We start from the raw sequence: 57671 nt of genomic DNA on the forward strand, positions 1-57671 counted from the left end.
GACCGCGTCCGGGTAGAGCGCCGCCACGAACAGCGCGACGCCGCGCACGAACGCCGGCCGGAGCTGGGCCCGCTGGTCGTCGTCGGTCGCGCGCGTGTCGAGGTCGACGTCGAGCTCGATCGACGCCGGGCCGCCGCGGACGTCACCGACGAAGCGCAGGTGGACGCGGTCGCGGTTGCCGATCGCGGCCTGGGCGACGTAGAGGACGACCTGCGCGGTGGCGCGCGGCGACGCCAGCAGCACCGGGGTCTCGTCGATGAGGCCGCGCAGGAACGCCGGGCAGGCCTTGGTGCGCCCGCCGCCCTGGCACTCGATCGCGAGCCGCAACGGCGGCCCGGCGGCGGCGCGCGCGGGCGCGCCCACGAGCCCGACCGCGCCGACCAGCGCGAGCACCGCCAGGGGTCGGGTCACCGCTCGGCGGACTCGACTCGAGCGATCGTGCGCGGCGGCGGCGGCCGGGTCGCGGTCAGCTCGACCTGCCCGGCCAGCAGCGCGAACTTGAGCGAGGTCCGCACCAGCATCACGGCCTGGCGGATCGCGAACAGCGCCAGCGCGCCGCCGGTGCCCAGCATGGCGTGGCCGTGGGCCAGCCACACGAACAAGCCCCACACCACGACCACCGCCAGCCAGTACGCGAGCACGTGCGCGATCGCCACCGGCCGCCGCACCAGGTAGCCGGTCGCCCGGACCGCGGCCCGGAACGCGCCCAGGGTCTCGTGGGTCGGCCGCCGCAAGGTCAGCTCGGCCCGGGCGTAGTCGGTGATCGTCGAGGCCACGACGTGCAGCAGCGCCGCCGGGGTCAGCCCGAGGATCAGCGGACCGATCAGCTCGGTGACCGTGATCGCGTGCTCGATGCGCCCGCCGATGTAGCCGACGCCCAGCCCCAGCGCGAACACCGCCGGCAGCTGCAGCAGCAGCGACACCACGCCGAGCCGGGCGTAGACCAAGAACGTCGCCGCGCCGCCAGCGCCGAAGCAGCGCGCGGTCTCGCGCCGGCCGCGCGGCCGCTCGGTCAGCACCGCCAGCACGCCGCCGCTGAGGAACCAGCTCCACACCACCCACGCGGCGACCGCGCCGATCACCACCCACGTCACCGCCGCGATCACCGCCGGCGCGTTGCGGATGACGAGCAGGAGCGACACCAGATCGCCGTCGACCGCCTGGTCGAAGACCGGGCGGTCGGCGAACGCGCCGCTGAGGATCAGCAGGATCGCGAAGCCGGCGATCCACGCAGCCACGAACTGGACCACGAACATCGCCAGGACCGTGCCGGTGTACTGCGACAGGCTGCGCAGCCCGGCCCGGGCCATGTCGGCGAGGCGCACGCGCCCGAGGCCGGTCACAGGCCCACCACCTGCATCAGGCCCTGGGTCCACGACGTGATCCGCGCGGTCGCGCGCCAGGCCGCGTGGCGGTCGCCGTCCATGCGCAGCTGATCGTCGAGCGTGCGATCGGCCAGCAGCACCTCGCCCTCGGGATCGATCACGACCTCGGCGATCGGCGACGACCGCGCGAAGTCGCGCTCGAACCAGCGGCCGGTGTCGCGGTGCTCCCAGCGGAGCTGCTCGTGGGTGCCGTCGTCGTACCGGAGCTCGATCGTCACCGGCACCGGGATCGTGCCCCGGTTCTCGACCACCAGCCGGCACCGGTAGCCGCCGGTGTCGGGGTCGTGGTCGGCGACGACGGTCCGGCGCTCGGCGCCCTCGCCGAAGACGCCGCGCGGCGGGTGGTTGCGCGCGCAGGACGCGGTCCGCACCGCGAAGTCGACGCCGCCGGGGTGCTGGAACGCCGGCTGCACGAACCAGTCGAGGTCCTCACCCAGCGTCGCCTCGAGGCTGGCGAACAGATCGGCGCCGGTCGGGTGGCGGAACGCCCACGTGATCGCGTACTGCCGCATCGCCGCGACGAACCGCTCCTGGTCGTGGTCGATCACCCGCTCGAGCGTGCGCAGCGCGACCGCGGTCTTGGTGTACGTGGCCGCGGCGTAGCTGTCGAAGTCCGGAAACGCCGCCGCGGTGCTGGCGATCGCGCTGGGCAGCGCGCTCAGATCGCCGCTCGCGGCGCGACGCAGGCGCAGGCCGTCGGCCTTCCAGCCGCCCCAGTCGATCAGGCTCTGCTTCTCGCCGTAGAGCCGGGCCATGACGATGCCGTCGGCCCACTCGTTGACGCCCTCGTCGAGCCAGGCCTCGCGGCTCTCGTTGGAGGCGAGGATCCCCTGGAACCAGTTGTGGCCGATCTCGTGGATCGTCACGAACTCGGGCAGGCGGATGCCCGGGCGCATGAGCACGTTGTCGGCGCCGGAGGTGACCAGCGTCGGGTACTCCATGCCCCCGGCGGCCATGGCCTCGGGCGGCGGATCGATCACGGTCATCACCGACCACGGGTACGGCACGAACAGCTTCGAGAACGTCTCGATCGCGCCGACCCCGGCCGCCAGGTGCCGCCGGGCGAAGTCGCGCTGGCGCGGGCGGTAGACCACGCGGACCTCGACCGGCCCGCCCTCGACCTGCGCGGTCGCGGACATCACGCGCATGTACGGGTCGATCATCCACGCGAAGTCGTGGACGTCCTCGGCGTGGTAGCGGAGCGTACGGGTGTGATCCTCGTGGTCCTCGACCGCCGCCAGCACGCCGGTGGCGGCGACGACGTGGGTGTCGGGCACGGTCAGCGCGACGTCGTACACGCCGAAGTCGGCGAAGAACTCGCTGTGCGCGTGGAACGGCGGGCAGTCCCAGGCCTCGAAGCCGGTCGCGCCGACCCGCACGCCGATCTTGGGGAACCACTGGCCCACCATGGCGAACGCGCCCTCGTAGCCGGTGCGCGCCATCACCCGGGGCAGCTGCGCGGTGAACGTCATCGCGATCTCGATCGTGCCGCCGGCCGGGACCGCGGCCGGGACCACCAGCACGGTCTCGTCGGGGCCCTCGAAGGTCGCGCGCGCGCGCTGCTCGACGCCCGCGATCTGGATCGAGGTCACGTCGATCCAGCCCCAGCCGTCGGCGCGGGGCTCGTTGCCGCGGTGCTCGCCGTGGGACGAGATCATGAACAAGGACGTCTCGTTCTTGAACCCGTTGAGGTACAGGTGGAACGGGAGCGTCGTGACGTCGCTGCCGCCGACGTTGCGCCAGGTCAGCGTCTGGGTGGCCTGGATGCGGTGGGCGGCCGCGTCGTAGCGCGCGTCGATCGTGTAGCTGGCGTTGCGCGGCGACCGCGCGCCCGGCACCCGCAGCGCCGGCACCGCGTCGGGCGTGGGCGCCGGCCGCGGCCGTGGTGGGCCCAGCCCGTCGCCGCACGCCGCCAGCACACACACGAGCAGCAGGAGCGCGCGAGCCATGCCGGGTGCATACCGCGTCGGCGCGCGCGCCGGCAACCCTTGCGCCGCCCGCGCCTTCGCGGCACGTTCGCCCCATGCCCGACGACCTGCGTGCGCGCGTCGCCAGTTTCCTCGATCGGTTCGGCAAGGAGCGCGATCTGGCCCTGCCGCCGCTGGGCGCCGACGGCGTCGGCCAGATCCAGCGCGGCTCGGCGGTGATCACCGTGCGGGTGCTGGCCGAGCAAGGCGTGCTGATGCTCTACGCCCGGGTCGCGCCGGCGCCGGCGGCCGGGCGCGAGGACGTGCTGCGCCAGCTGCTGACCGCGTCGTTCACCGCCACCGGCGACGCGGCGTTCGCGCTGCACCCCGAGACCGGCGACGTCTACCTGCGGCTCCTGCGCTCGCTCTACCACCTCGAGTACGAGGAGTTCGAGGATCTGGTCCAGACCATCGCGACCGTCGCCGACGACTGGGACGATCGCCTGGCCAAGGCGCTGGCGTAGCGCCGCGCTCGTGCGGGCGATCCTCGACGACGCCGCCGCGACCGAGGCCTGCGGCGCGGCCCTGGGCGCGGTCGCCGTCGGCGGCGACGTGATCGCGCTGGTCGGCGATCTCGGCGCCGGCAAGACCACGCTGGTGCGCGGCGTCGCCCGCGGCGCCGGCGCGATCGCCGAGGACGTCGCCAGCCCGACCTTCGCGCTGGTCCACGAGTACCCCGGGCGGCTCGCGCTGGCCCACCTCGATCTGTACCGGCTCGAGCGCGCGCGCGACCTCGACGAGATCGGCTTCGACGACGCGCTCGATCGCCCGGACGCGATCGCGCTGATCGAGTGGGCCGATCGGTTCGAGGACCGGCTGCCGGCCGATCACCTCCGGATCGAGCTGACCCACGCCGACGCCGCGCGGATCCTGACCGCGACCGCCACCGGCCCGCGCAGCGCGGCGCGCCTGGCGGCCTGGCAGGCGGCCTGGGTCGACGCCCGCTAGCGGCGACGGCGCCGGCTGCCGGTCAGCGCATCGCCTGCTGCATCCGCTCGCTCATCTTCTGCTTGAGCGCCGGCGGCGTCAGCTGCTCGCACGCGTTGAACCCGTCCATCGTGCCGGCCGAGGCCCGCAGGCAGGCCTTGAGCGCGTCGGGCCAGCCGTCCTGCTCGCACGACGGCTCGATCACGCCGGCCACCTTGTCGAGCATCTGCTGGATCTGCGGATCGGGCGCGCCCATCGACGACGCGATCGCGCTGCGGACCTTGCCGGCGATCGCCTTGCAGTCGCCGCCGCTGGTCTTGACGTGGGGGTAGAGCTTGGGCGCGCACTGGGCCGCGCTCCACTGATCGCGGGTCTCGACGAGGCACGCGCCCTCGTCCTTGGTCACGTGGACCTGCTCGCACAGCGCCACGAACTTCGCGATCGTCGGCGCCCGGGCCTCGACGGCCGCGTAGTTGCCCAGCTCGATCGACGCGGCGTGGGCGCCGACGACCTGGCAGTCGGCGCCCGGCGGGCGGACGCACAGATCCGACAGGCACATCAGGCCCTCGGCGCACGTGCGATCGGCCCGGCACGCGCCGCGCTCCTCGCCGGCGGCGGCCGTCGTCGGCCCGCTGGTGGAGGTGCGCCCGCACCCGATCGCCCCGACCACGAACGCGCCCACGGCCATCCAGCTGACGAGCTTCATGACACCAGCATACGCACGGACCCGGCGCGCGATCCGACGCCGCGCGTCGAAATCCCGAGCCAAGCCCAGGCCCGCAGCCGGTGTCGCGCGGCGCTGGCGTCACGGCGCTGGCGTCACGGCGCCGGCGTGATCGTCTCGACCAGATCGACCTCGTCGGACTTGCCGCAGTCCATGTCGCCCTCGCACGACGCCGCGAGCACGTTGGCCTTGCGGGTGGTGACAGTGACCCGCTGGCCGATCAGCGCGGTGGCGTCGTGCGGGCCGCCCTCGCACAGGTCGAAGTCGCCCTCGAGCGACTGCTCGCCGGCGGCGTCCTCGAGCACGACGTAGCAGGCGCGGTCACCGTTCTCGAGCGCCTTGAGCACGCCGGTCGGGCCGGCGGCGGCCGCGCTCGAGGCCGGGCTCGGCGCCGCGGGGCCCGCGGCCTTGCCCCCGCAGGCGGCGAGGAGCGCGCACGAGACCATGGAGACCAGCCGGAGCGACATGAGCATCCGCCGATGGTGCCACGGCGGCACCGTCGGGGGCCAGCCACGGCGTCGGGCGCCAGCGCTCGCATCGCCCAGGGCGAGGGTGCAAGATGCGCCATGCTCCGTGGGCACGTGATGCTCTGCGCGTGGCTGGCGACCGCGGCCGGCGTGCGCGGGGCGGTCGCCGAGCCGCGCGCGGTGACCCGGGCCGCGGCGCTGGCCGCCGTCGACGACGCGCCCGCGCAGGCGATCGCGCGCGCGCGGCCGGGCCGCGGGGGGCGGCTGGGCGCCGCGGGGGGGTGATCGCCGGGGTCACCGTGCCGCTGCCGGTGTTCGGGCCGGGGCCGGCCGCGCGCCGCAGCGCCCGCGCCGCCGCCGCCGCCACCCGCGCGCTCGCGCTGGTCGGGCGGCTCGAGCTGCGCGAACAGATCGAGGTGGCCTGGCTCGATCTGGCCCGCGCCCAGGAGCTGGCCGCGCTCGCGGACGACGCGATCGCGCGGGCGCGCGAGCTCGAGCAGGTGGCCCAGGCGCGGCTCGACGCGGGCGACACCGCGGCGGTCGACGTCCAGGCCGCGCTGGCCGCGCGGCTCCGGGCCGAGGTCGACGGCGCGGCGGTCGCGGCCGACGTCGTGGTCGCCGGCGCGACGCTGGCGACGCTGGTCGGGTGGGACGCCGACGACGGGCTGGTCGCCGAGGGTGGCCTGCCGGCGCCGACGCTGCCGCCGACCGTGGCCGCGCTCCGAGCCCAGCTGGGGCAGCACCCCGAGGCCCGCGCCGCCGCCGCGGCGCGCGACGCCACCGCGGCCAGCGCGGCCCTGATCGCGCGCGAGCGCTGGCCGGCGCTCGCGGTCGATCTCGAGGTCGACGCCCTCGACCGCCGGGGCGATCCCGACGACGTCCGCGCCAGCCTGGTGGTCGAGGTGCCGCTGTTCGGGCGCGCCGGCGCGCGCGCGCGCGCCGCCCGGGCCGAGGTCGCGGTGGCGGTGGCCGAGCTCTCGGCCCGGACCCAGGCGCTGACGGGCGAGCTGATCGCGGCGCAGCGCCGCGCGCGCGCCACCGCCGCCCGCGCGCAGCGGTTCGAGCTCGAGGTGCTGCCGGCCCAGGAGCTCGCGACCGCCCAGGCGCTCGCGGCCTACCGCGCCGGCGCCACTGATCTGATCGCGGCCCTCGTGGCCGGGCGCGAGCTGCTCGCGGTCCGGGCCGAGGTGACCGAGGCCCGGTACCAGGCCGCGGTGGCGCAGGCGGCGCTGGCGCGCGCGCTCGGCGGCGGCCCGTGATGCGGGCGCGCGCGCTCGTGGCGGTGGCGCTGGTCGCCGGCTGCGGCCGCAAGCCGCCGGCGACCGAGGACGACGAGCCACCGCCACCGGTGGCGGTGACCTGCGCCGCGGCCGAGACGCGCGCGGTGACCGACGCGCTGGTGGTGCGCGGGCTGGTGGCGCCGCCACCCGCGGCCGACGCGGTGCTGTCGTCGTTGATCGCCGGGCGGGTCACCGCGCTCGCGGTCGATGTCGGCGACGTGGTGGTGGCGAACCAGATCGTCGCCCGGGTCGAGGATCCGGCGCTCAGCGCCGGCACCCGCGAGGCCGCGGCCGCGATCGCCGAGGCCGAGGCCGAGGTCGCCGGGGCCGCCGCCGCCCGCGCCCGCCTCGAGCAGCTGGTCAGCAAGGGCATCGGCGCGCGCCGCGATCTCGACGACGCGATCGCGCGTGACGCCACCGCCCGGGCCGCGCTGACCGGCGCCCGAGCTCGATCGAGCGCGGCCACCGGCCAGGCCGCGCGGGCCGTGCTCCGGGCCCCGCGCGCCGGCACGGTGCTGCGGGTGTTCCGCCGCAGCGGCGAGGCCGTCGACGGCACGCCGGCCACGCCGATCGTCGAGATCGCCGACGTCGCGACGCTCGAGCTGCGCGCCGAGATCAGCGCGCCCGACCTGGTGCGGCTCGCGCTCGGCCAGGCCGCGACCGTGACGCTCGACGCGCTGCCGGATCAGCCGCTCGCGGCGGTGATCGCGATGGTCGCGCCGGCGATCGATCCGGCCACCGGGCTGGGCGAGGTGCGCCTGACGCTGGCGGCGCCGCCGGCCGGGACCCGGCTGATCGTCGGCCTGACCGGCACCGCGACGGTGGCCCTGGGCGCGCACGACGGCCTGGTCGTGCCGCTCGCGGCCTTGCGCCGCGGCGCCAGCGGCGGCGACGAGCTGGTCGTGTGCGCGGGCGAACCGCTCGCGGCGGTGGTCACGGAGGTCACCGTCGGCGTCCGCCAGGGCGGCGTCGCCGAGATCACCGCCGGGCTCGCCGTCGGCGACCGGGTCGTGGTCGATCACGCGCTCGGCCTCGACGACGGCCAGCCGCTGATCGCGGCGCGGCGGCGCCCACGCCCGCGCCCGCGGGCGGCGAGCCCGATGATCGGCCGCCGCTGGGTCGCCTGGCTCGAGCGGCGCGCCAGCCTGGTGTGGTTGGTCGCGCTCGGCTGCGCCGCCCTCGGCGCCGCGGCGATGCTGACCTTGCCGAGCGGCATCTACCCCGAGATGGAGTTCCCGCGCGTGGTCGTGGTCGCGCGGATCGGCCAGGTGCCGCCGGCGCTGGTCGAGACCTCGGTGACCCGCCCCATCGAGGAGGCGGTCGCGGTGGTGCCGGGCGTGCGCTACGTCCGCGCCCGATCGATCCGCGGCGCGGCCGAGCTGTCGCTGCAGCTGGTCGACGGCGCCGATCCGCGCCAGGCCGAGCAGGCGGTGCGCGCGGCGATCGACGGCCTCGATCTGCCGCCGGGCACCCAGGTCCACGTCGAGCGGGTGCTGCCGACCTCGGTGCCGGTGATCACGTTCAACGTCGCCGGCGCCGTCGACGTGCGCGCGCTGCGCGACGCCGCCGAGCGCGTGCTGCGGCCGGCGCTGGTCCGGGTCCCGGGCGTCGGCGGCGTCGAGGTCCAGGGCGGCCGCGTGCGCGAGATCGAGGTCATCTTGCGGCCGGCCGATCTGGCCGCGCACCAGCTCACGCCGTCGATCGTCGCCGAGCGCCTCGCGGCCCAGGACCTGCTGATCGGCGTCGGCCGGGTCGTCGACGAGCACCAGACCCTGCCGGTCGTCGTCGACGCCCAGCCGGTCGACCTCGCGGCGATCGCGGCGCTGCCGGTGGCGCCGGGGCCGACCGGCCCGCTGCCGCTGTCGGCCGTGGCCGACGTGGTCGAGGGCTCGACCGACCCCGACGTGATCGTGACGGGGCCCGCCGGCGACACCGTCGTCGTGACGGTCGCGCGCCTGCCCGGCGCCAGCACGCCGGCCGTGGTCGCGGGCGCGCGCCGCGCGGTGGCGGCGCTCGTGACCAGCGGCGCGCTGCCCGCGGCCATCGAGGTCGAGCCGGTCTACGACCAGGCGGCGCTGGTCGACGAGTCGATCGCGAGCGTGCGCGACGCGATCCTGATCGGCGTGGCGCTGGCGCTGGTGGTGATCGGCCTGTTCCTGCGCGACCTGCGCGCCGGGCTGGTCGCGGCGGTGCCGGTGCCGCTGTCGCTCCTGGCCACGTTCGCGACCATGCGCGCGGCCGGGTTCTCGCTGAACCTGATGTCGCTGGGCGGCCTCGCGGTCGCGATCGGCCTGGTCGTCGACGACGCGATCGTCGTGACCGAGGGCATCGTGCGCCGGCTCGAGGACGGCAGCACCCGCGCCGCCGCGGCCCGCGACGGGCTCGGCGATCTGTTCGCGGCGGTCGTCGGCACGACGCTCACGACCGTGGTCGTGTTCGCGCCGCTGGCGCTCTTGTCGGGCGTGACCGGCAGCTTCCTCGGCGCGCTGGCCGGGACCCTGGCCGCGGCGGTGCTGTGGTCGCTGATCTACGCGGTCACGATCACGCCGCTGCTGGCGCGGGTGGTGCTGCGCGCGCGCCCGGCCGCGGCGCCGCGGCGGCGCCTGACCCGCGCGATCGCCGGCGTCGTGCGCTGGACCGTCGGCCACGCCGTGGTCGCGGTCGCGGCGACGCTGGCGATCGTCGTCGTCGGGGCGCTGGCGCTGCGCGCGGTCAAGACCGGGTTCCTGCCGCCGATGGACGAGGGCGCGTTCGTGCTCGACTTCTTCACGCCGCCCGGCACGTCGCTCGAGGAGACCGACCGGGTCGCGCGCCGGATCGATCGGATCCTGGCGAGCACGCCCGAGGTCGTGACCTTCACGCGCCGCACCGGCGCCGAGATGGGCCCCGCCACCGCGACCCAGCAGAACACGGGCGACGTCATGGTCCGGCTGGTCGCGCCCGATCGGCGCGGCGCGATCGACGACGTGATCGATCGGGTCCGCGCGCGGATCGCGGCCGAGGTGCCGGAGGTGCGGTCAGTTCGCCAGGTGCCCAGGACGTGCTCGCGGATCGGCCGGCAACCCGGCGCCGATCGAGATCCGCCTGCTCGGCGACGATCCGCGCCAGCTGGCCGAGGTCGCGGCCGCGGTCGGGCCGAGCTCGCGGCGCTGCCCGAGCTGGTCGACTTCTTCGACGGCCGCGAGGGCGACGTGCCGATCGTGCGCCTGGCGGTCGATCGGCTGCGCACCGCCGCGCTCGGCCTCGACGTCGCCGCCCTCGCCGACGACCTGACGATCGCGTCGACCGGGCGCGTGGTCGCGCAGCTGCCGGCGCCGAGCCGCCCGCTCGACGTGCGCGTCCGCTTCGCCGATCGCACGCGCCTGAGCGCCGACGCGATGCTCGCGGCGCCGATGGCCTGGGCGCCGCGCGGGGTCGCGGTCGGCGCGGTCGTCGACGCCACCCGGCCCCCCGCGCCGTCGGAGCTCCGACGCGAGGGCCTGCGCCCGGCGGTGGTGATGACCGCCGCGGTCGCCGACGGCGACCTGGGCGCGGCCGAGCGCGCGGTGGCCCGGACGCTCGCGGCCGCCGGGCTCCCGCGCGGGGTCCAGGTCGAGGTCGGCGGTCAGGCCGCGTCGGCCGCCGCCGCCCAGCGCGAGCTGCTGCGGATCGCGCTGATCGGCGCGGTCCTGGTGCTGATCGTGCTGGTGATCCAGCTGCGCTCGCTGCGGCTGTCGCTGGTGGTGCTGACCGGCGCGCCGCTGGCGGTGGTCGGCGCGCTCGCGACCCTGTGGGCGACCGGCATCGCGCTCGACGTGTCGTCGCTGGCCGGCTGCATCTTGCTGGTCGGGCTCGTGGTCAAGAACGGCATCCTCTTGCTCGAGCACGCCCAGCAGGAGCTCCAGGCCGGGGTCGCGCTCGCCGACGCGCTCGTCGCCGCGGTCGAGCGCCGGCTGCGGCCGGTGGTCATGACCACGCTGGCGACCCTGGCCGGCCTGCTGCCGCTCGCCGCCGGCGTCGGCGCCGGGGCGTCGCTGCAGCGACCGCTGGCGGTGGCGGTGATCGGCGGGCTGCTGGTCTCGCCGGCCATCGCGGGCCTGGCCGCGCTGACCCGCGTCGGGCCCCGCGCGCTCGACGCGTGAGCCGCGCCGCCGCGCCGCCCCGGGCGCGGTCAGGCGTAGCGGACGGCGTAGATCGGCGGCAGGTGGTGCGCCACGGCGTGCCAGCGGTCGCCCTGATCGTCGGTGACCCACAGGTTGCCGGTGCTCGAGCCGAACGCGAGCTGATCGCCGTCGTCGGCGATCGCCAGCGCGTGCCGGAACACCAGGTCGTAGGCGTGGGCCTGGGGCAGGCCCTCGCGCAGCGCCGTGAAGCTGCGGCCGCCGTCGCGGGTGCGGTTGACCAGCACCCGCCCGTCGATGAGCGTGCGCTTCTGATCGGAGTGCGCCGGCACGAACCACGCGGTGTCGGGCTCGCGCGGGTGCACGACCACCGGGAAGCCGAAGCTCGACGGCTCGGCCGTGAGCTGGGTCCACGACGCCAGATCGTCGGTCGAGCGCCAGATGCCCATGTGGTGCTGGCACCAGAACACGGTCGGATCGCTCGGCGCCTGCACGACGCAGTGCGGGTCCTGGTTCTCGGGCTCCTCGGCCTGCTCGGGCGGCACGTAGCCGGCCTTCATGCCGCGGGTGTGGGCGGTCCAGGTCGCGCCGGCGTCGCGGGTCCGCCAGACCCCGCCGCTCGACACCGCGATCACGACCGCGCGCGGATCGCGCGGGTCGACGCAGATCGAGTGGATCGCGGCGTGGTCGGCGCCGCCGCCGTTCCACTTCAACCGCGTCGGGTGGTTCCAGAGCGCCTCGACCAGCCGCCAGGTGGCGCCGCGATCGTCGGACCGGAACAGCCCGCCCGGCATCGTGCCGCACCACAGCGCGCCGTCGGCGTCGAGCGCCGGCGCCAGGGCCCACACGCCCTTGGTCGCCCACTCGCGGTCGCGGCCCCACATGTCCTTGTCGACGAAGCCCTCGGGCTTGGGCGGGTAGGCCGGCGTCGCGATCTCGGTGAACGTGGCGCCGCCGTCGTCGGAGCGGTGCAGCTTGACGCCGAAGTGGCCGTGATCGAGGACGACGTACCAGGCGCCGTCGCGACGATCGACCAGCGCCAGGGTGACGTTGTCACCGACGAACAGGGACCGGGTGATCGCGGCGGCGCCGCCGCGGCCCTCGATCACGAACAGGCCCTTGCGGGTCGACACGAGCAGCGGCGTCTCGGACATCGTTCATCCTCCTGATAGGGCCTGCATGACGTAGATCTCGGACGCGGGGCCGACCGCGTCGCTCTGGCCGGCCCGATCGACCAGCTGCTGACCGTCGACGAACACCGCCATGTGCTTGCGCACGGCGCCGTGCTCATCGACCACGTACCCGCGCAGCCGCGGGTTGTCGGCGAACACGCGCTCGAGCACCTCGCGCACCGTCGCGCCCGCGGCGTCGACCGACGGGCACGCCACGTGGCGCGCCAGGTTGGGCGTGAACACGACCGTCGCCATGGCCCGCCAAGCTACCGCGGCGGGTCGCGGGCCGTCCAGACCTGCCACACTCCCGCCATGGCCCGACGCACCAGCTTCGAGATCGCCACCCGCGGCCGCGGCACCCACGAGATCACCCGCGACGTCGCCGCGGCGATCCCAGCCGACGCCGGCGACGCGCTCGCGCTGGTGTTCTGTCACCACACCAGCGCCTCGCTGATCGTGTGCGAGCGCGCCGACCCGACGGTGCGGGCCGATCTCGAGCGGTTCATGGCGGCGGTGGTGCCCGACGGCGATCCGATGTTCGAGCACGCGGACGAGGGCGACGACGACATGCCGGCCCACGTCCGCACGATCCTCACCCAGACCAGCCTGACCGTGCCGATCCACGGCGGGCGGCTCGACCTCGGCACCTGGCAAGGCCTGTACCTGTGGGAGCACCGCGCCGCGCCGCACCGCCGGCGCGTGTCGGTGACGATCGTCGGGTAGCGCCGGGGTTGTCGACGAGGATCGCGCGCGATCGGTGAGAGGACCGTGTGATGCCGCGCGGGCGCGGCCCGCGCATCCTGGGCTCCATGAAGCTCACCGCTGTCCTCGTCGCCCTCCCCGTCGTCCTCACCGCCGCGCCGGCCCTGGCCGGCCCCAAGCACAACCTCAACGTCGCGGTGACCCCGCCGGCCGGCGTGCTGGTCGATCAGTTCGGCCACTACAACGTCCGCGTCACCAACACCGGCAACCGCAACGCCAGCGGCGTCACGCTGACGATCGCGCTGCCCCGCACCCACACCAGCCCGCAGGTGTTCATCATGGGCAACCTGGCCAACGTCGACGGGCGCTGCTCGCTGAGCGCCCAGACGCTGACCTGCGGCCTCGGGCAGATCAACAAGAACGGCGCCTACACCGACGTCGGCTTCGATCTCAAGCTGCCCTACAGCACCGCGGCGCTCGACTTCACGTACACCGCCAACCCGATCAGCGGCGACGCCAACCCGGCCAACAACACGCTGGCGACCACGGTCGCGCCCGGCTTCCCCAGCCAGCCGATCACGACCGACCTGTCGATGCAGCACGATCACTGCACGGGCACCAACCTGACGTCGTTCTTCGAGTGCGCGCTGTTCCCGAGCTCGATCGCCGGCTTCGCGGCCGACTACGCGATCGCCGGCAACGCGATCACGATCCCGGGCGAGCCCGACTTCAGCGGCACCTGGTCGCAGGCCGGCGGCGCCGATCACCTCGAGGTGACGTTCAGCGATCTGTCGGGCCCGGTCGGCTCGATCGACGCGCGCGCGGTCGGCAACGGCTGCTTCGAGGGCCCGATGACCTTCGCGCCGCCCAGCCCCTACGTCGCGATCTATCGCATCTGCCCCTGACCGTCATCACGGCGCCGGGGCGCGCCGCAGCAGCGGCAGGCCCCAGGTGGCGTCGGCGTCGGCGATGAGCTCCGCGGCGGTCGCGGTCAGGGCCCGCAGGTCCCAGCGCAGCACCAGGCCGTCCCAGCCGGCCGACCACAGCGCGCCGGCGGCGAAGCCGACCCACGCGACCCGGGCCTGGTGCCCGCGCAGGTGCGCGACCCGCCGCCCATCGGCCGCCGCCCACACCTCGATCGTGCCGGCGGTCGTGCCGGCCGCGATCCAGCGATCGTCGGGTGACACCGCGATGTCGAGGATGCCGTCGACCGCGCCGGCCAGCGCGGTGACGACCCGGCCGTCGCGGGCGCGGATCGTGGGCGCGCCGTCGCCGGTCACGGCCACGCGCGCGCCGTCCGAGAACGGCGCCAGCGCGATCGCGCCGGGGGCGTCGAACAGCCGCGCGAGCGCGGTGCCGCGGGCCCGCCAGACCTGGCCGTCCCGGGTCAGGAGCCACAGCGTGTTGTGATCGGGCGTGGGCTCGGCGTCGCCGAACATCGCGGTGCGCACGTCGGTGCGGCGCCGGTCGGCCGACCACCAGGTCAGGCCGGCGTCGTAGGGCACGACCGCGACCGCGCCGTCGTCCAGGTACGCGACCCGGTGGGCGCCGTAGCTCGACGGATCGGCGAACACGATCTGACCGTCGGCGGCGTCGATCAGCGCCAGCCCCGGGTGCCCGGCGTGCGCGACCGCGACCTGGCGCCCGTCGCGCGCGATGTCGACGCGCTTGATCACGCCGGGGCCGACCACCGGCTCCGCCCGGAGGTGCCCGAGCCGCGTCGACCACAGCGACACCCGCCCGTCGCCGCGCGCGGCCACGACCAGGCTCCCGTCGGCCGCGATCGCCGCGCCCGCGAGGCCGGCCGGGGCCGTGAACCGGCGCGCGTCGGGCGCCGCCGGGATCCGCCAGCGCCACCAGCTGGTGCCGCCGGTGACCAGCTCGTCGCCGACGACCTCGACCCGGGTGCCGGCGCGCTCGGGCAGCCGCAGGAGCTCGGTGTCGAGGCCGCGCCCCCACACGTGGACGCCGCCGCGCTCGCCGGCGATCGCCACGAGGTCGCCGACCACGCGCAGCCGGCGGACCGGCTCGGGCAGGACCGCGCGCGACGCCGTCACGGTGCCCGTGATCAGGTCGAGCAGCGCGACGTCGCCGTGGATGCCGCCGATCGCGAGGGTGCGCTCGTCGGCGTCGAGCGCGGCCGAGCTGGCCGGCCGCGCCCGATCGAACGGGACGGCGGCCACGGTCGTCGGCGCGCCGCGGGCGGCGATCCGGACCGCGCGCCCGTCGCCGCACACCACGAACACCTCGGCGCGGCCGACCGCGACCGCGTCGATCGTGGCCTTCGCGCACGGGTGCGAGAGCGGCCGCGCCAGGGCCCGGTCTGGCGCCAGCAGGAACAGATCGCGCTGGTTGTAGAGCACCACCCGGGTGGCCGCGCGATCGCGGACCAGCCCGTCGACCAGCGGCGGCACCGGGCCGCGCGCGCGGACCCGGCCGTCGGCGCCGTCGAGGATCGTGACCGCGACCCCGCGCTCGAGCGCGATCACGTAGCGCCCGTCGAGCCCGAGCACGTGGGTCGCCGACGACGGGCGCCGCCAGCGCGGCGCGGCGGCGCCGACGTCCCACAGCGCCAGCTCGTGGTCGCGCTGGCACACGAACGTGGTCGCGCCGTCGGGGATGATCCGGGCGCAGCCCGCCACGTCCTGGCGCGCCAGCGCCTGCGGCCGGCCCTCGGCCCGGGTCGCGGCGAGCACGCCCCGGGCCTCGATCGACTCACCGGCCGCCAGGGCCCGGGCCGCGAACGCCTCGGCCTCGGCCACGTCGCCGGCCACCAGCGCCGCGACCGCGCTGCGATCGAGCGCCCACGCCAGCGCGTCGGTGGTGTCGACCAGCGCGGCGGTGGCGCGGCGCTCGGCCGCGATCGCGCGCCGCTGCTCGCCGGCGATCCGGCTCCACGTCAGCGCCAGCACGACCCCGCCGGCCACGAGCCCCGCGGTCACCGCCGCGACCTGCCAGCGCCAGGCGTGGATCAACCGGCGCGCGAGCTCCGCGGTCGAGTACAGGTGGGCGCCGACGCGCCGCCCGTCGAGGTAGGCCGAGACGTCCGCGGCCAGGCCCGCGGCGTCGGGGTAGCGCTCGGCCGGCGTCCACCCCAGCGCCTTGGTCGCGATCGCGATCAGCTCGGGCGGGCAGCGCTCGGGCCACGCCCGCGCCGGCGCGCTCGGCGCCGCGAGCTGCGCCAGGATCTCGATGCGGCTCGCCGGCATCAGGCACGCGCCGGCCAGGACCTCGCCGAGGATCGCGCCGAGCGACCACACGTCGCTGGCGCAGCTCGACGGCTCGCCGCGGGCGCGCTCGGGCGCGAGGTAGGCGGCGGTGCCGGCCTGGGCCTCGTGCTCGGGCTCGGGCTCGGTGACCACGCGCGCCAGCCCCCAGTCGACCACGTAGACCTCGCCGAACTCGCCGATCATGATGTTGGCGGGCTTGAGGTCGCGGTGGAGCACGTCGTGGCGGTGCGAGTAGGCCAGCGCCTGGCACACCGCCAGGAACGGCCGCACCAGCGCCAGCCGCGCGGCGAGGTCGGTGGCGTCGGTCAGCACCTCGGCCAGCGAGCGCCCGCGCACCAGCCGCATCGCGTAGTAGGCGCGCCCGTCGGGCCCGACCCCGGCGTCGTAGATCGGGATGATCGACGGGTGCTCGAGCCGCGCGGTGATCGCGGCCTCCCGCGCCAGCCGGATCGCGGCGTCGGTGTCGTCGGGCTCCGCCAGGATGCGCTTGACCGCGACCTCGCGCCCGAGCCGCCGGTCGTGCGCGACCATGACCGTGCCCATGCCGCCGGTGCCGGCGAGCTCGACGTCGCGGTAGCGGTCGTCGGCGTCGACCGCGAACGGGTGCGCGTCCGCGCGCGGGGCCGGGCCGCGCGGCTCGCTCCAGCCGGCGCCCGAGCGCTGGTCGTCGCGGTCACGTCCGATCGTCAACCTGGTCTCCGTCGTACAGCTCGAGCGCGAGCTGACCGGCGCCGTCGGAGCGGACCAGCTCGCGGACCTTGAGCTCGCGCAGCCGCGCGCGCAGCCGCCCGAGCGCGACGTCCCAGCGGTGGCGCAGCGCGAGCACGTCGGCCTCGTCGGACCAGACCCCGCGCGCCAGCACCTCCCAGCTGGTCGGCCCCTGGCACGCGACCAGCTCCGACAGGATCCGCGCGCCGGTGCCGCCGATCGTCACGATCTCGCGGTTGCGGCGGTGCACCTGGACCGAGTCGTAGAACGCCACCAGCCGCAGCGGCTCGGCGGTAGCGCCGCCCGCGACCGTCGCCGACGGGCCGGCCTCGCCGATCGGCACCGCCACCAGCGTGAAGCGCACGCCGTCGACCTCGAAGCTGTCGCCGGGCGCGACCCGCTGCGGCGCCCGCCCGCGCAGGCGCAGGCGCCAGGCGTCGCCGCTCGACCACAGCTCGGCGTGGGCGTCGCGCTCGACCCGGGCGACGATCCGCGGCGGTGAATCGACGACGCTCGCGACCTGCGACAGGATCCGCGTGGCCTGCCCGGGCGCGCGCAGGCCGAGCAACGCCGCGGGCATCACCACCGCCTCCACCACGACCGCCAGCTCGTCGGCCAGGCCGATCTCCAGCCCCGGCCGCAGCACGACGTCGTTGACCGGCTTGCCCCCGACCACCAGCAGGCGCCGCAGCGACAGCAGGTGTAGCTCGCCGTGGCGCAGGCTCACGAACGCGTGCGCCTCCGAAACCCGCGGATCGTCGATCATCGCGGCGGCGTTGGGCGTGCGGCCGAGGAGATCGCCGGGCCCGACCTCGACGCACTGCCCACCGGGTAGGCGCAGCGTGGCGCAGGTGCGCATCGACCCTACTGTGGCACGGCCATCCGGGGTCAGCGTGCGTGGCTGGAGTCGAGTCGATCGCATGGGAGTGCAACGCCGGACCAGCCGCGACTCACCTCACCGATCTCTCACACGGGGGTTGATCGCGCCCGCGCTCGGTGGATCTCGGATCAGGACGCTCCCGAGCCCGCGCCGTCCAGGCGCCGATCAGCGGTCGGTCGACATGGCGGCCGCGCTCAGGCGCCGATCAGCGCTCGGTCGACATGGCGGCCGCGCTCAGGGCGTCGGCCAGCGCCAGCGCCTCGGCCGGCGTGCTCTCGATCCGGACCCCGCCGGGGAGCATCAGCGTCACCGCGCGCCGCCCGTGGACCAGCACGATCACGTCGCGCCCGAACGGGACCGTCACGCTGCGCTCCATCGGCGCCGCCAGCGGCGGGATCACGGGGATCTCGGGGTCGCTGCCCAGGCCGAAATTCGTGGGCGGCGCGGTGCTCGAGCGGCGGGCCGTCACGACCTGCGTCCGCTCGCGCGAGTGCACCCGGTACTTCGTGCCCTCGTCTTGGCTCACCTGACTGTTGTACCGAGCCCCGCAGGAGGCGTCGCCGCGCTCTGGGTATCCGGTGAGGTAGCGACCGGCCGGACTGGTGATCGTCCGTACCCCCGGTACAGCGACCGCGGCCGCCGCGTGTGCTGCGGTACCGACGCTACCGGCTGAGCCGCACGGTGGCGGTGAACAGCGACAGCCCGAGCAAGCCGGCGAGGACGTTTGCGATGACGACGATCATGGTTTCTTCGATCGTAGGCAGGTGTCGGCGGCGGGTAAAGAAAACCGCCAGATGAGCCGCTTGTAGCCGTGGCCCGCGCGGGCGGTCAAGGCGTGGTGCCACCGTTCGCCAGGACCCCCAGGCGGCCGATCTCGAACGGCCCGTTGGGGCCGACCATCGGGTCGGCGGCCGTGGCCTCGACGCTGTAGAGCAGGTAGGTGGCGGCCGGGCCGTCGTCGTCGACCAGCTGCACCACGCCCGGGGCCAGCTCCTGGCGGTGGTCGAGGAACGCCGACACCCGATCGACCACCGGCCCGTACGGCCACGGGACCAGCGCCGCCGGATCGTCGACGGTCGCGGCGGCGTACCCGATCGAATAGTTGGGCGGGATCGCGACGTCCATCCCGAACTGCTGCGACTCGGCGCTCTCGCGGCCGAAGCCGCTGAACCACAGGCGCAGGGCCGGGCCGCCAGGGCCGTCGGTGACCGCGGCGTGGGGGCTGCGCAGCGCGGCGACCGCGTCCCAGAACGGCGCCCGCGGCGCGCCCGGCGCGACCGTGACCTCGGCCGGCGTCAGCACCACGCCGCGGCCCGTCAGCGTCGCGGCGACCGCACCGGTGGCGAGCTCGATCGCGCCGCCGCGCTCGAAGTAGACCGCGGCCGTGCCGTCGGGCAGCGCCACCGCCGACGGCGCGTGGATCGCCGCGGGGCCGACCCCGCCGGTGAGGACCACCTGCCCGGCCCCGAAGCTGACGCCGTCGGTGGAGGTCGCGACCTTGATCGCCGCGCCGTCGCCGCTCTCGTAGTAGAGCGCCCAGCCGGTGGCGGTGGCCACCAGCGACGGCGCGTGCGCGGCGCCGGCGTCCTCGAGCACCGGCCGGGCCGGATCGAACCGGAACTGGACGCCGTCGCGCGAGGTCGCGCGCCAGATCGAGCGCTGGGTCGGCTGGGCCTCGGCGCCGACCTCGAGGTACAGGATCACGCGCAGGCCGTCGGTGGCCGCCACCGCGAACGGCTCGGCCACCACCCGCGGGACCCGCTGGACGTGGCAGCTCTCCGAGCCCGTGCACTCGCCGTCGACGGCGCAGTCGTCGGTGACGCAGAAGTTCCGGCTCGAGCAGACCTCGCCGGTCTGGCACTCGCTCGAGGTCGCGCACCGACCGCGGCAGGTGCCGTTGCTGCACTCCTCGCCGGGCGCGCAGGCGCCGGCGTCGCTGCAGGCCAGATCGCAGCGGTGCTGGCTGAACGTGCACACGCGATCGGCGGCGCAGTCCGACGCGGTCGCGCAGTACGGCACGGTGCAGCGGCCGCACACGCACGCCTCGCGCGAGCGGCAGTCGCCGTCGTCGGCGCACGGCGCCTCGATCTGGCTGCGATCGAAGCAGAAGCCGCCGGGCGCGGCCGCGACCGGCCCGAGGAACTGGTTGCCCAGGCACACCGGGGCCGGGCCCAGATCCCGCCACGGCGCGACGCCGTCGCCGGTGCGGGCGCCGCTGAACGGCTCCTCGGACGCGAAGCCGCAGGCCGCCAGCGCCAGCGTGAGCCCCACCGGGACCGCGACGAGGATGCGCATCAGAACCTCACCGTGGTGGTCAGGGTGGCGTGGACCACGTCGCCGCCCGACGAGAACGCCTGGCCGGGGAACAGGTCGACCTGCTTCTGCGTCAGGCGATCCTCGAGGTGCTGCCATTGCAGGCCGAGATCCACGTCGATCGGCCGGGTCAGGATCGGCCGGCCGTCGCGGATCGTGACGCCGACGCCGGCGGCGAGCTGCAGCCGGTCACCGTCGGCGTAGCTGGTGAGGCCGACCTGCGGCGGCACCGGCGACGGCAGGAACGCCGCGCCGGCCCGGGCCGCGACGTCGAGCCGCGCGCCCTGGTGGCGGTACTCGGTGCCGAGGCGGACGCTGACGGTGTCGGTGAAGTCGGGCGCCGGGGTCGCGGTCGAGACCAGCGGCGGCGTGATGTCGAGCGCCACCAGCACGTCGAGCGACGGCGGCGCCGGGAACGCCGACCACTGCTGCCAGGTCAGCTCGGCGTCGACGGTCCAGGCCGGCAGCACGTCGACCGCGATCGCGCCGGTGATCCGGGCCGGCGTGAAGTAGTCGCTGGCCCGCAGCGCCACCAGCGCGTCGCCGGTGACGACCCCGGCCACCTCGACGTTGGCGAGGATGTCGAGCGCGAGGTCGAGCGACAGCTGGCCGCGGTAGGTCACCGCCGCGCGCACGCGCGGGTGCGGCCGCAGCCACAGCCCGACCAGCGGCGCCACCCGCGGCGGCAGCTCGACGTCGAGCTCGGCCCGGCCGACCTTGGCGCCGGCGACGACGCCGACGTCGAAGACGATCTTGTTGCTGCGCGCGTCGGCCAGGAGCGACGCGCCGACGCCGAACGCCAGCTTGTCGGCGTGGGCCACCGCCGCGACCGGCTCGACCACCACGCGGGCGTCGTTGTCGAGCAGCAGGAACCGCGGCTCGGTGATCGGCGCCAGGCGGATGCGCGCCAGGTACTGATCGGGCAGGTACAGGCCCAGGCCGACGCCGAGCGTGAGCTCGGGCGTGAGCGGGATCGGCACCGCCAGGCCGATCGAGGTGCCGTGGACCGGCTCGACGCCGGCGTCGCGGCCGTCGAGGGCCAGGCCCATCCAGCCCGCGCTCCAGCCGATCGTCACCTCGGGGTGCTTGGCCAGCGCGACGCCGCCGGGCTGGTGGTGCGCGGCCGCGGCGCCGGTCGCGGTCGCGGTCACCGCGCCGCCCTGCCCGGCCGCGGCGCCGCCGAGCCCGAACTGCTCGAGCGGATCGGCCGCGGCCACCGCCGGCAGCGCCAGCAGCGCCGCCGCCGCGAGCGCGCGCGCGGTCACAGGCCGACCTCGACGGTGAGCCCGCCCGAGAACACCTGGCCGCCCGAGTCGATGCGCGGATAGCCGGGGTTTCCGATCTGCGCCCCCTGCGTGGCCGGCGCCTGGGGATCGTCGGTGACCTCGTCGCGCAGGCCGTCGAACGTGCCGCCCTCGACGCCGGTCGCCAGGATCGTCTTGGTCAGCGTCCGCGCGCCCAGCACCTGGGCCTGCGCGTGGATCGAGATGACCATCGGCTTGCCCGCGATCGCGCGCGGCCAGGCGTGGGCCAGGCCCAGGCCGATCGTGTGCTTGGGGCCGTCGAGCAGGTTGGTCACGCCCGGCTGCGACGCGGGCACCGGCGAGGTCTCGAACCCGTAGCCGGCGCGGCCGATCAACGCCGGGCCGAGCGCGACGTCGCCGCCGAGCCGGATCGACACGGTGTCCTGCCACGGCACCGACGGCAGCTCGGCCGCCAGCGGCCCCACCAGCGGCAGCGCGCTGCCGACCTTGACGAACGGGCCCGGGTAGCTCGACCAGCGCGCGTACCCGAGATCGAGGTGGATCGCGCCGCCGGGCGGACGCCAGGTCGCGCCGAGCGCCACCTGGTGCGGCGAGAACTGGCTGGTGGCCTGCAGATCGAGATCGATCGGCTCGCCCGCGACCTCGGTCTCGGCCACGGTCGAAAACGGCACCTCGAACCGCTGCCGGTACACCGCCGCGACCGCCAGATCGGCGCGCGGCCGCCAGCGCGCGCCGGCGACCAGTCGCGCCACCGCTGGCACGATCTCGTCGACGCGGGCCTCGAGCGCCCGGGTCGCGCCCTCGCCGGCCTCGATGCCACCGCCGAGCCCGGCCAGGAAGTTCGCGGCGACGCCGACCTCGATCGTGTCGGTGACGCGCACGCCCACGCCGGGCACCACGACCAGCCGCTCGCTGCGGCCCTGGTAGTACGGGAAGAACGGCTGGTCGGGGAACTGCGCGGTGATGCGGACGATCGATGTCGGCAGCACGTACATGCCGAGCCCGAGGCCGATCCGGCCCGCCAGCGGCCCGCCCAGCGGCGCCGGCAGCGTGACCCCGAACAGGCCGCCGCCGGGCTGCGCCAGGGGCGTGCGCCGATCGTTGATCCGCAGGTTCGACACCGCGCCCAGCACGCCGGTCGTGAGCGTGCGGCGCCCGGCGGCAAGCCCGGCCGGGTTCATCCAGGTCGCGGCCATGTCGTCGACGTCGGCGATGCCGGCGCCAGCGTGGGCGGCGTGGCGGCTGCCGAAGCCGAACAGCTCGATCGGGTTGGCGACGGCGGGCGCGGCCCGGCCCGCGGTGACGAGGCCCGCCACCACGGCGATCCGGCGCAGCCTGCCCATCCGGCGCATCGAGCCCGAATATCATCGACCACCCCCGCCGGGCCAGCGTGATCGCGGTCGACGACAGCCCGGGGCCGCGGTGGTAGGTTGATCGGATGCGGTCCGCCCATGGTCCTGGCCTCGCCGTGGCGCTCGCGCTTTTCGGCTGCGGCGCCGACGGCGGCGGCGGCTCCGTCGACGCCCGGGTGTTCGGCGAGCAGTGCCAGCCCGGCGGCACCTTCGCCCTCGACGGCCGGGCCGCGGTGCTCGGCACGCTCAACGTCCACGTCAACGCCTCGGGCCTGGTCGAGGTCGACACCACCGCCGAGCTGTTGATCGCCCTCGACATCGACCAGACCGGCACCGCGGTCGCGGTCCGGGCCGAGGCCTGCGCGATCGAGATCCCGGCGATCCCGATCGCCGGCCAGGACCGGCCGATCCGGTTCGAGGTCCCGGCGACGACCGTCGCGTCGGTGGCCGGCGTGTCCGGCACCGGCTCCCTGACCTCGGCCGACGCGACCTGCGCGACGCTCGCGACCGAGCGCCTGACCTTGGTGATCGGCGCGATCCTCGATCCCGCGACCGCCGCCACCGCGCCCTTGCCCGAGGCTGACAGCGCCGGCGCGTTCCGGTTCTGCCCGCCGTCGGCCGACACCACCTGCGACCTGGCGATCGGCGTCAACTGCGCGTGCGATCAAGAGGCCGACGCCAAGCCCGGCGCGACGCTCCTGGCCTACGACGTGCCCGCGGTGAACCTCGACGAGGTCTACGTCGCGCTGCGCACCCAGTTCGCGCTGACCGGCGAGGTGTTCTCGTCGGACCTGATCCTCGGCGAGATCGACGCGTCGATCCAGCAGGGCATCCTCGGCTGCCACCTGGCGACCGGCGGGCCGTGCACCCCGGCGCAGGTCGGCGCGGTCAAGAACCTGAACCCGGTGATCACCCAGCAGCCGGGCAACCCGTCGACGTTCCGGGCCGTGCGGGTGCCGACCGACGCGACCTGCGCCGACGTGATCGCCCAGCGCGACACGCTGTTCCCGCGCTGAGTTTCAGTCCTCGCGGGTCTTGCGCAGCGCGCCGGCCAGCGGATCGGCCCGGTCCTCGGGCCGCACGCCCAGCCCGTCGGCCTCACGGTCGCCCTCGTAGGGATCGCGGCCGTAGGCGTCGCGCACGAGGACCTCGCGCTCGGGCTGCGGGTGGACCGGCGCGGGCGCGTCGTCGGCGGTGGCCTCCTCGGGCGGCGGGTCCGGCGCGGCGGGGGCCGTCGGGATCGGTAGGGTCGGGGTCTGGTCCGGCATGCGTGCTCCTCGATCGGTTGTCGTCGGAGCAACGTAAGGACGAACCGCCGTCGCGCCAGCGGCCATGACCGCCCCGCCTGGGCGCCGGCCGCTACTTGGCGAACGGGTTGGTGAAGGTGTCGTCGCCGCCGCCGCCGCGCGGCTTCGGCGCGGCCTTCTTGACCAGCGTCACCGTGCGCGCGCCGTCCTGGTCGACCGGGATCGCGACGGTCTGGGCGCGCCAGCCGGCGCGCTCGAAGCGCACCGCCAGCGGGCGCGCGCCGCGCGGCACGGTCAGGTCGAGCGGCGTGGCACCGCGACGCTTGGTGCCGACGTAGACCGCGGCCCCGGGCGGGTCGGTGACCAGGTGCAGGGTCACGGTCGCGGCCGTGGGCGGCGGCGCCGGCTCGGGTGCGGCTGGCGTGACCTCGTCGGGCGACGGCGTCGTCGGCGCGGTCATCGTCGGCGCGGTCATCGTCGGCGCGGTCGTCGTCGGCGCGGTCGTCGCCGGCGCGGTCATCGTCGGCGCGGTCACCGTCGGCGCGGCCGCCGCGCCCACCTCGGCCGAGGGCGCGGTCGAGGAGCCGGCCGAGGTCGACGCGGAGGTCGCCCCACCACCACCGCCGCCACCCCCACGACCACCGCTCGACGCGACCACCGCGGCGAGGACGCCGAGCACCGCGAGCCCGAGCCCGAGCGCCAGCGGCCGGGTCAGCGAGCGCCCCGGCGGCTCCATCGGCACCTGGATCGCCGACGCCACCATCGAGTCGGTGCGCGGCAGCGGCGCCACCGGGCGCGCCATCGGCGCCGGCGTCGCCGACGGCGGCGGGGTCAGCGCGGCCCGCTGCGCCGACGGGCGCGAGCCTGGGTTGGGCGTGCCCGGACGTGGCGTCGAGCCGCCGGCCGACCGCGGCAGCTGGGGCCCGACCCGCCACGGCTCGGGCCGGGTGCCGAACACCTGGTGCATGAACCGCTCGACCGCGCGCTGCGAGATCGTGAGGCCGGCGCCCTCGGCGAACGCCTCGAGCGCGTCGCCCAGCTCGGCCGCGGTCTGGTAGCGGTGCGCGGGATCGACGGCCATCGCGCGCGCGACGATCGCCTCGAGCGCTGGCGGATAGCTGGCGCGCACCGACGACGGCGGCGCCACCTCGCCGCCGACGATCTTGGTCATCGTCTCGAAGTCGCTGTCGCTCTTGAACGCGCGGTGCTGGGTCGACAGCTCGTACAGGACGATCCCGAGCGCGAACACGTCGGCCCGGCGATCGATGTGCTGGGCCCGGCACTGCTCCGGCGCCATGTACGCGTACTTGCCCTTGACCACGCCGCTCTCGGTCTCGGTCGCGCGCTCGCTGGCCCGGGCGATGCCGAAATCGAGCACCTTGACCGCGCCGTCGTAGCCGACCATCACGTTCGACGGCGACACGTCGCGGTGGACGATCTCGAGCGGCCGGCCGTCGCCGCTCTCGCGGTCGTGGGCGTGGTGCAGGCCCGAGGCGGCGGCGATCGCGACCGCGACCGCGACCTCGAGCGGGATCGCGATCTGCCGCTGGCCGCACTCCTCGAGCAACGAGCGCACCGTGTCGCCGTGGACGTACTCCATCGCGTAGAAGAACTCGCCGTCGTCCTCGCCGACGTCGTAGACCTGCGCGATGTTGGCGTGGTGGAGGCCGGCGGCGAGGCGGGCCTCGTCGAGGAACATCCGCACGAACTGGTCGTTGCCGCGGCGCTCGCCCGCGATGACCTTGACCACCACGTAGCGCTCGAAGTCGCCGATGCCGCCCGAGCGCGCCAGGTAGATCTCCGCCATGCCGCCGGTCGCGAGGTAGCGCACCACCTCATAGCGCCCGAGACGTACGCCCATCGGGATGGCGGCCGCACGCATCCAGCGATGGTCCCGCGGCGACCGCGACGCCGTCAAGCGGACTCGCGAGGCCGCGCTCGGGCCCCCACCGGCGTCGGGGGCCTGGTACCATCAGCGGATGCGCGTCGCACTCGCCGTGCTGTTCGCCGCCGGGGCGCTCGCCGGCACCGCCCGGGCCGACGACGCCGACGAGCGCAAGGCCCGCGCCGCGACCTTGGTCGAGGCCGCCACCGCCGCCCAGCAGGCGGCCGACTACCCGACGGCCATCGCGCGCCTGCGCGAGGCGTACGACCTGATCCCACACCCAGACCTGCTCTACAACATGGGGCAGGCGTACCGCCTCGCCGACCAGCCCTGGGACGCGATCGAGCAGTACGAGCGCTACCTGGCGGTCGAGCCCAAGGGCAGCTTCGCGAAGACCGCGCGCCAGCACCTGGCCGCGCTCAAGAAGGCGACCCGCGGCAAGACCCGACCGACCGAGCCGCCGCCGAAGCCGGACGCGCCGCCACCGCCGCCACTGCCCGACGTCGTCGAAGATCGGCCGCCCCCGCCGACCGAGCCGCTCGCGCTGAACCGTGCCGAGCTGGCGCCGCCCGGTCGCGCTCGGCCTCGGCGTGGCTGGCGTGGCCGGGCTCGCGGTCGGCGGCTACTTCGGGCTGCACGCCCGCTCGATCAGCGACGAGCTGTCGAGCCACGACGGCCCCTGGACCGACGCGCTCCTGGCCAAGCAGCACGAGGGCGAGACCGCCGAGACCCGCGCGATCATCGGCCTGGCCGCCGGCGGCGCGCTGGTCGTGAGCGGCGTGATCCTGTTCGCGCTCGACCAGCGCGCGCGGGGCCGCGCCGACGACGTCGCGCTCGTGCCCACGCTGACCCCGTCGTCGGTCGGCCTCGCGGTCAGCGGCGCGCTCTAGGTCCCGTCGCCGCGCCATGGGCAACCTGTACCAGCGCCTCGACGACGACCAGCGCGAGCTCCACGACTCCTGGGAGAACATCGCGCGCATGCTGGTGGTGGTGGTGGTGCTCGCCGTGATCGTCTGGGGGCTGTGCTCGGGCCTGCGCTGGCTGGTCCACGCCAGCTTCGACGGCGTGCACCACTGGCTCGACGGCCGCGGCGGTGACGCGGTCGCGGTCGGCGCGCTCACGGCGCTGCTCGTCGTCGGCGGGCTCATCCGCGGCGCGATCCTGCGGCGCCCGGCCTGGCGCGAGACCGAGGGCGACGGGATCGACGTCGCGCTCGGCAACTACCACTGCACCTACGAGCACGCCGGCGACGATCCGCAGCCGCGCTACGACCGGCCGGCGTTCGGCCTCGCCGTGCGCAAGCTGATCGCGACCGCGCTCACCCTCGGCGCCGGCGGCTCGGGCGGGATCGAGGCGCCGGTGGTCGTCGCCGGCGAGGCGATCGGCGCCGGCTGCGCCCGGGTGTTCCAGGCCCGCCGCGAGGCCGAGCTGCGCACGTACCAGCTCGCGGGGATCGCCGCCGGGGTCGGCACGCTCCTGGGCGCGCCGTTCACCGCCGCGCTGTTCGCGATCGAGGTCGCGTACGGCGACCGCATCATCTACCGCAAGTTCGCCTACGCGCTGGTCGCCGCGATGATCGGCTACGCGCTCAACCAGCGCGTGCTCGGCACCGGCGTGCTGTTCTCGGCGCCGTGGCACGACCGCACCTACTCGCTGGCCGAGTACGGCATCACCGTGCTGGTCGCGGTCGCGGTGTCGGCGCCGATCGCGCTGGGGTTCGGGCTGCTGACCCGCCACACCGGCGCGCTGGTCCGTCGAGCCGACGGCATGCTCCGGGGCGCCGCCGGCGGCGCGGGCGGCGCGCTGGTCACGATCCCGCTGTGGCTCGCGGCCGACATCGAGCCCCACCACGTCCTCGGGATGGGCGAGCACACGCTGGCGGAGCTGCTGACCGGCGTCGACTACGCGTGGTGGTTCCTGGCGCTCTTGCTGATCGGCAAGATGCTCACGACCGGGTTCACGATCGGCTCGGGCGGCAGCGCCGGCATGCTGATCCCGGCGATGTTCCTCGGCGGCGTCTCGGGCCGCCTCACCGCCGAGCTGCTCGAGCTCGCCGGCCTCGCGCCGGCCGGGATGGACCCGGCGATCTTCGTCGTCGTCGGCATCGCCTCGTCGCTGGTCGCGGTGATCGGCGTGCCGCTCGCGGCGATCGCGCTGGTCCTCGAGGTGTTCGGCCCGCGCTACGGCCCGCCGGCCGCGCTCGCGTGTGGCATGACCTACGTGCTGACGCTGCGGATCAAGGTCTACGGCGCGCAGCGGCGCGCGCCCGACCCCGACGCCGACGAGACCGGCGGCGTCGCGCCCACGGCCTAGCCGATCGCGCCGCCGCGCCGCCGCGCTCAGTCCTTCTCGCTGCGCAGCGAGCGCTGCATCAGCCGCTGCATCGCGTCGCGCGCGGGCGCGCCCTCGTGGACGATCGCGTGCATCACCTCGGTGATCGGCGCCGGCACGCCGAGCTTGCGGGCCAGGTCCCAGGCGACCTTGGTGGTCTTGACGCCCTCGGCCACCATGCGCATGTCGCCGAGGATCTGGGCCATGGTCTGGCCGCGGCCGAGCGCGAGCCCGACCTTGCGGTTGCGCGAGGTGTCGCTCGAGCAGGTGAGCACGAGATCGCCCATGCCCGACAGGCCGGCGAAGGTCACCGGATCGGCGCCCATGGCCACGCCGATGCGCGTGATCTCGGCCAGGCCGCGGGTGATCAGCGCCGCCCGCGCGTTCGAGCCGAAGCCGAGCCCGTCGGACACGCCCGCGGCGATCGCGACCACGTTCTTGATCGCGCCGCCGACCAGCACCCCGACGACGTCGTCGGTCGAGTAGGTCCGGAACCGGTCGGTCGACAGCGCCCGCTGGACCATCGCGGTGGTCTCGGGATCGCGCCCGGCCAGGACGATCGCCGACGGCATGCCCCCGGCGATCTCGGCGGCGAAGGTCGGCCCCGACAGGTACGTGGCCCGGCCGGCGACGCGCGCGGGGAAGATGTCGGCGTAGACCCGGTCGATGGTCTGGAGCGTGCCGTCCTCGAGGCCCTTCGAGGCGTTGACCACGACCACGTCGGGATCGAGCCAGCCGGCCGCGCGCCCGAGCACGTCGCGGATCGCGTGCGATGGCGTGACCCCGAGGACGATGGCCTTGCCCCGGACCGCGGCCTCAAGGTCGGCGGTGACCGCGATCGACGGCGGCAGCGAGAACCCCGGCAGGTAGAGCGTGTTCTCGCGGCGCGCGGCCAGCTCGGCGGCCATCGCCTCGCCGCGGCACCAGAAGTGGACCCGGTGCCCCGCCGACGCGGCGAGGATGGCCAGGCAGGTGCCGTAGCTGCCGGCGCCGATGACGGCGACGTCCTGGGCTCGGTGGGCATCGCCTGCGAACCTACCTCATCCGGTGGCGGGATCGCCGGCGGCGGCGGTCGCGAGCACGACCCGGTCGCGCCCGGCCCGCTTGGCGCCGTAGAGGGCGTCGTCGGCCGAGCGCACCAGCGCCATCGCGTCGCTGGCGTCGTCGGGGAACGACGCCACGCCGACCGAGATCGAGACCTTGTGCAGCGGCTGGGCGTCGCCGTGGGCGAACGGGTACGTGACGATCCGCTCGCGGATCCGCTCGGCCAGCTTGGCGGCGGTGAACTTGGCGGTGTCGACCAGCACCAGGCCGAACTCCTCGCCGCCGTAGCGCGCGACCAGGTCGTTGGCGCGCCGGCCCTCGCTCAACAGCCGCCCGATCTGCCGCAGCACCTCGTCGCCCGACGGGTGGCCGTGGTGGTCGTTGTAGTGCTTGAAGTGATCGACGTCGATCATCAGCAGCGACAGCGGCAGGCCGTTGCGGGCCGAGCGCTCGACCTCGAGCGCGAGCCGCTCGTGGAAGTGGCGGTGGTTGTACAGGCCGGTCAGGCCATCGGTGACCGCGAGCTGCGCCAGCCGGGCGTTGGCCTCGGCCAGCTCGTGGGTGCGCTCGTGGATCTTGGCCTCGAGCTCGCGGTTCATCTCGAGCAGCGCCTGGTTCTTGGCCGACAGGGTCGCGATCAGCTCGCGGTTCTCGGCGGTCAGCCGGTACTGGCGCAGCAGGTTCTCGACCGCGAGGCGCAGCGACGCCTCGTCCCAGGGCTTGGACAGGTAGTGGTTGAGGTTGGCGCGGTTGATCGCGCTGACGACCGCGTCGAGGCCGGCCTGGCCGGTCAGCAGGATCTTGGTCGTCGACGGGCTCCGGCGATCGACCAGCTCGAGCAGGTCGACGCCCTTCATGCCCGGCATGATCTGGTCGGCGATCACCACGGCGATCTTCTCGCCGTCGCGCTCCAGCTCGTCGAGCAGCTCGAGCGCGTCGGCGCCCGACGACGCCGTCGCGATGTCGCACTCGTGCCCGAACCGGGCCGCGAGCTGCTGGCGCAGCGCGTGGAGCACGCCCTCCTCGTCGTCGACGCACAGGATCGTCTCGCGCACGCTCACGCCGATGCCCCCGCCCGCCCCGCCACCGTCGGCAGCCACACCACGAACGCGGTCCGGCCCGGCGCCGACTCGCACGCCACGCGGCCGCCGTGCTTGGCGACGATCTGCGCGACGATGCCGAGGCCGAGGCCGGTGCCCTCGCCCTTGGGCTTGGTCGTGAAGAACGGCTCGAAGATGCGCGGCAGGATCTCGGGCGGCACGCCCGGGCCGTCATCGACGATCCGCACGACCACGCCCGGGGGATCGGCCGCGGTCGCCCCGGCCGCCTCGGTCTCGATCGCGATCGCGCCCTTGCCGCCGCACGCTTGCACGGCGTTCTGGATCAGGTTGGTCCACACCTGATTGAGTTCATCGACAAAGATCGGCACCGCGGGCAATTCTGCGAAACGCCTCGTGACCGTTATATCACGCAGCGCATAGCCCATGAGGGTGAGCGTGGTCTCGATCCCCTCATGGACGTCGGCGCCGACCTGGGTCGGCTCCTCGTCGAGATGCGAGTAGGTCTTGAGCGCACCTACGATGCGCTGGATGCGCACGATGGCGTTGGCGATCACCAGCGAGCTCCGATGCACGTCCGCGTACTCGACCAGGTAGGTGAAGACCGGCAGCGCGGCGCCGGCCGGCGCGACGGCGAGCAGGGCGTCCACGACGGCGTCGTCGGCCCCCGCCTCGGCCAGGCGCGCCCCCAGCTCATGGGCCGCGTCGTCGACCACCCCTGCCAGCCGGGTCCGCAGCTCGCGCGTCGCCCGGCGGACCGCGGCCCCGGTCGGCATCCGCTCGCCGGCCAGCCGCCGGCCGTGGTCCTCGATCGTGGCGAACAGCGCCTGGCGCGCGGCCGCGGTCGGCAGCGCCGCCGCCAGCTCGCGCATCGGCTCGGCCAGGCGCCCGATCGCGCTGGTCATGCCCTCGACCGCCCCGCGGATCGCCGCGGACGGCGAGTTGATCTCGTGAGCGACGCCGGCGACCAAGAGGCCCAGCCCGGCCATCCGCTCGGACAGCACCAGCTGGGCCTGGGTGTCGCGCAGGTTGGCGAGCGCGCGCCCGAGCTCGGCGTTGATCGCGGTCAGCTCCGCGGTGCGCAGCCGGACCTTGGCCTCGAGCTCCTCGCTGGCCTCGCGGACCTGGGCGTAGAGGCGCGCGTTCTCGACCGCGGCGGCGGCCTGGTCGGCGAACGTCGCCAGCAGGTTGGCGTCGGCCTCGAGGAACGGCCGGCTGTAGCGCTGCCGGCCCAGGATCAGCACGCCGATCACCGCGCCCTTGCGCTCGAGCGGCGTCGCCATCAGCGAGCCGTCGATGCCGGCCGCCAGCGCGGCCTCGCGCCGGCGCGGGTCGGCGGCGGCGTCGTCGATCCGCAAGGTCGCGCGCAGCCGGGCGACCTGGGTCGCGATCGACACCAGCGGGGCAGCGTCGGCCGAGTCGAGGCCGATCAGCGCGCTGGCCAGCTCGGTCTTGCGCACGCGCGCCGCCGCGACGGTGACGCGCGGCTCGTCCGGGCGCGCGGTGCCGGTGACCGCGAACAGCGCGCACAGGCGCACGTCGAACACCCGGGCGATCGCGTCGACGATCTTGGACGACACCTGATCGAACTCGATCACCGACGACATCGCCCGGCCGGCGTCGTGGATCGCGACCATCTCGCGCATGCGCGCGGCCAGGCGCTGCTGGTTCTCCTTGAGCGTCGTGGTCATGTGCGCGAACGCCAGCGCCAGGTCGCCGATCTCGTCGCCGGGCGCCACGTCGATGACGTGGTCGAGCTCGCCCCGGGCGATCGCGACCGCGCCGCGGTGCAGCTTGGCGATCGGGCGCCCGACCCGGCGGGTCAGCGCCGCGGCCAGGAGCAGCGCGAACACCAGCGCCACCGCGGCGCCGATCGCCAGCGATCGGAACGCCACCCGCTGAGCCTGCGACACCGCCCGGCGATCGATCGCGACCGCGAACAGGCCGACCGCCCGGCCGCGGTCGTCGACCAGCGCGGTCCACGCGACCGCGTGCTCGCGCCCGGCGATGGCCTGGGTCACGACCGGGTGGCTGCGCTCGCGCACGCCCTGCAGCACCTCGGTCGGCACCTGCAGCGCGCTCAGCCGCCGACCGTCGCGGTCGCGCACGGTCGAGGTCGCGACGCCGGCGTTGAGGCTGCCGATCAGCACGTCGACGCCGAGCGCGCCCTTGATGCCGTCGGCGAAGGCGCCGTCGAGCGGCACCGAGATCACGACCACGCCGACCAGCTCGAGCCGGCGATCGAGCACCGGCGCCGACGCCCGGACCACGACGCCCTTGGGCGACAGCTCGAGCTGGACCCGGCGCGACCACGCCAGCGCGGTCGCGACCGTCGCCGACCCGCCGTCGACCGCCAGCTCGGAGAAGCGCGCGGCGTCGCCGCCGACGACCTCGCCGTCGATCGGCCGCCCGTCGAGCGCGAACACCTGGACCAGCGACGACGGCAGGTGCGGCGACGCCCGGGCGATGACCTCGTGGACCGCCGCCTCGCCCTGGGGGATCGCGGTCGCGAGCTCCTCGTCCGCGGCCAGCCGGACCGCGTCCTCGCCGAGGCGCTCGACCGCGCGCAGGGTCAGGTTGAGCCCGACCTCGAGCTGACGCTCGACGTCGTCGCGCAGGCCCCGATCGAGGCTGCCGAGCACGACGCCCGAGGCCAAGGACGCCACCACGAGCATCGGCAAGAGCGCCGCCACCGACAGCGCCAGCGCGATCTTCTGGCGCAGCCGGGCCTCGGCGACGCGCCGGATCGGCCAGGTCAGGGCGCGCCCGAGCGCGCGCGCGAGGCCGGCCAGCGTCACCGCGGCGCCCGCCGGATGCCCGCGTAGACCACGTGGCCGCTGTGGTTGACGACCACGCCGGTGAGATCCACGCGGGCCGCCACGGTCACCTGCGAGTGCGCCAGCGGCACCCACGGCGCGTCGGCGGCGATGCGGCGCTGGGCCTCGGTGTACAGCGCCTCGCGCTCGCCGCGGTCCTCGACCCGCTGCGCCCGCCTCAGCAGCGCCGAGACCTCGTCGTCGCGATAGAAGGCGATGTTGCGGGCGATGCCCGGCACCGTGTTGTCCTTGTCGAACATCAAGTAGAGGTAGTTGTCGGGGTCACCGTTGTCGCCGACCCAGCCCGCCAGCGCCAGATCGTGGCGGCCGGCCTGAGTGTCCTGGCGCTGGGCCGCGAACGGCTGCAGGATCGGCTCGACGTGGAGCCCGACCGCCTCGAGGTTGGCGCGGACGATCCGCGCGACCTGCTCGGGGTTCGGCAGGTACGGCCGGGGCGCCGACGGCGCGTACAGCGTGTAGGTGCGGCCCAGATCGATCACCCCCTCGGCGGCCAGCTCGGCCAGGCGGGCCCGGGCCCGCTCGGGCGCGAACGTCGTCGCCCCCAGCCCGGCCTGGTAGCCCCACTGCGACGGCGGCAGCGGCCCGTCGGCGACGGTGGCCAGGCCCTGGTAGGCCAGCCGCACGATCGCCTGCTTGTTGATCGCCATCGCCACGGCCTGCCGCACCTCGACCCGATCGAACGGCGGCCGGGCGCAGTTCATCGCCAGGTAGGTGACGTTGTTGGCCGGGGGCCGGTGCAGCGTCAGGCCCGGGTGCAGATCGAGGAACTGCGACTCGCTGGGCAGGATCGCGAGCGCGAGATCGACCGCGCCGCTCTCGAGATCGATCAGCCGCTGGCGCGGATCCGGGATCACCTCGAACACGACCCGCTCGATCGTCGATCGCGGCCCCCAGTAGTGCGGGTTGCGCACGATCACGATCCGCTCGCCGCGGGTCCAGCGCTCGAGCTGGAAGGGGCCCGTCCCGACCGGGTGATCCCCGAAGTCGTCTCCCCAGCGCGCGACCGCCGTCGGCGACACGATCGACACCGGGAACGTGGCCATGCTGGCCAGGAACGGCGCGAACCGATCGGCGATGGTGATCCGCACCGTGGTCGGGTCCAGCGCCTCGACCCGCTCGATGTTCTTGAAGGCGTTCTCCCAGTAGCCGAACTTGCCGCGGTGGAACGGGTGCTGCGGATCGCGCTGGCGCTCGAAGCTGAACACCACCGCGGCGGCGTCGCAGGGCGTGCCGTCGTGGAAGCGGACCCGGGGCCGGAGCTGGAAGGTCCAGACCCGCCCCGAGGCGTCGACCTCCCAGCGCGTGGCCAGGGCCCCCTCGATCTCGGCCGAGCCCGGCCGGTAGCGCACCAGGGTCTCGTAGATCTGGCCGATGACCTCGGCCGACTCGTTGTCGCTGGGCCGGGCCGGATCGAGCGAGCTGGCGTCGACCGGCCGGGCCACGACGATCGTGCCGTTGCGCTGGGTCAGGTTGTCGTGATCGGGCGGCGCGAAGCCCAGGCTGCGGGCGTCGCACGCGGTCACCCCGAGGGCGACGGCGAGGACCGCGAGGCGGGCGCGCGACACGCCGTCGATTGTAGCGCCAGACCACCCGTCGCCGCGATTGACTCTCGTCTTTCGCTCACTTAGCCTCACGGCCGGGGTAGCGGTCGGGCACCGCCCCGGCCCGTCGTGAATGAGCTACGCCCCAACCCCGTCTCTCACAGGACCTCGCGCATGATCCGATCATCTCGTTCCGTTCTCGCCCTGGCCGTCGTGGCGATCCTGGCGCTCGCCGCGTGCGACATGGGTCAGTTCACGGTCAACACCACCGCCAAGGTGCTGATCCGGGCCCAGCCCTCGATCAAGATGGAGTCGGACTACGACCTGGCGGCCCGGGCGATCCCCGGCACGCTCAAGACCGTCGAGGGCTTCTGGGTGGTCGATCCCGGCAACCCGATCCTGCGCGGGATCCTGGCCGAGGGCTACTGCCAGTACGGCATCGGCTTCGTCGAGGACGAGTGGGAGCGCGCGCTGATCGCCAACGACTTCGACCTGGCCCAGCACCTCGACAACCGCGCGACCCGCATGTTCGTGCGCTGCATGAACTACGCGCTCATGACGCTGGGCAAGAAGTGGCAGGACGGCCTGTTCGGCGACACCGAGTCGATCGCCAAGCTGGTCGCGAGCGCCAAGGGCAGCCAGCGCACCCCGCTGATGTGGGCCGCGATCGGCCTGGGCTCGATGATCAACCACAACAAGGACAACGTCGAGCTCGTGGCCCAGGCCCCGACCGCCAAGCTGATGTTGCTCAAGGTGGTCGAGCTCGACGAGAAGCACCCGCCCAAGGACAAGGCGGCGGCGGCCCTGCCCCACGTCGCCCTGGGGCTGCTCTACACCGCGGCCGGCGCCCAGCTCGGCGGCGACGCGGTCAAGGCCGAGGCGCACTTCAAGAAGGCGCTGGCGCTGACCGACGACAAGTTTCTGCTGGCCCGCGTGAATTACGCGAAGAAGGTCGGCGTCATGACTCAGAACCGCAAGTTGTTCCACGATGAACTCGTGAAGGTGCTGCAGACCGACCCGGCGATCTGGCCGGAGCAGCGGCTCGCCAACGAGATCGCCCACCGGCGCGCCCGCCGGTATCTCAGCCAGGAAAAGGAGCTCTTCTGATGCGCACGACCGTCCTCTCACGCCTCACGCTCGCGACCACCGTCGCGCTCTCGCTCGCGACGGTCGCCACCGCAGCGGCGGACAACCTCCAGCTCCGGCTCGCCACCTTGGCCCCCGACGGCAGCTCGTGGATGAAGATCCTCGGCAAGGGCGCGGCCGAGGTCGGCAAGAAGACCGAAGAACGGGTCACCGTCAAGTACTTCCCGGGCGGCGTCATGGGTGACGAGCGCGACGTCGTGCGCAAGATCAACCTGGGCCAGCTCGACGGCGCCGCGGTGACCTCGGTCGGCTTGTCGATGGTCGACGAGTCGATCCGCGTGCTCGAGCTGCCGCGCATGTTCGCGTCGGTCGAGGAGCTCGACTACGTGGCCGACAAGATGTGGCCGTACTTCCAGAAGAAGTTCGAGGCCAAGGGCTTCCGCCTCGGGGACCGCGGCGAGGTCGGCTGGATCTACCTGATGTCCAAGTCCGAGCTCAAGTCGATGGCCGACGTCAAGGGCGCCAAGCTGTGGCTCTGGGGCGACGACGGCCTGGTCCGCGCGATGTACAAGGCGCTCGGCGTCTCGGGCGTGCCGCTGGGCGTGCCCGAGGTCGAGGGCAACCTCTCGACCGGCCGCATCAACGCCTGCTACGGCTCGCCGCTGGCGGCCGTGGCGCTGCAGTGGAACACCAAGGTCAAGTACATGACCGAGATGCCGATGAGCTACGCGATCGGCGCGACGATCATGAAGCTCGACGCGGTCAAGAAGATCTCGCCCGGCGACGAGAAGCTGATCGCCAAGATCACCAAGGGCATGCAGAAGACGCTGCGCAAGCAGATCCGCAAGGACAACGAGAGCGCCAAGAAGCAGATGGAGCGCAAGGGCGTCAAGATCTCGCCGACGCCCGCGGACATGGTCGCCGAGTTCGACAAGGCCGCCCAGAGCGTCTGGAAGGAGCTCGAGGGCAAGATGTACTCGAAGGCCGAGCTCGCCGACGTGCTCAAGTACCGCGGCGAGTACCGCGCCAAGAACGGCGCGAAGTAGCTCGCCCCACGACGGCGAACCACGCGAGGCCCGGCGACGGGCCTCGTGGCGTTTTCGGGGCAGCCGGGTGGACGCATGCGCGAGCCCGGCGCGGGCCGCGCGGGCGGCGGCCGGTGACGACGCGGCTAGCGCCGGCCCTTGAAGCCCATCATCCCCTGGATGACCGACTCGCTGGCCTCGGCGATCTCGGCGCCCTCGCGCGCGCGGTCGGCGCGGTCGGGGCACAGCTTGACGGCCTTCCCGTCGACCTTCACCGAGACCAGCTTCTCGACCTCGTCCTTGCATTCGCGGCAGGTGGGCATCGCCGTCCGAGCGTACGCCAGGACGCGTCGGGAAGGACGCGCCGCGCCGCCGCCACGTCGGCCGCGGCGATCCGGCGAAACCCGGGCGAAATCCCGGCCCCTCGGTTGAGGCTGCTTCGCCGGACCCGTACGATCCGGCCGTGGCAAACGACCCTGCGCCGCCTGATCCCGAAGCGCCCGAGCCTGGGACGACCGACCCGGCCGACACCGCGCCAGCCGGCCCTGAACCCGCGGCGGGGACGTCCGCCCCGCGGCCAGCCACGCTCCCGCCCGCCACCGCCGTCGCCGGCGTCGCGCACGAGGGCGAGCCGCCGCTGGCTCGCAAGCTGCGCATGGTCGACGAGGGCGTCGGCAGCGGCGAGCGCGTCGTGATCGCGCTCCTGTTCGCGTTCCTGGTCGCGATCGGCTTCTACCGCACGTTCGCCGACCTGATCTGGAACAAGCGCCCGCTGTGGGCGGTCGAGGGCATCCGGGTCTCGGTGTTCGCGATCGCGATGCTGGGCGCGGCGTTCGCCACCCACCACAAGCGCAACTTCTCCCTCGACCTGGTCTCGCGGGCGTTCGCGCCGAGGGGCCGAGCGGTGCTGCGGGTGCTGCTGAACCTGGTCGCGCTCACCGCGGCGACGCTCTTGCTCTACGGCGGCTGGCTGGTGAAGAAGGCCATCTCGGCCGAGAAGCACTACGAGCTCGTGCCCAAGTGGGTGATCGGCTGGTTCATCCCGATCGCGGCGGCGCTGATCATCGTCCACCTCGTGCTGCACACCGTCATCGAGCTCGCCTACCTCGGCCGCGGCCAGACCGCGCCCGAGCCCGAGCAGGCGGTCGGGTGATCCCATGCTGACCATCGCCGTCATCCTCCTCGTGCTGGCGTTCGCCAGCGGCGCCCCCCTCTACAGCGTCATGCTGTTGCTCACCGCGGTCGGCGCGCTCTCGATCGGCCGCGGCTTCGACGCCGACTTCGGCGGCGCGATCTCCGAGTTCGTCAAGCTCGGGACCGGCGACGCCGCCGACGTGTTCTCGACCATCCCGCTGTTCATCTTCGCCGGCTACGTGATGGCAGCGTCGAAGACCGCCGAGCGCCTGGTGCGGTTCTCGAACGCGCTCCTGGGCTGGATGCCGGGCGGCCTGGGCATCGTCACGATCATCGCGTGCGCGATCTACACCACGTTCACCGGCGCCTCGGGCGTGACGATCGTCGCGCTCGGCGGCCTGCTCATGCCGGCGCTGGTCAAGCAGAAGTACCCCGAGCGGTTCGCGCTGGGCCTGCTCACCGGCACCGGCTCGGTCGGGCTGCTGTTCCCGCCGGCGCTGCCGATGTTCATCTTCGGCACGGTCCTGGGCCTGCAGCAGGAGCTGACCAAGAACTGGGCGCTGCAGAACTACCTGTGGGAGTGGGACACGCAGCGCTTCATCTGGGCCGGCATCGTGCCGGGCCTGGTGCTGGTCGCGTGCCTGTCGGTCGTGGTCATCGTGATCGCGATCATCAAGAAGCTGCCGCGCCAGAAGTTCGACGTCGGCGAGCTGGGGCGCTCGTTCATCGCGGCCGCGCCCGAGCTGGCGCTGCCGTTCCTGATCATCGCGGCCCTGGCCAAGGGCCTCGGCGGCATCGCCGAGATCGCGTCGGTGACGGTGCTGTACCTGATCCTCCTCGAGATGGGCTCTTCCGGACATCAAGCTCCCGGCGCTGTGGCACATCACCAAGGAGTCGATGGCGCTGATCGGCGCGATCTTCATCATCGTGTTCGCGTCGAGCGCGGTGACCAACTACCTGGTGACCGCGGGCGTGCCCGGCAAGCTGGTCGCGTGGACCCAGGCGCACATCGGCTCGCGCGCCGGCTTCCTGCTGGCGCTCAACGTGCTGCTGATCGTCGTCGGCATGATGATGGACATCTTCTCGGCGATCCTGATCGTGCTGCCGCTGATCGCGCCGATCGCCTACCACTACGGCGTCAACCCGTACCACCTCGGCGTGATCTTCCTGCTCAACCTGGAGATCGGCTACCTGACCCCGCCGGTCGGCCTGAACCTGTTCATCTCGAGCTTCAAGTTCCGCCGCCCGGTGATCGACGTCGTCCGGGCGGTGCTGCCGTTCATGGGCGCGATGATCTTCGCGCTCCTGCTCGTCACCTTCATCCCCAGCCTGACGGTCGTGCCGCCGCCCAAGCCGCGCGGCACCCTCGACGGCCTGGTCGCCGTGGTCAGCGCCTCGAAGCAGGCGGTGCTCAACGTCAAGACGGTGACGCTGCCGGGCGGCAAGGTGGTCAAGCAGGACGACTGCGCCGCGATCACCGACGACTTCGACCGCGAGAACTGCCTGGGCCTGTTCACCGACGTCACCAACTGCCGCGCCAAGGCGCCGGACGAGGCCAAGACCTGCGAGGACGGCAAGATCGCCAGACTGGGCGAGGCGACCCAGGCCGATCGACGACGACGGCGGGCTTCGGGCGACGAGGACGAGGACACCGAGGACACCGACACCGACGACAGTGACACGACCGACGACGGTGACACGACCCGCGCCGGCCGCCGACGCTGGCGACGCGCGCCGGCGCGGGATCGGGGACGGGATCCGGGGACAGGATCGGGATCGGGGTCGGGATCAGGATCAGGATCAGGATCGGGGACGGATCGGGATCGGGGACGGGATCGGGGACGGGCACGGCGACGGGTTCGGGGGTCGGGCCAGGCACGGGTTCTGCCGCGGGCGCGCCGTAGCCACCGCACGGTTGGCGCCGGGAACCGGCTCGCCTGAGCCCGTGCTAAGAACGCGGACCTTGCGATGAGTCCGGTCCGCGCGGTCATCAAGACGCTTCGCCCCCACCAGTGGGTGAAGAACTTGTTCGTCGCGGCGCCGCTGGTGTTCGCGAAGCACCTCGTCGATGAGGGGTACGTGGTCCGGGCGGCGCTGGCGGTGCTGGCGTTCTGCGCCCTGTCGGGCGCGGTCTACGCGTTCAACGACGTCCGCGACGTCGAGGCCGATCGCGCGCACCCGAGCAAGCGCCACCGGCCGATCGCCGCCGGCTTCCTCGGCGAGCGGGCGGCGCTGTGGCTGGCGGCGGTGCTGGCGCTGGCCGGGCTGGCGACCGCGTTCGCGCTGGCGCCGATGGCGGGGCTGTGGGCCGGCGTGTACCTGGTCCAGAACCTGGCCTACAGCCTCAAGCTCAAGGAGGTGGCGTTCGTCGACGTCGTGCTGATCGCCGGCGGGTTCATCCTGCGGGTCATGGCCGGCGGCGCGGCGATCGCCGTCGCGCCGTCGCCGTGGCTGCTGGCGTGCACCGGGCTGCTGGCGATGTTCCTGGGGCTGGGCAAGCGCGCCCACGAGCTGGCCCGCGCCAAGCTGGCCGGCCGCGACGTCGGCACGACCCGCGCGGCGCTGGCCGGCTACCACCCGACGGCGGTGCAGTGGTCCATGATCGGCCTGGCGCTGGCGACCGTCGCGGCCTACGTCGCCTACACCATCGACGCGCACACGATCGCGTTCTTCCACACGCGCAAGCTGCCGTGGAGCGCGCCGTTCGGCGCCATCGGCATCGGCCGGTTCGCGCAGCTGGCGCTGCGATCGACCGGCGAGGACAGCCCCACCGAGGCGATGCTGCGCGATCCGGTGTTCCTGCTGAACCTGCTGGCGTGGACCGTCGTGATCCTCGCGATCGTGTACTGACGGCGCGACACGAACGCGGTCGCCGCCAGCCCCGGGGCGCGTGCTAGAACCGCGGCGATGTCCGCAGAGCCCCCCGCGATCGCCCGCCGCAAGGCCGACCACATCGAGGTCGCGGCCTCGGGTGCGGCCGACTTCGCCGAGCGCACGACGCTGCTCGAGCACGTCCACCTGATCCACCAGGCGCTGCCCGAGCTGGCGGTCGACGAGCTCGACCTCGCGACCGAGCTGTGCGGCCGGACGCTGGCGGCGCCGCTGATGGTCACCGGCATGACCGGCGGCACCGGCGACGCCGCGCAGATCAACCGCGACATCGCGACCGCGGCCGCGGCGGCCGGGCTGGCGATGGGCGTCGGGTCGCAGCGCGCCATGGCCGAGCACCCCGAGCTGGTGGCCACGTTCCGGGTCAAGGACGTCGCGCCCGACGTGTTCCTGATCGGCAACCTCGGCGTGGTCCAGGCCGGCGCGCTCGGCGTCGAGCGCTGTCGCGAGCTGATCCGTCAGATCGAGGCCGACGCGCTGGCGATCCACCTGAACCCCGGCCAGGAGCTGATCCAGGCCGACGGCGATCGCGACTTCCGCGGCGCGGTCGACACGATCGCCCGGCTGGTCGACGCGCTGCCGGTGCCGGTGATCGTCAAGGAGACCGGCTGCGGGCTGTCGGTGCAGGCGGCGGCGCGCCTCAAGGCGATCGGCGTCACCACCGTCGACGTCGCCGGCGCCGGCGGCACCAGCTGGGTCGCGGTCGAGGCGCGGCGCGCGGCCGAGGGCTCGCCGGCCCGGGCGCTCGGCACCGAGCTGTGGGACTGGGGCGTGCCGACCGCGATCGCGACGCTCGCGTGCGCGACCGCGGGGCTGACGACGATCGCGTCGGGCGGCCTGCGCAGCGGCCACGACGTGGCCCGGGCCCTGGCGCTGGGCGCGACCCTCGGCGGGCTGGCGGCGCCGGTGCTGCGGGCCCAGCGCGCCGGCGGCGTGGCCGCGATCACCGAGCTGCTCGACGGGGTCATCACCTCGATCCGCACGATCATGCTCCTGACCGGCTCGCGCCGGCCGGTCGACCTGCGCGCGGCGCCGCGCCACCTCGGTGCGCCGCTGCGCGGGTGGATCGGCGATCTCGGCCTGCCGGCTTTGGGCGTGGCCCGGCCGTGAGCGCGGGCGCCACCCGCGGGCGCGGGGCCGGCAAGGTGATCGTGCTGGGCGAGCACGCCGCGGTCTACGGCCACGCGGCGGTCGCGGGCGCGATCGATCGCGCGGTCGTGGCCACGGCGACGGCGCGCCCGGGGCCGCTGACCCTGGCGGTCACCGGCGCGTTCACGGTCGCGGTGGCCGCCGCCGACGATCACCCGGTGGCCGCGGCGCTGCGCGCGATCGCCGCGGCGCTGGCGGTCGACGGCGGCCACGCGATCACGGCCGAGGCGACGCTGCCGGCCGGCGCCGGGCTGGGCTCGTCGGCGGCGCTGTGCGTGGCGGTGACGCGGGCGCTGGCGGCGGCGGGCGGGCGGGCGCTGACCGACGCCGAGGTCGCCGCGATCGCCAACGACGCCGAGCGCAGCTTCCACGGCAACCCCAGCGGCCTCGACGCCGCCCTCGCGGCCCACGGCGGGCTCGGCCGGTTCGTGCGCGGCCACGGGCTCACGCCGATCGTCGGGCCGCCGCTGCCGATGGCGATCGGCCTGTCGGGCGAGCCGCGCTCGACCGCGGCCATGGTGGCGCGCGTCGCCGACGCGCGCGCCGCCGATCGCGCCGCCGCCGACCGACGCCTGGCCCGCCTGGGCGCGCTGGCCGACGACGCCAGCGCCTGGCTGACGACCGGCGCGACCGCCTGGCCGGCGCTGGGCGCGGCCATGGACGAGGCCCACGCGCACCTCGCGGCGCTGGGCGTGTCGACGCCCGGGCTCGACGCGATGGTGGCCGCGGCCCGCGCCGCGGGCGCGCTCGGCGCCAAGCTCACCGGCGGCGGCGGCGGCGGCGCGGTGATCGCGCTCGCGCCCGGCCGTGAGGACGCGGTCGTCGCCGCGTGGGCCGCGCTCGGCGCGACCGGCTTCGTCACCACCGTGGGAGCACCGCCATGATCGGCACCGCAATCACCGCGCGCGCGTGCGCCAACATCGCGCTCGTCAAGTACTGGGGCAAGCGCGACGCCGCCCGCAACCTGCCGGCGGCCGGCAGCCTGTCGCTGACGCTCGACGCGCTCACGACCGTCACGACCGTGCGGTTCGATCCGGCGCTGGCCGCCGACGCGATGGTGCTCGACGGCGCGCCCGCCGCCGCCCCGGTGCTGGCCCGCACCAGCGCGTGGCTCGATCGCGTGCGCGCCCTGGCCGGCACCGACGCCCGGGCCGCGATCGACACCGCCAACCACTTCCCGACCGCGTCGGGGCTGGCGTCGTCGGCGTCCGGCTTCGCGGCGCTGGCGCTGGCCGCCACCCGGGCCGCCGGGCTCGCGCTCGACGGCGGCGCGCTGTCGCGGCTGGCGCGGCTGGGCTCGGGCTCGGCCGCGCGCTCGATCTACGGCGGCCTCGTGCGCATGCACGCCGGCGCCCGCGCGGACGGCGCCGACGCGATCGCCACGCCGATCGACGCCGCGCCGGCGTTCGTCGCCGGGCTGCGCATGGTCATCGCCGAGGTCGGCGGCGGCGCGCCGAAGACCCACGGCTCGCGCGACGCGATGGATCACTGCGCCGCGACCTCGCCGCTGTACGCCGCGTGGGTGGCGTGCGTGCCCGACGATCTGCGCGCGGCCGAGGCCGCGATCGCGACCGGCGACCTCGCGGCGCTGGGCGCGGTCACCGAGGGCAGCGCGCTGGCGATGCACGCCGCGGCGATCGCGTCGCGGCCGACGGTGCTGTACTGGCAGCCGGCGACGCTGGCGGCGCTGGCCGAGGTCCGCGCGCTGCGCGGGCGCGGCCTCGGCGCCTGGGCGACGATGGACGCCGGCCCGCACGTCAAGGTGCTGACCGCGGCCGCCGACGCCGCCGCGGTCGCGGCCGCGATGACGGCGGTGCCCGGCGTGACCGCGGTGACCGTCGCCGCCGCCGGCCCGGGCGTGGAGCTGACGTGACCGGCTGGCGCGCGACCGCGCCCGGCAAGGTCATGCTGGCCGGCGAGTACGCCGTGCTCGACGGCGGCGTCGCGATCATGGTCGCGGTCGATCGCCGGGCCCACGCCGCGCTCGGCGCCGCGCCGGCGCCGCCGTCGGAGTTCCTGGCCGCGGCCGCCGAGGTGCTCGCGGCCGAGGTCGGCGCCGACGCCGCCGCGGCGCTGGCCCGGGTCACCGTCGACACCGAGGCGCTGCGCCAGGACGGCGTCAAGCTGGGCCTGGGCTCGTCGGCCGCCGCGACCGTGGCCGCGATCGGCGCGGCGCTGCACGCGGTCGCGCGGTTCGATCGGGCCGAGGTCGGGCGCCTGGCCGCCGCGGCCCACGCCCGCGCCCAGGGCCGCCGCGGCGCGCCGGGCAGCGGCGCCGACGTCGCGACCTCGACCCACGGCGGCGCGCTGGCGTTCACGCGCGGCGCGGTGACGCCGCTGGCGCTGCCGGCCGACCTGGCGCTCGACTTCGCGTGGACCGGCGCCGCCGCCGACACCGCGACGCTGGTCGCCGCGGTCACCGCGACCCGGGGCCGGCCCGCGGTCGAGGACGCCCTCGCCGCGATCGCCCGCGCCGCCGCCGACCTCGCCGCCGCCACGACCGCCGCCGCCGCGCTGACCGGCTTCGCCGCCGCCGCCGCCGCGACCGCGGCCCTGGCCGCCGCCACCGACGTCGCGCTGGTGCCACCGGCGGTGACCGCGCTCCAGGCCCGGCTGGCGCCGCTCGGCGCGGTCGCCAAGACCACCGGCGCCGGTGGCGGCGACGTCGTCGCGATCGTCCGCCCTGCGGCGCTCGATCGTAACCAGGTGACCGCGGCGATCGTCGAAGCCGGACTTTGGCCGCTGGCGCTCACCGTCGATCCGACCGGGGTGGACATCACCCGGACAGCTGCGTAAGGTCCGCCGGCGTGTCGTCTCGCCTGCATGGCTTCCACGCCCGGACCGTCGACGAGCGTCGCCGTCACCTCGCCGACCAAGGCCTCGACCTCGACGACCTCGACGGTGGCCTGAGCCTCGCCGACGCCGCGGGCATGATCGAGAACGTCGTCGGCCGCTACGCCCTGCCGCTGGCGGTCGCGACCAACTTCACCGTCGACGGCGTCGACGCGCTGGTGCCGATGGCGGTCGAGGAGGCGTCGATCGTCGCGGCCGCGTCCAACGCCGCGCGGATGGCCCGCGCCGGCGGCGGCTTCACCGCGATCGTGCGCCCGGCCATCGTCACCGGCCAGATCCAGCTGGTCCACGTCGTCGACGCCGTCGCCGCCGCGGCCCGGCTCACCGACGCCGCGCCCGCGATCCTGGCCCGGGCCCGGGCCCTGACGCCACGGCTGGTGGCCCGGGGCGGCGGCCCGCGCGCGGTCTCGGCGCGGGTGCTCGCGACCGCCGGCCTCGACGGCGGCGTGGTCGTGGTCCACGTCGACGTCGACTGCTGCGACGCGATGGGCGCCAACCTGGTCAACACGCTGTGCGAGCTGCTGGCGCCCGACCTCGCGGCCCGGGCCGACGGCGCGGTCGGCCTGCGCATCCTCACCAACCTCACCGATCAGCGCACGGTCACGGTCGCGTGCGCGATCCCGCTGACGGCGCTGGCCGACGCCCGCACCGACGGCGCCACCGTCGCGGCCGGGGTCGCGGCCGCGTCGCGCTTCGCCGAGGCCGATCGCTACCGCGCCGCCACCCACAACAAGGGCATCATGAACGGCGTCGACGCGGTCCTGGTCGCGACCGGCCAGGACTGGCGCGCGGTCGAGGCCGGCGCCCACGCCTGGGCCGCGCGCGCCGGCGGCTACGCCCCGCTCGCGACCTGGCACGTCGACGGCGACCACCTGCGCGGCCAGCTCGAGCTGCCGCTCGCGGTCGGCACCGTCGGCGGCGCGCTCCACGTCCACCGCGGCGCCCGCGCGATGCTGGCCCTGGCCGGCGTGACCTCCGCGGCCCGCCTGGCGGCGCTGGCCGCGGCCGCCGGGCTCGCGTGCAACCTCGCGGCGCTGCGCGCGCTCGCCACCGACGGCATCCAGCGCGGGCACATGGCGCTGCACGCGCGCGCGGTGGCCCGGGCCGCCGGCGCCGACGGCGAGCTGATCGACGCGCTCGCCGCCGAGCTGGTGGCCGGCGGCGACCTCCGGCCCGAGACCGCGGCCACCCTCCTGACCCAGCTCAAGGGTGCTACCTTGGCCACGAGCCCATGATCCACCGCATCGGCGATCGCCGCGCCACCGCCCAGGCCGTGCCCCTGCCGCCCTCGCTCGAGGTCGGCGCGTGCTACCGCTACTGTGAGGCGCTGTGCCGCGCCCACCACCACAACTTCCCGGTGGCGTCGATCTTCGCGCGCTCGAACCTGCGCCAGCACATCTTCGCGATCTTCGCGTTCGCGCGGGTCGCCGACGACTTCGCCGACGAGCCCGCCTACGAGGGCCGGCGCGCGCGCGAGCTCGATCGCTGGGAGGAGCTGCTGCACCAGACCTACTTCGGGCGCCCGCCCGAGCACCCGGTGTTCGTGGCCCTGGCGGCGACGATCAAGTCGCTGGCGCTGCCGATCACCGAGTTCACCAAGCTGGTGTCCGGATTCCGGACCGATCTCGAGACCCGGCGCTACGCGACCTGGAACGACCTGCGCGACTACACGCGCGAGGCCGCCGAGCCGGTCGGCCACCTGCTCCTGTACATCGGCGGCTATCGCGCGCCCGAGCTGCACGCGTACGCCGACGACCTCGCCACCGGGCTGGCGTTCGCGCGCCTGATCCAGGACATGCCGGCCGACCTCGCGCGCGGCCGCATCTACGTGCCGCAGGAGGACCTGCGCCACTTCGGCGTCAGCGAGGCCGACATCGAGGCCCGCCGCGCGACCCCGGCGATCGCGGCGCTGGTCCGCTACCTGGTCGCGCGCACCCGGGCGCTGTTCGAGCGGGCCCGGCCGCTGATCGACATGGTCGGCGCCGACCTCGCGGTCGAGCTGGCGCTGATGTGGCACGGCGGCATGCGCATCCTCGACAAGATCGGCGCGGCCGGGCCGCGGCTGTTCGTCGAGCGGCCGCGGATCACCACCGCCGACAAGGCGCTGGTGGTGTCGCGCGCGCTGGCGTGGCGCGGCGAGACGCTGGGCCCGCGCGCGATCGCGCTGGTGCGGCGCACGTTCGTCGGCGGGTGATCAGCGACCGCGTCGCGGGCGTCAGGACAGCGACAGCCAGTGATCGGCGGCGCCGCGCAGCTTCTTGGTGAAGCTCGCCGGGAAGCACTTGATCACGTACTCGACGGCCTGCTGCTTGAGCTCGGCGTCGAGGGGATCGGGCACGTCCATGTTGCCGTCCTCGGCGTTGGGCCGGACGCCGAGGCGCACGACCTCGGTCAAGCGCAGCACGTGCAAGCGGTTCATGAAGAGCGCGTACGCGATGCCGAGAAACAGCTCTTCCTGGGTCGAGTCGAGGGCGGACATCGCCCAATGAGTATCACAGCTTGCGGTCGTGCGTGGGGCCGTCGTCACGGTCGTGGGCCCGCGGCGCGGATCGCCGCCGGCCAAGCAGCCCGCAGCCACTGATCGCCGCCGCCCGGCCCGAGCCCCGCCCGAGGCCGCGTTCGCGGCCCGTTCGCCCCAGGTCAGCCCCGGCGCTTGCGCTCGGCCAGCGCCGCCAGGCGGGCCTTGAGCTCGGCCTCGAACCCCGACTCGGTCGGCGTGTACATGCGCGTACCGACCAGCGCCTCGGGCAGGTAGTCGGCCGGCACGTACGCCCCCTCGAACTCGTGCGGGTACTTGTAGCCCTGGCCGTGACCCATCGCCCGGGCCAGCCCCGTCGACGCCGGCCGCAGCGCCGCCGGCACCGGCAGCGCGCCGTGCTCGCGCACCGCCTTGCGCGCGGCGGCGTAGGTCGTGAGCGCGGTGTTCGACTTGGGCGCGCACGCCAGGTAGACCACGGCCTGGGTCATGACCAGCGCGCCCTCGGGCAGGCCGACCAGCCCGTAGGCCGACAGCGCGCTGACCGCGACCACCAGCGCCTGGGGATCGGCGTTGCCGATGTCCTCGGACGCGAAGATCACCAGGCGCCGCAGGATGAAGCGCGGATCGTCGCCGGCCTCGAGCATGCGCGTCATCCAGTACGCGGCGGCGTCGGGATCCGAGCCGCGCAGGCTCTTGATCAGCGCGCTGACCACGCCGTAGTGCTCGTCGCCGGCGCGATCGTAGGTGAGCACCTTGCCCTGGGCGGCCTCGGCCACGTGCTCGGCGGTGATCGTCACCGGCGGCTCGGCGCCGGCCAGCTCGGCCGCCGCCTCGAGGATGCCGAGCCCGCGCCGCGCGTCGCCCCCGGCCAGGGCCACGAGCTGCTCGATCGTGTCGTCCGCGATCCGGACGTCGAGCCCGCCGAGGCCGCGGTCGTGGTCGGCCAGGGCCCGGCGCACGATCGTCGCGATCACCTCGTCGGTCAGGGCCTCGAGCCGCACCACCCGGCACCGCGACAGCAGCGCGCCGACCACGCCGAACGAAGGATTCTCGGTGGTGGCGCCGACCAGGGTCACGGTCCCGGCCTCGACGTGGGGCAGGAGCGCGTCCTGCTGGGTCTTCGAGAACCGGTGGATCTCGTCGATGAACAGCACGGTGCGGCGCCCGTATTGATCGCGGCGCTCGGCGGCCCCGGCCACGGCCTCGCGCATGTCCTTGACCCCGGCCTCGACCGCCGACAGCGTGATCAGATGTGCGCGGATCGCCTCCGCCACCAGCCGGGCGAGGGTGGTCTTTCCAGTCCCAGGCGGCCCCCAGAGCAAGAGCGACGGGATCGTGCGCCCCGCCGCGAGCTGCCCCAGGAGCTTGCCCGGACCCACGAGGTGCCCCTGGCCGGCGAACTCTGCCAGCGATCGCGGGCGCATGCGCTCGGCGAGGGGCTGACCGACGCGGCGCGACGCGGCGTTCTGGGCGAAGAGATCCACGGGGACCCACCGACGATCGCGGTGTGGCCGCACCGTGTCAATGCGGCGAGGTCGCGACACCCCTGGTGACGGCAAACCCGGCCACCCGATCCGCCAGGGAGGGGGGGCCGATCTGTGATCTCACCGGGTTGTGAGGTGCGGGCGACCGCCCGCAGCGTGGCACCGACCTTGCTCTATCCACAGGCATGACCGCTCTCGACCGCGTGTACCAGTACCGGCTGCTGCTGGGGAAGGCCGCGTCGGGGGCCGGGCTGTCCTTCGATGAGATCGAGGCGCTCACCGCCCTCGAGGCGGCGTTCGCCGAGGACGCCAGCCCGGCGGTCGACGGCCGCCGCTTCCGGCGCGAGTCCGTCGCGCTGCCGGCGATCGTCCGCGGCGGCAAGCTCCACGACGCGATCACCGTCTCGGACATCGGGCCCGGGGGCATGGTGTGCGCCAGCGCGCCCTACGCCGAGGTCGGCTGCGCCGTCGAGATCGTCATCGACGACATCGAGCTCGGCCTGACCTACCGCTTCAAGGCCCGCGTCCAGTGGATGCGCGAGGACGGCGACGACTACGCGCTCGGGTTCGCCTGGACCGGCACGCCGGTGCTGCTCCGCCACGGCAACTCGCTCGCGGCCGATCCGGCGCTGGCGAAGCTGGCGGCGTGATCGCGCTGGGGTGGTAGCCTCGAGGCGCATGCGCGCCGTCCTCGTCTGCGTGGCCGTCCTCGGCGGCGCGGGTTGCTACACCAACGCATTCTCCAACGCCGCCAAGGCCAAGGAGATCCAGCGCAAGAGCCTCGCCAAGGCCCTGCCCGCGCACCTCGAGGTCGCGACGCCGGTGCCGGGCACCTCGCGCACCGCGAGCGTGCGGGTCTGGGTCGACGACGACTTCCGCAGCCAGAACGTGCGGTGGCGGGCGCAGATCGAGGAGCAGCTCGACGAGGCCAACCAGCTGCTGGCGCCGGCGGTCGGCATCCGGCTGGTGGCCAAGGACATGCAACCGTGGCCGGCCCGGAGCGCCGATCGGCCGCTGGGCGAGGTGCTGGCCGCGCTCGAGGCCAAGGACCCCGGCGACGACGTCGACTGGGTGATCGGCTACGCGTCGTCGCTGACCCTGGTCGAGGGCTCGTTCGAGCAGCTCGGCATGGCCCGGCCGCTGGGTCGGCACCTGGTCGTGCGCGGCTACGCCGACGTGGTCGAGCGCGCCGGCTTCGAGCGGGCGTTCCCCGACACCACCGCCGAGGAGCGCGAGCGCGTGCACCAGGCCCGGCGCCGCCACAAGCAGACGGTCGTGCTGCTGCACGAGCTGGCGCACACGCTGGGCGCGCCGCACGAGAGCGATCCGGTGTGGCTCCTGGCCACGGTCTACTCGCCGGAGATGGCGACCCTGTCCGAGCCGTGCCGCGCGATCATGCAGCTCGGCCTCGAGACCTGGCTCGTGCCGCGCGCCAGCTTCGACGTGCGCGCGCTGGCGGCGCGGCTCAACGGCTACTTCGAGACCAACCCGTGGGGCGGCTGGATCGCCGACGACAAGGGCGCGCTCCAGGCCGAGCTGCGGGTGATGCTCGAGTCCGGCGGCGGCGGGCCCGCGGCCCAGCTCGGCGGCGAGGCGCTCGAGCAGCTCACGCGCGCGCGCCGGCTCGCGCAGGCCGGCAAGCTCGCCGACGCGCTGGCCGAGCTCGAGGCCCTGTCGGCCGCCTACCCGGCCACCGGCGACGTGCGCCAGGCCATCTGCGAGGTCCGGATCGGCAAGGACGGCGCCGCCGCCGAGGCCACCGCCAAGGCGTGCGCGCGCGTGCTCGAGGTCGCGCCCGACGATCCGCGGCCGCTGTTCGCGATGGCCGGCGGATTCCTGGCCGCGAACGACCGCGCCGCCGCGCTGCGCTACCTCGCCCAGGTCGACGGGCTGGCCGGCGAGCGCGTCGACGTGTGGCTGACGCTGGCGCAGATCTACATGAGCCAGGGCCTGGTCACGCTGGCCGAGCGCGCCGCCGACCGCGCCGAGGCCGTGACCGCCGGCGCCGCGGACGAGGTGCGGGTCTGGGCGTCGCGCACCCGCGGGCGCTACGGCCTGCCACCCGGCGGCGCGCCCGGCGGGATCGCGCTCGCCGACGAGGGCGACTACGTCAACGCCGTGCGCGAGCTGCTCGCGGCGATCTACGCCGACAAGTTCGCGGTCGCCAAGCAGCAGGCCGCCGCCGCCGGCAAGCGCTGGAAGGGCGCGCCCGGCCTGCTCGCGGCCCGGTGCGATCTCGCGCTGCGCCAGCAGCAGCTCGGCGCCGCGCGCGCGCTGTGCGATCAGGCGATCGCGGCCTGGTCGGGCGCGGCCTGGGCGCTGTACCTGCGCGGGGTGCTGCTGGTCGGCGCCGGCAAGGTCCAGCCGGCGATCGCGTCGCTGCGGGCGGCGATCGCCGCCGAGCCCGAGCTGGCCCAGGCCTACCGCACGCTGGCCAAGGCCCTCGATCGCGCCGGCGACGCCGTCGGCCGCGCCGAGCTCGCCGCCGCGTACGCGCAGCGCTTCGGCGCGAAGCTCCCGTGACGGCGACGGGTCGAAACGATCCGCTCGATCTATAATCGCGAGCCGTGGGGTTCCTCCGCCGGATGTTCTCGCCTGATCACCGGGCGGCGCGCGCCGCCGAGGCGGCCGGCGATCCCGACGCCGCGGCCACGCACTACGGGCTGGCCGGCGACCGCGAGGGCGCGGTCCGCATGCACCTGGCCCGGGCCGCGCGCGCGCCCGATCGCGCCGGCGAGATCGCCGCGCTGCGCGACGCGCTGCACTGGGCCGGCGACGAGGCGCCGCTGGTCGCGCAGGCGTCCGCGGCGCTGGGCCGGGCGCTGGTCGCCAAGGCCAAGGCCGAGGGGATCGCGACCGCGCGCGATCGCGAGCGCGTGCGCGAGGCCGCGACGCTGCTCGTCGCCGGCGGCGCCTTCCGCGAGGCCGGCGACGCGTTCCAGGCGATCGACGATCTCGCGGCCGCGGCCCAGGCGTTCTCCGACGCCGGCCTGATCGATCGGGTCGAGCGGGCGCTCGGCGAGGACGAGCTCCGCGCGACCGCCGAGAAGACCGCGCGCGACGCGTTCGCCGACTACGAGCTGCACCGCCGGCTGGGCCGGCGCAGCCAGGCCAAGGCCGCGCTGGCCGCCAGCCTCGCCGCCGAGCCGTCCGACGATCGGCAGCGGGTGCTCGACGCGCTCGCCGCCGACCTGATCAGCGGCGGCCGGGTCGAGCTGCGCCCGCGCGGGCTCGACCCGGTGATCGTCACGGCGCGACCGCTGGTGGCGCTGGGCCGCGACGCCGTGTGCGACCTGCCGCTGCGCGCCGGCGGCGTGTCGCGTCGCCACGCCGAGATCGAGGTGTCGGCCACCGGCTTCACGATCGGCGACGGCGGCTCGCGCAACGGCACGCTGATCGGCGGCCTGCCGGTGGCCGGCAAGATGCCGCTGGTCGGCGCCGGCGCGGTCGAGCTCGGCGAGGACTGCAAGGTCGAGTACGAGCTGCACGGCAGCCCGGGCGTGCTGTTCCTGCGGATCGCGACCGGGCTCGATCGGGGGCGCCGGCTGGTCGTGACCCGCCCCGGCCAGCGGGTCGATCTGACCGCGACCGGCCTGGCGTGCGAGCTGGTGTTCGAGGCCGGCGCGCCGTGGCTGGGCCGACCGGCCGGCGGGTTCCAGCTCGGCGCCGACCGGATCGGCACCGGCGCCGTCCAGCTGATCGTCGGCGACGTGCTCACCTGGGACGACCTCACCATCGACGTGGCGGCATGAGCCTCTGGGCGCGCTGGTTCGGGCGCAGGCGCGCGCCCGCGGCGCCGACGCCGGCCGAGCCGGCGGTGCTGCGCGACGAGGACGACGCGTGGCTCGAGCAGCTCACGAGCGCGTGCGGCGACGGCCGCCGGCTCGACGAGCTCGGCTCGACCGACACCCTCGCCCACCTCGCGGGCCTGTGGCAGCGCGGGCACGAGCGGCTCGCGACCGAGTGGCTCGAGAAGCTGATCGCCGTGCCCGAGGCCCCGGCCGAGGCGATCACGACGCTGCGCGCCCGCCTGGTCGACTGGCTCGAGGCCCGCCACGAGCTCGAGCGCGGGCTGGTCCACCTGCAGGCGCTCGCCGTCACCGACGCCCACGCGGTGCGCGCCAACTACCTGCTGGCCGAGCACTACCGCAAGCTCGGCGACGATCACGCCGCGCTCCGGCACTACGAGGCGGTGCTGGCGCGCGACGTCGACTACCCCAACGTCCGGGCGCGGGTCGAGCGCCTGCGCGTGGCCCGCGGCCTGACCGCGCCGTCGGCGGGCGAGACGATCGCCGGCGCCGACGTCGTCGGCATCGGGGCCGGGGCCCGCTACCGGCTGGTGCGCGAGCTCGGCCGCGGCGCGACCGGCGTCGTCTACCTGGCCCGCGACGCCGAGTTCGAGCGCGACGTCGCGGTCAAGCTCCTGCACCCGCACCTGGCCACGGCCGGCCAGGCCAGCGCGGTCGAGCGGTTCTTCGGCGAGGCCCGGCTGATGGCGTCGCTGCGCCACCCCAACGTCGTCGCGGTGCTCGACCTCGAGGAGAAGTCGCGCCGGCTGGTGCTCGAGCTCGCGGCCGGCGGCACGCTGCGCGATCTGCTGCGCGAGCGCGGCCCGCGCTCGATCCGCCGCGCGATCGAGCGGCACGTGCAGCTGCTCGCGGCGCTGGCCGCGGCCCACCGACGCGGCGTCGTCCACCGCGACGTCAAGCCCGGCAACCTGATGTTCCGGCGCGATCCTGATCAGGCCGGGGTCGAGATCATGCTGGGCGACTTCGGCGTCGCGCAGCTGCCCGACGCGCACGGCAGCACCGGCGCCGACGTGGCCCACGGCCGCCGCGCCGCCGAGGCCGTCGGCACGCTCGCGTACATGAGTCCGGACCAGCGCCGCGGCGCCGAGCCGGTGCCGGCCGATGACCTGTACGCGACCGCGGTGGTGCTCTACGAGATGCTGATCGGCCACCACCCGTGGTCGCGCGAGCAGATCCTGGCCGGCACGCGGACGCGCCACGACTTCCACCTGCCCGACGCGGTCACCGCGACCGCGCCGCCGGAGCTGGCGGCGGCGCTGGTCGCGCACCTCGATCGGCTGGGCGACCCGGTCACCGCCGCGCGCCCGACCACCGACGTCGCGCTGGCCGAGGCGATCGCGCTCCGGGCCCAGGCGATCGCCGTCGACGCGCGCTGAGTTTCCAGAGGGCCTGTCGCCAGGCCCTCCCCCGTCGGGGGCAAGCCCCGACGGGGCCCCCACCCACGACGCGAGACTCCCGGCGCGTGGACCGGTGCTCGACCGAAAAACTTACAAGCCTGATCTGAGTTGCAGCGGGTCCGTCGCCAGGTCCCGACGAGCCGCCCCTCCGAGGCGCGAGACGCGTCGACCGGTGCGCGACCGAACCCCTGGCAAGCGCTGACCGCGGCCCGTCAGCGCGCGCGGGGCAGCCACGCGGTCGCGGCCGCGCGCTTGTCGGCGAACTCGTCGCCGGCGGCGGTCCAGGTCGCGATCGCGTGCTCGGCCAGCGCGCGCGCGCGCCGGCGATCGCCACCGGCGGCGACCAGCGCCTGGGCCAGGCCGAGCTCGGCCTCGGCCTGCTCGTTGGGATCCTGATCGGGGCCGGCGCGGCGCGCGACCGCGCGCTCGAGCCACGCGACCGCGTCGCGCGCGCGGCCCCGGGCCAGCTCGGCCATGCCGCGCCCGTACTCGACGTGGGCCAGGAGCGGGTGGGCGGGCCCGAGCGCGGCGGTGATGATCGTGCCGGCGCGGGTGAACGCCGCGATCGCGTCGGCGGCGCGACCGCCAGCGCGGAGGGCCTCGCCGTAGTTGATCAGCGCGACCGCGACGTTCGGGTGCTCGGGCCCGAGCGCCTGCTCGAAGATCGCCAGGGCGCGCTCGTCGTAGCCGATCGCCAGCGCCACCGCGCCGGTGTTCTTGGCCTCGATCGCGGTGTTGACCAGCGAGGTCGCGACGTCGAGGTGATCGGGGCCGAGCGTGCGCTCGCGGATCGCCAGGAGCTCCTGGTTGAGCGCGAGCGCCTCGGCGTGCTGGTTCAGGTGCGAGTAGGCCCCGCCGAGATCCGACATGGCCGACAGCGTGCGCGGGTGCTCGGGGCCGCGCGCCGCGCGGTAGATCGCGACCGCGCGCTCGAGCTTGGTCAGCGCCGCCCCGCTGTGCCCCGACTTGTTCTCGCACGCCGCGAGGGCCTCGAGGCTCTGCGCGATCTGCACGTGGGCGGGCCCGAGCACGCGCTCGCGCGTCGCCAGGATCGGCGTCAGCGCCGCGCGACACTGGGCAAGCTCGCCGCGCTGGTAGAGCAGCATCGCGCGGTTGGTCGCGATCGTCAGCGCGTACGGGTGCTCGGCGCCCAGCGCCGCGACCACCGCCGGCTCGAGCCGCGCGAACACCGCCTCGGCCTGGTCGTACTCGCCCTGATCGGTCAACACCAGCGCCAGCAGGCCGTCGACCTGGAACCGCGCCATCGGGTCGAGGTCGCGCTCCTCGAGGATCGGCGCCAGCGCCGCCGCGGCCCGGGCCGGCTGCCCCTGGGCTCGCGCCAGGTCGGCCAGCCCCAGCGCCAGATCCAGGCGCTTGCCGAGCGGCCGCCCGAGCGCGTCGACCGCGGCCGCCCCCAGCTCGCCCCAGGACGCCGCGCCGTCGAGATCGCCGCGCTCGTCGGCGTCGAGCGCGAGCAGCTCGAGGTACGCGGTGGCCAGGTGCCCGCGATCGCCGCCCCGGGTGGCCGCGGCGGCGGCGTCGACCAGATCGGCGCGGGCCGGATCGAACCGACCGACGCCGATCGCGTGGCCCGCGCGCACGATCAGGGCCTCGGCCTCGATCGGCGGATAGCCGAGCTGGCGCGCCGCGGCGACCACGGCGTCGTACGTCGCGTCGTCGGCGTCGTCGGCGCGGCCCGCGAGGGTGGCGAGCCGGGTCTCGAGCTCGACCAGGCCCGCGGCCGCCTCGGGCTGGGTCGGGCGCGGCACCAGGCCGGCGAGGATCTGCGGGTCGGCGCATTCCTCGAGCCGCGGCAGCGTCGTGATCAGCGCGGGCACGTCGGCGATGCGATCGCGGTCGACCCCGACCAGCGTCTCGATGAACGCCGCGGTCTGTTGCCGCCGCACCGCCAGGCACGCCGCGCGCTGGGCGTAGACGCCCTCGGGCTGGGCGTGGCGCACGCGGGTGTCGCGGCAGGCCTCGACCGACGCCGCGCGCCAGTCGCGCTCGAGCTTGGTCAGGCGCGCGTCGACCACCTTGAAGCTGGCGTCGGCGTAGGGCGCGCCGCTGATCCCGAACGCGTCGGCGACCCGGGCCCGCGCGCCGCTCCAGAGGCCCGCGCCGCTGGCGTCGGCCTGGGCGCACGGCGAAGGCGCCGCGCCGCGCCCGACCACCAGCGCCACGACGACCGCGGCGGCCACGACCGCCGCCGCCGCCACCGCGACGTAGGGCCGCGGCCGGCGCAGCCCGCGCTCGAGCTCGTCGAGCAGCGCCGCCATCGTCGGCCACCGCTGCGCCGGCTCGGCCGCGAGCGCGCGCTCGAGCGCGCGCTGGATCCGCGCCGGCACCCCGCGGTTGCGCGGCGGCCGGCGCGCGCCGTCGACGATCTCCTGGCGACGGGCGGGCAGCTCGAAGGCCGTGAACGGCGTCTCGCCGTGCAGCGCTTGCCACAGCGCCACCGCGAACGCGAACTGATCGGCGGCCGGGCCGATCTCGCCCGCGCTCATCTGCTCGGGCGCCATGTACAGCGGCGTGCCCATCACCGAGCCGGCCTCGGTCAGCGACGACGACATCGCGCCGCTCGCGCTCGCCCGCACCGGCGTCGCCGCGGCGACGAGCTCGGGGCGATCGGCCACGCGCACCAGCCCGAAGTCGGTGACCCGCATCCGCCCGTCGCCGCCGACCAGCACGTTGTCGGGCTTGAAGTCGCGGTGGACGAGATCGGCGGCGTGGGCGGCGGCCAGGCCGCGCCCGGCCTGCACGTACGCGCGCACGATGTCGGCCCAGGCCCGATCCCGCTGGTAGGCGCGCAGGTTGCCGCCCGTGGTCAGCTCCATCGCGATGAACACGTCGGCCCCGACCGTGCCGACGTCGAACACCGAGACGACGTTGGGGTGCGCCAGCTTGGCCAGGGCCTGGGCCTCCCGCTGCAAGCGGGCCTTGCCCTCGGTGCCGTCGGCGGCGCGGCTGCGCAGCAGCTTGATCGCGACCCGCCGATCGAGCTCGGGATCGTGGGCGGCGTAGACCACGCCCATGCCGCCGCGGCCGAGCTCGTCCTCGAGCAGGTAGCGCCCGACCCGGGTGCCGACGCGCAGCGCCGGCGACGACGTGCCGCCCATCGACGGCTCGTCGGCCGGGAGGGTCTCGCCGCTCTCGAGCGCGGCCAGCGGGCCGAGCGATCGCGTGGGTTCGTCGTCGCGCACGGTCGCTAGCTTACTCGCTCGGCAGCGCGATCACGTCGGTGGTGGCGTCGGCGCGCGCGGCCTCGGCCGCGGTCACGACGCCGATCGCGCGGTCGCGCAGGGCCGGATCGGCCGCCATCCGCACCGCCAGCGGCGCCACGACCACCTCCTCGATCAGCCGGCGCAGCGGCCGGGCGCCGAGCGTCGGATCGACGCCGCGCGCCGCGAGCAGCGCCCGGGCCGCCGGCGACGACCACAGGCTCAGGCCGCGGCTGACCACGCCCGGGCGCTTGCGGACCTTGGCCAGCTCGAGCTCGACGATGCGCTCGATCGCGGCGGCGCCCAGGCGCCGGAACGACACGATGTGGTCGAGGCGCGCCGAGAACTCGGGCCGGAAGTGGGCCCGGATCGCGTGGCCGTAGTCGGGCACGTCGTCGCCGCCGAACCCGACCGCGCCCCGGGCGCCGACGCCCAGGTTCGAGGTCATCACGATGACGCACATGCGCAGGTCGAGCAGCCGGCCGAGCGAGTCGGTCAGCCGGCCCTCGCCGATCACCGCCAGCAGGAGGTCGAACACCTCGGGGTGGGCCTTCTCGAGCTCGTCGAGCAGCACCACCGACAGCGGCTGCCGGCGCACCGCCTCGGCCAGCGAGCCGGCGCCGCCGCCGACCTCGAGCAGCCGCGCGGCCGAGCCCGGCGTCATGTACTCCGACAGATCGACCCGCACCAGGCGATCGTCGGCCCCGAACAGGTAGCGCGCGATCTGCTT

At 75.1% G+C, this 57671-nt stretch carries 48 protein-coding genes and 2 pseudogenes (1 of these 50 running past the window's edge); 26 read left to right on the forward strand and 24 right to left on the reverse strand.

Going from position 1 to position 57671, the window contains the following annotated elements; genetic code table 11:
* The 3 genes from IPL61_14055 to IPL61_14065 form a co-directional block, all read right to left on the reverse strand.
* A partial coding sequence (locus tag IPL61_14055; protein ID MBK9032410.1) for a hypothetical protein occupies positions 1-411 on the reverse strand: 411 nt, incomplete at its 3' end.
* Positions 408-1343, reverse strand: coding sequence for a hypothetical protein (locus tag IPL61_14060; protein MBK9032411.1), 936 nt, complete (start codon positions 1341-1343; stop codon positions 408-410). The genes IPL61_14060 and IPL61_14055, both read right to left, overlap by 4 nt.
* Positions 1340-3334 (reverse strand): M1 family metallopeptidase, encoded by a 1995-nt coding sequence (locus IPL61_14065; protein MBK9032412.1) that lies wholly within the window; start codon positions 3332-3334, stop codon positions 1340-1342. Before IPL61_14065 ends, IPL61_14060 begins: the two co-directional genes overlap by 4 nt.
* Positions 3335-3408: 74 nt before the next feature.
* Between IPL61_14065 and IPL61_14070 the strand changes: the two genes are divergently transcribed.
* Both IPL61_14070 and tsaE read left to right on the forward strand, forming a co-directional pair.
* Positions 3409-3816 (forward strand): type III secretion system chaperone, encoded by a 408-nt coding sequence (locus IPL61_14070; protein ID MBK9032413.1) that lies wholly within the window; start codon positions 3409-3411, stop codon positions 3814-3816.
* Between the two features lie 10 nt (positions 3817-3826).
* The gene (tsaE, locus tag IPL61_14075; GenBank protein ID MBK9032414.1) at positions 3827-4300 is read left to right on the forward strand and encodes a tRNA (adenosine(37)-N6)-threonylcarbamoyltransferase complex ATPase subunit type 1 TsaE; all 474 of its coding nucleotides are present in this window, start codon (positions 3827-3829) and stop codon (positions 4298-4300) included.
* Positions 4301-4322: 22 nt separating this feature from the next.
* Here tsaE and IPL61_14080 read toward each other — a convergent pair whose 3' ends face one another.
* Together IPL61_14080 and IPL61_14085 are read right to left on the reverse strand one after the other, a co-directional pair.
* Positions 4323-4985 carry a hypothetical protein gene (locus IPL61_14080; protein ID MBK9032415.1) on the reverse strand — a complete coding sequence of 221 codons (663 nt, stop codon included), beginning with the start codon at positions 4983-4985 and terminating at the stop codon, positions 4323-4325.
* Positions 4986-5098: 113 nt separating this feature from the next.
* Complete coding sequence (locus IPL61_14085) at positions 5099-5476, reverse strand: hypothetical protein (protein ID MBK9032416.1); 378 nt, start codon at positions 5474-5476, stop codon at positions 5099-5101.
* 93 nt (positions 5477-5569) lie between these two features.
* Here IPL61_14085 and IPL61_14090 point away from each other — a divergent pair, with 93 nt between their 5' ends.
* The 3 genes from IPL61_14090 to IPL61_14100 are packed head-to-tail and all read left to right on the forward strand — an operon-like array spanning position 5570 to position 10871.
* Positions 5570-5755 carry a hypothetical protein gene (locus IPL61_14090; GenBank protein MBK9032417.1) on the forward strand — a complete coding sequence of 62 codons (186 nt, stop codon included), beginning with the start codon at positions 5570-5572 and terminating at the stop codon, positions 5753-5755.
* On the forward strand, positions 5752-6729 hold the full coding sequence (locus tag IPL61_14095; protein ID MBK9032418.1) for a TolC family protein: 978 nt from the start codon (positions 5752-5754) through the stop codon (positions 6727-6729). The genes IPL61_14090 and IPL61_14095 overlap by 4 nt, the downstream gene beginning before the upstream one ends.
* Positions 6726-10871, forward strand: coding sequence for an efflux RND transporter periplasmic adaptor subunit (locus tag IPL61_14100; GenBank protein ID MBK9032419.1), 4146 nt, complete (start codon positions 6726-6728; stop codon positions 10869-10871). Before IPL61_14095 ends, IPL61_14100 begins: the two co-directional genes overlap by 4 nt.
* 29 nt (positions 10872-10900) lie before the next feature.
* Here the strand turns inward: IPL61_14100 and IPL61_14105 are convergent, their stop codons facing one another.
* Both IPL61_14105 and IPL61_14110 read right to left on the reverse strand, forming a co-directional pair.
* Positions 10901-12004 (reverse strand): exo-alpha-sialidase, encoded by a 1104-nt coding sequence (locus IPL61_14105; protein ID MBK9032420.1) that lies wholly within the window; start codon positions 12002-12004, stop codon positions 10901-10903.
* A 3-nt stretch (positions 12005-12007) separates the two neighbouring features.
* Entirely contained in the window at positions 12008-12277 is a 270-nt protein-coding gene (locus IPL61_14110; protein ID MBK9032421.1) for a MoaD/ThiS family protein, read from the reverse strand.
* Between the two features lie 57 nt (positions 12278-12334).
* On the opposite strand from IPL61_14110, the gene IPL61_14115 reads away from it, so the two are divergent.
* Together IPL61_14115 and IPL61_14120 are read left to right on the forward strand one after the other, a co-directional pair.
* Complete coding sequence (locus IPL61_14115; protein MBK9032422.1) at positions 12335-12745, forward strand: YjbQ family protein; 411 nt, start codon at positions 12335-12337, stop codon at positions 12743-12745.
* 86 nt (positions 12746-12831) lie between these two features.
* Positions 12832-13629, forward strand: a complete 798-nt coding sequence (locus IPL61_14120; protein MBK9032423.1) for a hypothetical protein — start codon at positions 12832-12834, stop codon at positions 13627-13629.
* 6 nt (positions 13630-13635) lie between these two features.
* Here the strand turns inward: IPL61_14120 and IPL61_14125 are convergent, their stop codons facing one another.
* From IPL61_14125 to IPL61_14150, 6 genes are all read right to left on the reverse strand, one after another.
* A complete protein-coding gene (locus tag IPL61_14125; GenBank protein MBK9032424.1) occupies positions 13636-16644 on the reverse strand; it encodes a protein kinase in 3009 nt (1002 codons plus the stop codon).
* Positions 16628-17521, reverse strand: coding sequence for a hypothetical protein (locus IPL61_14130; protein ID MBK9032425.1), 894 nt, complete (start codon positions 17519-17521; stop codon positions 16628-16630). Before IPL61_14130 ends, IPL61_14125 begins: the two co-directional genes overlap by 17 nt.
* Before the next feature lie 226 nt (positions 17522-17747).
* A complete protein-coding gene (locus tag IPL61_14135; protein MBK9032426.1) occupies positions 17748-18068 on the reverse strand; it encodes a hypothetical protein in 321 nt (106 codons plus the stop codon).
* A gap of 302 nt (positions 18069-18370) precedes the next feature.
* On the reverse strand, positions 18371-19837 hold the full coding sequence (locus IPL61_14140; protein MBK9032427.1) for a hypothetical protein: 1467 nt from the start codon (positions 19835-19837) through the stop codon (positions 18371-18373).
* Entirely contained in the window at positions 19837-21120 is a 1284-nt protein-coding gene (locus tag IPL61_14145; protein ID MBK9032428.1) for an outer membrane protein transport protein, read from the reverse strand. Before IPL61_14145 ends, IPL61_14140 begins: the two co-directional genes overlap by 1 nt.
* Complete coding sequence (locus IPL61_14150) at positions 21117-22472, reverse strand: hypothetical protein (GenBank protein ID MBK9032429.1); 1356 nt, start codon at positions 22470-22472, stop codon at positions 21117-21119. Before IPL61_14150 ends, IPL61_14145 begins: the two co-directional genes overlap by 4 nt.
* Before the next feature lie 86 nt (positions 22473-22558).
* On the opposite strand from IPL61_14150, the gene IPL61_14155 reads away from it, so the two are divergent.
* Positions 22559-23488: a hypothetical protein gene (locus IPL61_14155; GenBank protein ID MBK9032430.1), complete on the forward strand. Its 930-nt coding sequence runs from the start codon at positions 22559-22561 to the stop codon at positions 23486-23488.
* A 3-nt stretch (positions 23489-23491) separates the two neighbouring features.
* Here the strand turns inward: IPL61_14155 and IPL61_14160 are convergent, their stop codons facing one another.
* Both IPL61_14160 and IPL61_14165 read right to left on the reverse strand, forming a co-directional pair.
* Positions 23492-23740, reverse strand: a complete 249-nt coding sequence (locus tag IPL61_14160; protein ID MBK9032431.1) for a hypothetical protein — start codon at positions 23738-23740, stop codon at positions 23492-23494.
* Positions 23741-23831: 91 nt separating this feature from the next.
* Positions 23832-25601: a serine/threonine protein kinase gene (locus tag IPL61_14165; GenBank protein ID MBK9032432.1), complete on the reverse strand. Its 1770-nt coding sequence runs from the start codon at positions 25599-25601 to the stop codon at positions 23832-23834.
* 554 nt (positions 25602-26155) lie between these two features.
* Between IPL61_14165 and IPL61_14170 the strand changes: the two genes are divergently transcribed.
* A complete protein-coding gene (locus IPL61_14170) occupies positions 26156-26494 on the forward strand; it encodes a hypothetical protein (GenBank protein ID MBK9032433.1) in 339 nt (112 codons plus the stop codon).
* A 16-nt stretch (positions 26495-26510) separates the two neighbouring features.
* Positions 26511-27917 (forward strand): chloride channel protein, encoded by a 1407-nt coding sequence (locus tag IPL61_14175; GenBank protein MBK9032434.1) that lies wholly within the window; start codon positions 26511-26513, stop codon positions 27915-27917.
* 26 nt (positions 27918-27943) lie between these two features.
* Here IPL61_14175 and IPL61_14180 read toward each other — a convergent pair whose 3' ends face one another.
* Genes IPL61_14180 through IPL61_14195 form a run of 4 tightly spaced genes read right to left on the reverse strand, consistent with a single transcriptional unit; the run spans position 27944 to position 34439 of the window.
* Positions 27944-28930, reverse strand: a complete 987-nt coding sequence (locus IPL61_14180) for an NAD(P)-dependent glycerol-3-phosphate dehydrogenase (protein ID MBK9032435.1) — start codon at positions 28928-28930, stop codon at positions 27944-27946.
* A gap of 45 nt (positions 28931-28975) precedes the next feature.
* Positions 28976-30034 (reverse strand): diguanylate cyclase, encoded by a 1059-nt coding sequence (locus tag IPL61_14185; protein ID MBK9032436.1) that lies wholly within the window; start codon positions 30032-30034, stop codon positions 28976-28978.
* Between the two features lie 2 nt (positions 30035-30036).
* A complete protein-coding gene (locus tag IPL61_14190) occupies positions 30037-32835 on the reverse strand; it encodes a HAMP domain-containing protein (protein ID MBK9032437.1) in 2799 nt (932 codons plus the stop codon).
* Positions 32832-34439, reverse strand: coding sequence for an ABC transporter substrate-binding protein (locus tag IPL61_14195; GenBank protein MBK9032438.1), 1608 nt, complete (start codon positions 34437-34439; stop codon positions 32832-32834). Before IPL61_14195 ends, IPL61_14190 begins: the two co-directional genes overlap by 4 nt.
* A 150-nt stretch (positions 34440-34589) precedes the next feature.
* On the opposite strand from IPL61_14195, the gene IPL61_14200 reads away from it, so the two are divergent.
* Together IPL61_14200 and dctP are read left to right on the forward strand one after the other, a co-directional pair.
* The gene (locus IPL61_14200; protein MBK9032439.1) at positions 34590-35522 is read left to right on the forward strand and encodes a hypothetical protein; all 933 of its coding nucleotides are present in this window, start codon (positions 34590-34592) and stop codon (positions 35520-35522) included.
* Entirely contained in the window at positions 35522-36547 is a 1026-nt protein-coding gene (gene dctP / locus IPL61_14205; GenBank protein MBK9032440.1) for a TRAP transporter substrate-binding protein DctP, read from the forward strand. Before IPL61_14200 ends, dctP begins: the two co-directional genes overlap by 1 nt.
* A gap of 125 nt (positions 36548-36672) precedes the next feature.
* Here the strand turns inward: dctP and IPL61_14210 are convergent, their stop codons facing one another.
* A complete protein-coding gene (locus IPL61_14210; protein MBK9032441.1) occupies positions 36673-36849 on the reverse strand; it encodes a hypothetical protein in 177 nt (58 codons plus the stop codon).
* Positions 36850-36989: 140 nt separating this feature from the next.
* On the opposite strand from IPL61_14210, the gene IPL61_14215 reads away from it, so the two are divergent.
* From IPL61_14215 to hpnC, 10 genes and pseudogenes are all read left to right on the forward strand, one after another.
* On the forward strand, positions 36990-37679 hold the full coding sequence (locus tag IPL61_14215) for a TRAP transporter small permease (protein MBK9032442.1): 690 nt from the start codon (positions 36990-36992) through the stop codon (positions 37677-37679).
* A 4-nt stretch (positions 37680-37683) separates the two neighbouring features.
* A pseudogene (locus IPL61_14220) lies at positions 37684-38517 on the forward strand (TRAP transporter large permease subunit).
* Positions 38518-38557: 40 nt separating this feature from the next.
* Positions 38558-38989: pseudogene (locus IPL61_14225) on the forward strand (TRAP transporter large permease subunit).
* Between the two features lie 639 nt (positions 38990-39628).
* Positions 39629-40510: a UbiA prenyltransferase family protein gene (locus tag IPL61_14230; GenBank protein MBK9032443.1), complete on the forward strand. Its 882-nt coding sequence runs from the start codon at positions 39629-39631 to the stop codon at positions 40508-40510.
* Positions 40511-40567: 57 nt separating this feature from the next.
* Complete coding sequence (locus IPL61_14235) at positions 40568-41659, forward strand: type 2 isopentenyl-diphosphate Delta-isomerase (GenBank protein ID MBK9032444.1); 1092 nt, start codon at positions 40568-40570, stop codon at positions 41657-41659.
* Complete coding sequence (gene mvk, locus IPL61_14240) at positions 41656-42582, forward strand: mevalonate kinase (GenBank protein MBK9032445.1); 927 nt, start codon at positions 41656-41658, stop codon at positions 42580-42582. Before IPL61_14235 ends, mvk begins: the two co-directional genes overlap by 4 nt.
* Positions 42579-43571, forward strand: coding sequence for a diphosphomevalonate decarboxylase (gene mvaD, locus IPL61_14245; protein ID MBK9032446.1), 993 nt, complete (start codon positions 42579-42581; stop codon positions 43569-43571). Before mvk ends, mvaD begins: the two co-directional genes overlap by 4 nt.
* Complete coding sequence (locus tag IPL61_14250) at positions 43568-44494, forward strand: hypothetical protein (protein ID MBK9032447.1); 927 nt, start codon at positions 43568-43570, stop codon at positions 44492-44494. Before mvaD ends, IPL61_14250 begins: the two co-directional genes overlap by 4 nt.
* Positions 44434-45786, forward strand: a complete 1353-nt coding sequence (locus IPL61_14255; GenBank protein MBK9032448.1) for a hydroxymethylglutaryl-CoA reductase, degradative — start codon at positions 44434-44436, stop codon at positions 45784-45786. Before IPL61_14250 ends, IPL61_14255 begins: the two co-directional genes overlap by 61 nt.
* Positions 45783-46745 carry a squalene synthase HpnC gene (gene hpnC / locus IPL61_14260; GenBank protein MBK9032449.1) on the forward strand — a complete coding sequence of 321 codons (963 nt, stop codon included), beginning with the start codon at positions 45783-45785 and terminating at the stop codon, positions 46743-46745. Before IPL61_14255 ends, hpnC begins: the two co-directional genes overlap by 4 nt.
* A 21-nt stretch (positions 46746-46766) precedes the next feature.
* Here the strand turns inward: hpnC and IPL61_14265 are convergent, their stop codons facing one another.
* A complete protein-coding gene (locus tag IPL61_14265; protein ID MBK9032450.1) occupies positions 46767-47030 on the reverse strand; it encodes a hypothetical protein in 264 nt (87 codons plus the stop codon).
* A gap of 161 nt (positions 47031-47191) precedes the next feature.
* Complete coding sequence (locus IPL61_14270; GenBank protein MBK9032451.1) at positions 47192-48454, reverse strand: replication-associated recombination protein A; 1263 nt, start codon at positions 48452-48454, stop codon at positions 47192-47194.
* A 245-nt stretch (positions 48455-48699) separates the two neighbouring features.
* Here IPL61_14270 and IPL61_14275 point away from each other — a divergent pair, with 245 nt between their 5' ends.
* The 4 genes from IPL61_14275 to IPL61_14290 are packed head-to-tail and all read left to right on the forward strand — an operon-like array spanning position 48700 to position 53699.
* Positions 48700-49164, forward strand: a complete 465-nt coding sequence (locus tag IPL61_14275; GenBank protein ID MBK9032452.1) for a PilZ domain-containing protein — start codon at positions 48700-48702, stop codon at positions 49162-49164.
* A gap of 28 nt (positions 49165-49192) precedes the next feature.
* Positions 49193-51037, forward strand: coding sequence for a hypothetical protein (locus IPL61_14280; GenBank protein MBK9032453.1), 1845 nt, complete (start codon positions 49193-49195; stop codon positions 51035-51037).
* A 44-nt stretch (positions 51038-51081) separates the two neighbouring features.
* Positions 51082-52266, forward strand: a complete 1185-nt coding sequence (locus tag IPL61_14285; protein MBK9032454.1) for an FHA domain-containing protein — start codon at positions 51082-51084, stop codon at positions 52264-52266.
* The gene (locus IPL61_14290) at positions 52263-53699 is read left to right on the forward strand and encodes a protein kinase (GenBank protein MBK9032455.1); all 1437 of its coding nucleotides are present in this window, start codon (positions 52263-52265) and stop codon (positions 53697-53699) included. The genes IPL61_14285 and IPL61_14290 overlap by 4 nt, the downstream gene beginning before the upstream one ends.
* Before the next feature lie 233 nt (positions 53700-53932).
* On the opposite strand, the gene IPL61_14295 is transcribed toward IPL61_14290, so the two are convergent.
* Positions 53933-56923, reverse strand: coding sequence for a tetratricopeptide repeat protein (locus tag IPL61_14295; GenBank protein ID MBK9032456.1), 2991 nt, complete (start codon positions 56921-56923; stop codon positions 53933-53935).
* Between the two features lie 10 nt (positions 56924-56933).
* Positions 56934-57671: the final stretch of an AAA family ATPase gene (locus tag IPL61_14300; GenBank protein MBK9032457.1), read on the reverse strand. The gene runs 1533 nt beyond the window's last position; only the last 738 of its 2271 coding nucleotides appear in the window; the start codon falls outside the window, past its right edge; the stop codon is at positions 56934-56936.

This window comes from Myxococcales bacterium (assembly GCA_016717005.1).
Classification (GTDB): domain Bacteria; phylum Myxococcota_A; class Polyangia; order Haliangiales; family Haliangiaceae; genus UBA2376.

Bases quoted from the DNA above. Each gene is read 5' to 3' on its own strand.
- IPL61_14065 (MBK9032412.1), bottom strand. From the start codon at position 3,334: ATGGCTCGCGCGCTCCTGCTGCTCGTGTGTGTGCTGGCGGCGTGCGGC.
- IPL61_14070 (MBK9032413.1), top strand. From the start codon at position 3,409: ATGCCCGACGACCTGCGTGCGCGCGTCGCCAGTTTCCTCGATCGGTTC.
- IPL61_14080 (MBK9032415.1), bottom strand. From the start codon at position 4,985: ATGAAGCTCGTCAGCTGGATGGCCGTGGGCGCGTTCGTGGTCGGGGCG.
- IPL61_14085 (MBK9032416.1), bottom strand. From the start codon at position 5,476: ATGCTCATGTCGCTCCGGCTGGTCTCCATGGTCTCGTGCGCGCTCCTC.
- IPL61_14090 (MBK9032417.1), top strand. From the start codon at position 5,570: ATGCTCCGTGGGCACGTGATGCTCTGCGCGTGGCTGGCGACCGCGGCC.
- IPL61_14105 (MBK9032420.1), bottom strand. From the start codon at position 12,004: ATGTCCGAGACGCCGCTGCTCGTGTCGACCCGCAAGGGCCTGTTCGTG.
- IPL61_14110 (MBK9032421.1), bottom strand. From the start codon at position 12,277: ATGGCGACGGTCGTGTTCACGCCCAACCTGGCGCGCCACGTGGCGTGC.
- IPL61_14115 (MBK9032422.1), top strand. From the start codon at position 12,335: ATGGCCCGACGCACCAGCTTCGAGATCGCCACCCGCGGCCGCGGCACC.
- IPL61_14120 (MBK9032423.1), top strand. From the start codon at position 12,832: ATGAAGCTCACCGCTGTCCTCGTCGCCCTCCCCGTCGTCCTCACCGCC.
- IPL61_14130 (MBK9032425.1), bottom strand. From the start codon at position 17,521: ATGCGCACCTGCGCCACGCTGCGCCTACCCGGTGGGCAGTGCGTCGAG.
- IPL61_14140 (MBK9032427.1), bottom strand. From the start codon at position 19,837: ATGCGCATCCTCGTCGCGGTCCCGGTGGGGCTCACGCTGGCGCTGGCG.
- IPL61_14150 (MBK9032429.1), bottom strand. From the start codon at position 22,472: ATGCGCCGGATGGGCAGGCTGCGCCGGATCGCCGTGGTGGCGGGCCTC.
- IPL61_14155 (MBK9032430.1), top strand. From the start codon at position 22,559: ATGCGGTCCGCCCATGGTCCTGGCCTCGCCGTGGCGCTCGCGCTTTTC.
- IPL61_14160 (MBK9032431.1), bottom strand. From the start codon at position 23,740: ATGCCGGACCAGACCCCGACCCTACCGATCCCGACGGCCCCCGCCGCG.
- IPL61_14165 (MBK9032432.1), bottom strand. From the start codon at position 25,601: ATGCGTGCGGCCGCCATCCCGATGGGCGTACGTCTCGGGCGCTATGAG.
- IPL61_14175 (MBK9032434.1), top strand. From the start codon at position 26,511: ATGGGCAACCTGTACCAGCGCCTCGACGACGACCAGCGCGAGCTCCAC.
- IPL61_14200 (MBK9032439.1), top strand. From the start codon at position 34,590: ATGATCCGATCATCTCGTTCCGTTCTCGCCCTGGCCGTCGTGGCGATC.
- dctP (MBK9032440.1), top strand. From the start codon at position 35,522: ATGCGCACGACCGTCCTCTCACGCCTCACGCTCGCGACCACCGTCGCG.
- IPL61_14210 (MBK9032441.1), bottom strand. From the start codon at position 36,849: ATGCCCACCTGCCGCGAATGCAAGGACGAGGTCGAGAAGCTGGTCTCG.
- IPL61_14230 (MBK9032443.1), top strand. From the start codon at position 39,629: ATGAGTCCGGTCCGCGCGGTCATCAAGACGCTTCGCCCCCACCAGTGG.
- IPL61_14235 (MBK9032444.1), top strand. From the start codon at position 40,568: ATGTCCGCAGAGCCCCCCGCGATCGCCCGCCGCAAGGCCGACCACATC.
- mvaD (MBK9032446.1), top strand. From the start codon at position 42,579: ATGATCGGCACCGCAATCACCGCGCGCGCGTGCGCCAACATCGCGCTC.
- hpnC (MBK9032449.1), top strand. From the start codon at position 45,783: ATGATCCACCGCATCGGCGATCGCCGCGCCACCGCCCAGGCCGTGCCC.
- IPL61_14265 (MBK9032450.1), bottom strand. From the start codon at position 47,030: ATGTCCGCCCTCGACTCGACCCAGGAAGAGCTGTTTCTCGGCATCGCG.
- IPL61_14270 (MBK9032451.1), bottom strand. From the start codon at position 48,454: ATGCGCCCGCGATCGCTGGCAGAGTTCGCCGGCCAGGGGCACCTCGTG.
- IPL61_14275 (MBK9032452.1), top strand. From the start codon at position 48,700: ATGACCGCTCTCGACCGCGTGTACCAGTACCGGCTGCTGCTGGGGAAG.
- IPL61_14280 (MBK9032453.1), top strand. From the start codon at position 49,193: ATGCGCGCCGTCCTCGTCTGCGTGGCCGTCCTCGGCGGCGCGGGTTGC.
- IPL61_14290 (MBK9032455.1), top strand. From the start codon at position 52,263: ATGAGCCTCTGGGCGCGCTGGTTCGGGCGCAGGCGCGCGCCCGCGGCG.